This window comes from Taklimakanibacter deserti (assembly GCA_003574785.1).
In genome coordinates this window covers 1-55918 of record QORU01000017.1, presented here as the reverse complement: position 1 = coordinate 55918, position 55918 = coordinate 1, and the positions used below count along the sequence as shown (strand labels likewise).

The 55918-nt window shown below is 62.2% G+C and carries 56 protein-coding genes and 2 pseudogenes (1 of these 58 cut by a window edge); 31 read left to right on the top strand and 27 right to left on the bottom strand.

What is annotated here, in order from left to right:
* On the top strand, positions 1-668 hold the 3' portion of the coding sequence (locus DS839_RS29530) for an ABC transporter permease (RefSeq protein WP_119274111.1). Its footprint begins 133 nt before the window's first position; 668 of the gene's 801 nt are visible here — the last part of the coding sequence; the start codon falls outside the window, past its left edge; the stop codon is at positions 666-668.
* On the opposite strand, the gene DS839_RS29525 is transcribed toward DS839_RS29530, so the two are convergent.
* The 4 genes from DS839_RS29525 to DS839_RS29510 are packed head-to-tail and all read right to left on the bottom strand — an operon-like array spanning position 665 to position 4106.
* Positions 665-1330 (bottom strand): RraA family protein, encoded by a 666-nt coding sequence (locus DS839_RS29525; protein ID WP_162918884.1) that lies wholly within the window; start codon positions 1328-1330, stop codon positions 665-667. The two genes, DS839_RS29530 and DS839_RS29525, sit on opposite strands and share 4 nt — an antisense overlap.
* A gap of 22 nt (positions 1331-1352) precedes the next feature.
* A complete protein-coding gene (argE, locus tag DS839_RS29520) occupies positions 1353-2546 on the bottom strand; it encodes an acetylornithine deacetylase (RefSeq protein WP_119274109.1) in 1194 nt (397 codons plus the stop codon).
* Positions 2543-2953 carry a Zn-ribbon domain-containing OB-fold protein gene (locus tag DS839_RS29515; RefSeq protein WP_119274108.1) on the bottom strand — a complete coding sequence of 137 codons (411 nt, stop codon included), beginning with the start codon at positions 2951-2953 and terminating at the stop codon, positions 2543-2545. The genes argE and DS839_RS29515 overlap by 4 nt, the downstream gene beginning before the upstream one ends.
* Positions 2946-4106 (bottom strand): acetyl-CoA acetyltransferase, encoded by a 1161-nt coding sequence (locus DS839_RS29510; protein ID WP_119274107.1) that lies wholly within the window; start codon positions 4104-4106, stop codon positions 2946-2948. The genes DS839_RS29515 and DS839_RS29510 overlap by 8 nt, the downstream gene beginning before the upstream one ends.
* Positions 4107-4339: 233 nt before the next feature.
* On the opposite strand from DS839_RS29510, the gene DS839_RS29505 reads away from it, so the two are divergent.
* Positions 4340-5053, top strand: coding sequence for a TetR/AcrR family transcriptional regulator (locus DS839_RS29505; protein WP_119274106.1), 714 nt, complete (start codon positions 4340-4342; stop codon positions 5051-5053).
* Here DS839_RS29505 and DS839_RS29500 read toward each other — a convergent pair.
* Positions 5026-6264, bottom strand: a complete 1239-nt coding sequence (locus DS839_RS29500; protein WP_162918883.1) for an aminotransferase-like domain-containing protein — start codon at positions 6262-6264, stop codon at positions 5026-5028. The two genes, DS839_RS29505 and DS839_RS29500, sit on opposite strands and share 28 nt — an antisense overlap.
* Positions 6265-6417: 153 nt before the next feature.
* Between DS839_RS29500 and DS839_RS29495 the strand changes: the two genes are divergently transcribed.
* From DS839_RS29495 to DS839_RS29465, 7 genes are all read left to right on the top strand, one after another.
* A complete protein-coding gene (locus tag DS839_RS29495; protein ID WP_119274104.1) occupies positions 6418-7320 on the top strand; it encodes an SDR family NAD(P)-dependent oxidoreductase in 903 nt (300 codons plus the stop codon).
* Positions 7317-8159, top strand: coding sequence for a MaoC/PaaZ C-terminal domain-containing protein (locus tag DS839_RS29490; RefSeq protein ID WP_119274103.1), 843 nt, complete (start codon positions 7317-7319; stop codon positions 8157-8159). The genes DS839_RS29495 and DS839_RS29490 overlap by 4 nt, the downstream gene beginning before the upstream one ends.
* Positions 8152-9774: a class I adenylate-forming enzyme family protein gene (locus tag DS839_RS29485; protein ID WP_162918882.1), complete on the top strand. Its 1623-nt coding sequence runs from the start codon at positions 8152-8154 to the stop codon at positions 9772-9774. Before DS839_RS29490 ends, DS839_RS29485 begins: the two co-directional genes overlap by 8 nt.
* 10 nt (positions 9775-9784) lie before the next feature.
* On the top strand, positions 9785-10201 hold the full coding sequence (locus DS839_RS29480) for an FAS1-like dehydratase domain-containing protein (protein ID WP_119274101.1): 417 nt from the start codon (positions 9785-9787) through the stop codon (positions 10199-10201).
* Positions 10198-10611: a MaoC/PaaZ C-terminal domain-containing protein gene (locus tag DS839_RS29475; protein ID WP_119274100.1), complete on the top strand. Its 414-nt coding sequence runs from the start codon at positions 10198-10200 to the stop codon at positions 10609-10611. Before DS839_RS29480 ends, DS839_RS29475 begins: the two co-directional genes overlap by 4 nt.
* A gap of 10 nt (positions 10612-10621) precedes the next feature.
* Positions 10622-11089 (top strand): GNAT family N-acetyltransferase, encoded by a 468-nt coding sequence (locus DS839_RS29470; protein WP_119274099.1) that lies wholly within the window; start codon positions 10622-10624, stop codon positions 11087-11089.
* Positions 11090-11541: 452 nt separating this feature from the next.
* Positions 11542-13401 carry an ABC transporter ATP-binding protein gene (locus DS839_RS29465; RefSeq protein WP_119274098.1) on the top strand — a complete coding sequence of 620 codons (1860 nt, stop codon included), beginning with the start codon at positions 11542-11544 and terminating at the stop codon, positions 13399-13401.
* 104 nt (positions 13402-13505) lie between these two features.
* On the opposite strand, the gene DS839_RS29460 is transcribed toward DS839_RS29465, so the two are convergent.
* The 5 genes from DS839_RS29460 to DS839_RS29440 all read right to left on the bottom strand — a co-directional run bounded on the left by DS839_RS29460 (position 13506) and on the right by DS839_RS29440 (position 18136).
* Positions 13506-14480, bottom strand: coding sequence for a DMT family transporter (locus DS839_RS29460; protein ID WP_119274097.1), 975 nt, complete (start codon positions 14478-14480; stop codon positions 13506-13508).
* A gap of 97 nt (positions 14481-14577) precedes the next feature.
* Positions 14578-15363: a 2-keto-4-pentenoate hydratase gene (locus DS839_RS29455; RefSeq protein ID WP_119274096.1), complete on the bottom strand. Its 786-nt coding sequence runs from the start codon at positions 15361-15363 to the stop codon at positions 14578-14580.
* A gap of 3 nt (positions 15364-15366) precedes the next feature.
* Positions 15367-15777 carry a (deoxy)nucleoside triphosphate pyrophosphohydrolase gene (locus DS839_RS29450; RefSeq protein ID WP_119274095.1) on the bottom strand — a complete coding sequence of 137 codons (411 nt, stop codon included), beginning with the start codon at positions 15775-15777 and terminating at the stop codon, positions 15367-15369.
* Positions 15777-17021, bottom strand: coding sequence for a bifunctional glutamate N-acetyltransferase/amino-acid acetyltransferase ArgJ (argJ, locus tag DS839_RS29445; protein WP_119274094.1), 1245 nt, complete (start codon positions 17019-17021; stop codon positions 15777-15779). Before argJ ends, DS839_RS29450 begins: the two co-directional genes overlap by 1 nt.
* A 116-nt stretch (positions 17022-17137) precedes the next feature.
* Entirely contained in the window at positions 17138-18136 is a 999-nt protein-coding gene (locus DS839_RS29440) for a peptidylprolyl isomerase (RefSeq protein ID WP_162918881.1), read from the bottom strand.
* 371 nt (positions 18137-18507) lie between these two features.
* On the opposite strand from DS839_RS29440, the gene secA reads away from it, so the two are divergent.
* Both secA and DS839_RS29430 read left to right on the top strand, forming a co-directional pair.
* Positions 18508-21255 carry a preprotein translocase subunit SecA gene (gene secA, locus DS839_RS29435; RefSeq protein WP_119274092.1) on the top strand — a complete coding sequence of 916 codons (2748 nt, stop codon included), beginning with the start codon at positions 18508-18510 and terminating at the stop codon, positions 21253-21255.
* Positions 21256-21328: 73 nt separating this feature from the next.
* A complete protein-coding gene (locus DS839_RS29430) occupies positions 21329-21787 on the top strand; it encodes a GNAT family N-acetyltransferase (protein ID WP_368911989.1) in 459 nt (152 codons plus the stop codon).
* Between the two features lie 19 nt (positions 21788-21806).
* Here the strand turns inward: DS839_RS29430 and DS839_RS36700 are convergent, their stop codons facing one another.
* Positions 21807-23015, bottom strand: a complete 1209-nt coding sequence (locus tag DS839_RS36700; RefSeq protein ID WP_162918880.1) for a phenylacetate--CoA ligase family protein — start codon at positions 23013-23015, stop codon at positions 21807-21809.
* Between the two features lie 107 nt (positions 23016-23122).
* Here DS839_RS36700 and DS839_RS29420 point away from each other — a divergent pair.
* Positions 23123-23806, top strand: a pseudogene (locus DS839_RS29420) (transposase); the annotation flags it as partial.
* Positions 23807-23886: 80 nt separating this feature from the next.
* On the opposite strand, the gene DS839_RS29415 reads toward DS839_RS29420, so the two are convergent.
* The 13 genes from DS839_RS29415 to DS839_RS29360 all read right to left on the bottom strand — a co-directional run bounded on the left by DS839_RS29415 (position 23887) and on the right by DS839_RS29360 (position 36132).
* A complete protein-coding gene (locus tag DS839_RS29415; protein ID WP_119274090.1) occupies positions 23887-24285 on the bottom strand; it encodes a DCC1-like thiol-disulfide oxidoreductase family protein in 399 nt (132 codons plus the stop codon).
* Positions 24282-24848, bottom strand: a complete 567-nt coding sequence (locus DS839_RS29410; RefSeq protein WP_119274089.1) for a hypothetical protein — start codon at positions 24846-24848, stop codon at positions 24282-24284. The genes DS839_RS29415 and DS839_RS29410 overlap by 4 nt, the downstream gene beginning before the upstream one ends.
* On the bottom strand, positions 24838-25725 hold the full coding sequence (locus DS839_RS29405; RefSeq protein WP_162918879.1) for a hypothetical protein: 888 nt from the start codon (positions 25723-25725) through the stop codon (positions 24838-24840). The genes DS839_RS29410 and DS839_RS29405 overlap by 11 nt, the downstream gene beginning before the upstream one ends.
* Before the next feature lie 201 nt (positions 25726-25926).
* Complete coding sequence (locus DS839_RS29400) at positions 25927-26454, bottom strand: hypothetical protein (protein WP_119274087.1); 528 nt, start codon at positions 26452-26454, stop codon at positions 25927-25929.
* Entirely contained in the window at positions 26444-27340 is an 897-nt protein-coding gene (locus DS839_RS29395) for a hypothetical protein (protein WP_119274086.1), read from the bottom strand. Before DS839_RS29395 ends, DS839_RS29400 begins: the two co-directional genes overlap by 11 nt.
* 130 nt (positions 27341-27470) lie before the next feature.
* The gene (locus tag DS839_RS29390; protein WP_119274085.1) at positions 27471-28307 is read right to left on the bottom strand and encodes an outer membrane protein; all 837 of its coding nucleotides are present in this window, start codon (positions 28305-28307) and stop codon (positions 27471-27473) included.
* Positions 28308-28554: 247 nt separating this feature from the next.
* Positions 28555-29277, bottom strand: a complete 723-nt coding sequence (locus DS839_RS29385) for an MBL fold metallo-hydrolase (RefSeq protein ID WP_119274084.1) — start codon at positions 29275-29277, stop codon at positions 28555-28557.
* Between the two features lie 135 nt (positions 29278-29412).
* Complete coding sequence (locus DS839_RS29380) at positions 29413-31089, bottom strand: amidohydrolase (protein ID WP_162918878.1); 1677 nt, start codon at positions 31087-31089, stop codon at positions 29413-29415.
* 126 nt (positions 31090-31215) lie between these two features.
* The gene (locus DS839_RS29375) at positions 31216-32421 is read right to left on the bottom strand and encodes a phenylacetate--CoA ligase family protein (RefSeq protein ID WP_119274083.1); all 1206 of its coding nucleotides are present in this window, start codon (positions 32419-32421) and stop codon (positions 31216-31218) included.
* Between the two features lie 55 nt (positions 32422-32476).
* Positions 32477-32572 (bottom strand): multicopper oxidase domain-containing protein, encoded by a 96-nt coding sequence (locus tag DS839_RS37065; protein ID WP_368911988.1) that lies wholly within the window; start codon positions 32570-32572, stop codon positions 32477-32479.
* Positions 32573-32584: 12 nt separating this feature from the next.
* Positions 32585-33790, bottom strand: coding sequence for a phenylacetate--CoA ligase family protein (locus tag DS839_RS29370; RefSeq protein ID WP_119274082.1), 1206 nt, complete (start codon positions 33788-33790; stop codon positions 32585-32587).
* Between the two features lie 56 nt (positions 33791-33846).
* Entirely contained in the window at positions 33847-35280 is a 1434-nt protein-coding gene (locus DS839_RS29365; protein ID WP_119274081.1) for a multicopper oxidase family protein, read from the bottom strand.
* A gap of 153 nt (positions 35281-35433) precedes the next feature.
* Positions 35434-36132 carry a 2-dehydro-3-deoxyphosphooctonate aldolase gene (locus tag DS839_RS29360; RefSeq protein ID WP_368911987.1) on the bottom strand — a complete coding sequence of 233 codons (699 nt, stop codon included), beginning with the start codon at positions 36130-36132 and terminating at the stop codon, positions 35434-35436.
* 196 nt (positions 36133-36328) lie between these two features.
* Here DS839_RS29360 and DS839_RS29355 point away from each other — a divergent pair, with 196 nt between their 5' ends.
* Positions 36329-37579, top strand: a complete 1251-nt coding sequence (locus tag DS839_RS29355) for a phenylacetate--CoA ligase family protein (protein ID WP_119274079.1) — start codon at positions 36329-36331, stop codon at positions 37577-37579.
* A gap of 8 nt (positions 37580-37587) precedes the next feature.
* Positions 37588-37836 (top strand): DUF2191 domain-containing protein, encoded by a 249-nt coding sequence (locus DS839_RS29350; RefSeq protein ID WP_119274078.1) that lies wholly within the window; start codon positions 37588-37590, stop codon positions 37834-37836.
* A gap of 166 nt (positions 37837-38002) precedes the next feature.
* Here the strand turns inward: DS839_RS29350 and DS839_RS29345 are convergent, their stop codons facing one another.
* Complete coding sequence (locus DS839_RS29345) at positions 38003-38956, bottom strand: acetyl-CoA carboxylase carboxyltransferase subunit alpha (protein WP_119274077.1); 954 nt, start codon at positions 38954-38956, stop codon at positions 38003-38005.
* A 131-nt stretch (positions 38957-39087) separates the two neighbouring features.
* The gene (xerD, locus tag DS839_RS29340; RefSeq protein ID WP_119274076.1) at positions 39088-40038 is read right to left on the bottom strand and encodes a site-specific tyrosine recombinase XerD; all 951 of its coding nucleotides are present in this window, start codon (positions 40036-40038) and stop codon (positions 39088-39090) included.
* A gap of 309 nt (positions 40039-40347) precedes the next feature.
* Here xerD and DS839_RS29335 point away from each other — a divergent pair, with 309 nt between their 5' ends.
* The 13 genes and pseudogenes from DS839_RS29335 to DS839_RS29275 all read left to right on the top strand — a co-directional run bounded on the left by DS839_RS29335 (position 40348) and on the right by DS839_RS29275 (position 50745).
* The gene (locus tag DS839_RS29335; RefSeq protein WP_119274075.1) at positions 40348-40941 is read left to right on the top strand and encodes a shikimate kinase; all 594 of its coding nucleotides are present in this window, start codon (positions 40348-40350) and stop codon (positions 40939-40941) included.
* On the top strand, positions 40928-42064 hold the full coding sequence (gene aroB, locus DS839_RS29330; RefSeq protein WP_119274074.1) for a 3-dehydroquinate synthase: 1137 nt from the start codon (positions 40928-40930) through the stop codon (positions 42062-42064). Before DS839_RS29335 ends, aroB begins: the two co-directional genes overlap by 14 nt.
* Before the next feature lie 68 nt (positions 42065-42132).
* Positions 42133-42888: pseudogene (locus tag DS839_RS29325) on the top strand (transporter associated domain-containing protein); the annotation flags it as partial.
* Between the two features lie 9 nt (positions 42889-42897).
* Entirely contained in the window at positions 42898-43872 is a 975-nt protein-coding gene (locus DS839_RS29320) for a hypothetical protein (RefSeq protein WP_119274072.1), read from the top strand.
* Between the two features lie 62 nt (positions 43873-43934).
* On the top strand, positions 43935-45053 hold the full coding sequence (locus DS839_RS29315; RefSeq protein ID WP_162918877.1) for an NAD(P)/FAD-dependent oxidoreductase: 1119 nt from the start codon (positions 43935-43937) through the stop codon (positions 45051-45053).
* Between the two features lie 98 nt (positions 45054-45151).
* Complete coding sequence (locus tag DS839_RS29310) at positions 45152-45445, top strand: ribbon-helix-helix domain-containing protein (RefSeq protein WP_119274070.1); 294 nt, start codon at positions 45152-45154, stop codon at positions 45443-45445.
* Between the two features lie 96 nt (positions 45446-45541).
* On the top strand, positions 45542-45892 hold the full coding sequence (locus tag DS839_RS29305; protein WP_368911986.1) for a c-type cytochrome: 351 nt from the start codon (positions 45542-45544) through the stop codon (positions 45890-45892).
* A gap of 2 nt (positions 45893-45894) precedes the next feature.
* Positions 45895-46290 (top strand): VOC family protein, encoded by a 396-nt coding sequence (locus DS839_RS29300; protein ID WP_119274068.1) that lies wholly within the window; start codon positions 45895-45897, stop codon positions 46288-46290.
* A 36-nt stretch (positions 46291-46326) separates the two neighbouring features.
* The gene (locus DS839_RS29295) at positions 46327-46854 is read left to right on the top strand and encodes a twin-arginine translocation signal domain-containing protein (RefSeq protein WP_119274067.1); all 528 of its coding nucleotides are present in this window, start codon (positions 46327-46329) and stop codon (positions 46852-46854) included.
* Between the two features lie 12 nt (positions 46855-46866).
* Complete coding sequence (locus DS839_RS29290) at positions 46867-48438, top strand: GMC family oxidoreductase (protein WP_119274066.1); 1572 nt, start codon at positions 46867-46869, stop codon at positions 48436-48438.
* A 167-nt stretch (positions 48439-48605) separates the two neighbouring features.
* Complete coding sequence (locus DS839_RS29285; protein ID WP_119274065.1) at positions 48606-49055, top strand: hypothetical protein; 450 nt, start codon at positions 48606-48608, stop codon at positions 49053-49055.
* Positions 49052-50068 carry a hypothetical protein gene (locus DS839_RS29280; RefSeq protein WP_119274064.1) on the top strand — a complete coding sequence of 339 codons (1017 nt, stop codon included), beginning with the start codon at positions 49052-49054 and terminating at the stop codon, positions 50066-50068. Before DS839_RS29285 ends, DS839_RS29280 begins: the two co-directional genes overlap by 4 nt.
* On the top strand, positions 50065-50745 hold the full coding sequence (locus DS839_RS29275; RefSeq protein ID WP_119274063.1) for a glycine-rich domain-containing protein: 681 nt from the start codon (positions 50065-50067) through the stop codon (positions 50743-50745). The genes DS839_RS29280 and DS839_RS29275 overlap by 4 nt, the downstream gene beginning before the upstream one ends.
* A gap of 21 nt (positions 50746-50766) precedes the next feature.
* Here the strand turns inward: DS839_RS29275 and DS839_RS29270 are convergent, their stop codons facing one another.
* On the bottom strand, positions 50767-51039 hold the full coding sequence (locus DS839_RS29270) for a BolA family protein (RefSeq protein ID WP_162918876.1): 273 nt from the start codon (positions 51037-51039) through the stop codon (positions 50767-50769).
* A gap of 40 nt (positions 51040-51079) precedes the next feature.
* Here DS839_RS29270 and DS839_RS29265 point away from each other — a divergent pair, with 40 nt between their 5' ends.
* The 4 genes from DS839_RS29265 (at position 51080) to DS839_RS29250 (ending at position 55717) form a co-directional block, all read left to right on the top strand.
* Positions 51080-51682 (top strand): J domain-containing protein, encoded by a 603-nt coding sequence (locus DS839_RS29265; protein WP_119274062.1) that lies wholly within the window; start codon positions 51080-51082, stop codon positions 51680-51682.
* A gap of 140 nt (positions 51683-51822) precedes the next feature.
* Positions 51823-52812: a cobaltochelatase subunit CobS gene (cobS, locus tag DS839_RS29260; RefSeq protein ID WP_119274061.1), complete on the top strand. Its 990-nt coding sequence runs from the start codon at positions 51823-51825 to the stop codon at positions 52810-52812.
* A 14-nt stretch (positions 52813-52826) separates the two neighbouring features.
* The gene (gene cobT / locus DS839_RS29255) at positions 52827-54719 is read left to right on the top strand and encodes a cobaltochelatase subunit CobT (protein WP_119274060.1); all 1893 of its coding nucleotides are present in this window, start codon (positions 52827-52829) and stop codon (positions 54717-54719) included.
* Positions 54719-55717, top strand: a complete 999-nt coding sequence (locus tag DS839_RS29250) for an esterase-like activity of phytase family protein (protein WP_119274059.1) — start codon at positions 54719-54721, stop codon at positions 55715-55717. The genes cobT and DS839_RS29250 overlap by 1 nt, the downstream gene beginning before the upstream one ends.
* Positions 55718-55918: the final 201 nt, after the last annotated feature.

Genomic DNA, 55918 nt, shown 5'->3' with positions numbered 1-55918 from the left:
CCTTTCCACCCCCCGGCTGGTCGTTGCGCTGGTATGCCGCCTACTGGGACTCGCTCGAATGGACCGCTGCGACCTGGGTGTCTCTCAGGATCGCCATTACCACGACACTTGTGGCGACGCCGCTGGGCACTCTCGCCGCCTATGGCCTGTGGCTGAGCCGCGGCCGTCTGGCCAACATCCTCTTCGCCGCTCTGGTCGCGCCGTTGGCGATCCCCGTGATCTTCATCGCGATCGGGGTGTTTTACGTCTATGCGCGTTTGGGACTGCTTTACACGACCTTTGGCCTGGTGATCGCCCACACGACCCTGGCACTGCCCTTCGTGGTCTCGCTGGTCGCCTCGGCGCTCAAGAGCTTCGATGCCAATCTCGAAAAGGCGGCCCGGAGTCTCGGCGCACCGCGCTGGCGGGCCTTCATCGACGTCACATTTCCGCAGATCCGGTTCTCGGTCATTTCCGGGGCGCTGCTGGCGTTTCTGACCTCCTTCGACGAGATCATTGTCGCCCTGTTCATTTCGGGAGGCTCGACCGAAACCCTGACGCGCCGGATGTTCACGACGCTGCGCGATCAGATCGATCCGACGATCGCCGCGATTTCCACCATCCTGATCGGCATATCGACCGGCTGCATCCTGCTCGTCCAGATCCTGCGGTCGAAGGACAAGGGCTAGACGGCCGCCGGGACGCTGAACACATCGACCAACGACCGGCCCTTGGCGAGCTCGCTCGTCCATTCTTCTTCCATGCCCAGGCGCTCCTCGGCCCGAGCCAGAAGCGTCTCAGCCTCCTTGGCGGGGATGATCGCCAGGCCGTCATTGTCGCCGAGCACGATATCTCCCGGCCGCGCCGCGATACCGCCGAAGACGATCTCGCCATTGACCGCGCCGCGCTCCTTGCCGAGCGGTCCTTTCGCCGTGTTCCCCAGCGCAAACACCGGGAAATCGTCCCAGCTCGCAATCGTATCGATGTCACGGACGGCACCGTTGATGACGAGCCCGGCGATGCCCTTGCGCCGTGCCGTGCCACAGAGGATTTCGCCGCAATAGGCCGTCTGCAGGCAGCCGCCGGCATCGACGGTCACGATCGTGCCTGGCGCGGCCAGGTCGATCGCATGCAGCACCGGCCCGAAATCGGAGCGCTCGCACCAGGCCGTCACCGCCTGGCCGACGAGGCGTGTGCCGAGGGCAAGAGGCCGCAACGGCCTGATCCGCGGATCGGCGATGACGCGGCCGCCGCTGATGTCCGATATGATGGTCACGGGAATGCGCTTCCATGCGGCGAGCGTTCTTGAGTTCAGAGCTTTATGGCGAGTGGCATGAACGATCGTCGGCATCAGTGCTCTCCTGGACAAAGCGTTAGTGCCATGGCAACCCGGCATATTCCAGCTGCGTGGCGAGCCGGTCGATGAACAGGCGGCAGCGCTCGACCTCCGTGAGCGCGATATATTCGTCCGGCTTGTGCGCCTGCGCGATCGAGCCGGGGCCGCAGACGACCGAGGCCACGCCGGCAACGGTGCTGAATAGCCCCGCTTCCGTACCATAGGCGACCTTCGCGTGATCGTTGCGGCCGGCGAGCTGCTTGACGAAGGTCACGGCGGGATGCTCGGGCTCTGTCGCCAGACCGACGAAAGGAACGATATCCTCCACCACGATGGCGGCCTCGGGTGCCACGGCCTTCATGCGCGGCAGGACGACCGTCTCGGCATATTCGCGGATCTGCTCGATCAACGCCCGCGCATCGACCTCCGGCAACGAGCGGATGTCGAAGCCGAATTCGCAGCGGTCGGGAATGATATTGAGGGCCGTTCCGCCGGAAATGGTGGTCACCGACAGCGTCGAATGCGGAACGTCATAGCCGTGGTCATGCGGTCCCGACTTCGCATGGCCGAGCGACAGGCCCTGGATGTAGCTGATGAGCACCGCGGCATGCTCGATGGCGTTGACGGCCGACGGTGCCAGGCTCGAATGGGCGCTCCTGCCGGTCACGACGACGCGGAACATGCCGCCGCCCTTATGGCCGATGATGACCTGCATGCTCGTCGGCTCGCCCACGATGCATAGAGCCGGCTTGAGCTCCATCGCCGCGATGCGGTCGACGAGGCTCTTGACCCCGGTGCAGCCCAGTTCCTCGTCATAGGAGATCGCGATGTGGATCGGCGCCTTGAGACTGCGTTCCACGAGGTTCGGCACGGCCGCGAGCACGATGCCGATGAAGCCTTTCATGTCGCAGGCGCCGCGCCCATAGAGGCGCCCCTCGGCTTCGCGCATCAGGAACGGATCGCCGGTCCAGGCCTGGCCCGTGACCGGCACGACGTCGCTGTGGCCGGACAGGATGACACCCGCGACATCGGCGGGCCCGATCGTCGCCCAGAGATTGCCCTTGCTGCGCTCCTCGTTCCACAGGATGTCGCTCGCGATGCCGTAGCGCGCCAGATAGGCCTGGACATGGGCGAGCAGCTCGCCATTGGAGTTGCTGGAAACGGTTGGAAAGCCGATCAGGTCGCCGATGAGCGCGATGCACTGCGCCGTCGAGCCTGTCCTCACCGTCATGATCGCGACCCGGCCAACCTGAACACCGGCAGCGGCGGCAAGCCGTCCCTGGCGCGCCAGGCGAGCGCGACACGGTCGCCGATCTCAGCTGTGCTCGCCTCGATATTGGTCAGGAGCCGCGGCCCCTCGTCGAGATCGACGAGAGCGAGAAGATAAGGCGGCGTCAATTCGTCCGACACCGGTATGCGGACCGTGGTCAGAGAATAGATCGTGCCAAAACCTTCGACCTCGACCCAACCCAGCGTTCCGCTCTCGCAAACGAGGCAGAACGGCCGCGGATAGAACTGGCGTGCCCCGCAGGCGGTGCAGCGCTGAACGATGAGCCGCCTTTCGGCGCAGGCTTGCCAGAACGGCTCGGTCGTCGGATCGGCGGCGCCGAGATCCGAGAAGGATGTCTTGTCAGTCACGGGCGAGCACCACGGTCGAGGCCGTCGAGAAGGCGAGGCCGCCGGTGCCGTGCGCCACGGCGATCTCGGCGTCAGGCACTTGCCGGTCCAGGGCTTCGCCGCGCAGCTGGCGCACCGCCTCGACGATGAGCAGGATGCCGAGCGCGCCCGGATGGCAATAGGAGAGACCGCCGCCCGATGTCATGGACGGCAGGCTACCGCCCGGCCTGAGCCGTCCCTCCGCGACGAACGCCCCGGCCTCGCCCTTGCCGCAGAAGCCGAGATCTTCGAGATAGAGCAGCACGGCATGGGTGAAATTGTCATAGGGCTCGAACACATCGATATCGGAAGGTTTGACCCCGGCCATCGCGAAGGCGTCGCGGCCCGAGGCGCGGCCGGGCGTCACGGTCAGGTCCGGGCATTGCGCGACATGCCATTGGACGTGGCTCTCACCGGCCCCCAGCACGCGGATCGGCCGCTTGGCGGCATCGCGCGCCCTCTCCTTGCTCGTCACGACGACGACGCCGCCGCCATCGGTGATGAGGCAGCAATCGAGCTTGCGCAAGGGATCGCACAACATGGGCGACGACATGACGTCGGCAATGGAGAGTGGATCGCGCACCCAAGCCTTCGGGTTGAGCGCCGCCCATTGCCGCGCGGCCACGGCGACCTCAGCCAGATGCTCGAGCGTGGCGCCATACTGGTGCATGTAGCGCGCGGCGCTGAGCGCGTAATGGCCGATGGGAAAGTGGATGCCGTATGGCGTTTCGAACTGCGCCGAGAGCGAGCCGTCGAGCGCCGGCGCGGCCTTCTTGCGGTTGCGGCGGCTGCGCTGGCGCGAGGCATAGCCGATGAGTGCGACTTCGCAACGCCCGGCGGCGATGGCCGCCATGGCATGATGCACGAAGAACTCGAAGGAAGCGCCGCCCATGTCGGAAGACTCGGCATAACGCGGAGCGAGGCCGAGATATTCGCCGAGCTGCACCGATCCCTCTTCGCCCATATAGTTGGTGAAGAGCGCATCGACATCGCGCAAGCCAAGGCCCGCTTCGGCCAGCGCTTCCCGCGCCGCAAGGGCGACCATCGAGAATTCGCTCTGATCGAGGACCTTGCCGAGCGCCGTCTCGGCGACCCCGGCGATATAGACGGGCGAGGTTGTCAGGGCATGCGGCATAAGAACAACGAAACTTTTCCCCTGCCCGCCAAAGGGCACGTGATCACGAGTACCGCGGCGAACCACCGCTGAACGGAGCCCACCGCTTGCATCAGGCTGCGGAATCAGAGATCATTACAATATGAATATGAAGTCAATATCAATTTTTGCACGATTTTCCCGCCCTGCCGCCGCTCGGCAGGATATTGATAAACAGCAATCCGGGTGCAATATCGCCTCGGGAGGGTTTTCCTATGGCGCAGCAGGCCAAGCAAGAACCGAAATCGGCGGCGCAAGCCTATCAAGGCATCAAATACGCCGATCACCTGGCCGGCGGCCTTGAGACGCTCGCCTTTGGGTCCAAGGGCGACCGCACGAAATATCGCCTGAAGATCGCCGCCGCCCGCGCTTTGGAGGAAATCGGCTACCAGGACACCAAGGTCGCGGACATCTGTGCCTATGCCCAGGTCGCGCTCGGCACCTTCTATGTCTATTACCGCGACAAGAACGCGATCGCGATCGAGGTCGTGCTGGAATTCGACGAGTTTCTCTATGAGCAGGCCAAACAGGTCGGCCGCGGCACGACCGAGTTCGATGCGATCCTGAACACCAACCGTGCTTTCGTCGCGGCCTATCGCACCAATCCGGGTCTCTTGCAGTGCCATGTCCAGCTGCAGAGCCAATTACCGGAATTCCGCGAGCTATGGCGGCCGCGGCATCAGAAGTGGATCGAGAACCTGGCGCGCTCGATCGAGCGGCGCGGCAACTACAAGGAAAATCTGCCGGGCTCGCCGCTTGCGGTCGCGCATGCCCTGGAAAGCATGGTCTTCCACTATCTCTATTCGATCATCGTCGGCAAGGATGCCCTGTTCAACGAGGAGGACCCCTCGCACGCCGACGATCTCGCTCTCATGCTCTCGACCCTTTGGTACCGGGCCGTCTATGGCAAGGATCCGCCGGTGCGCTGAACCCTAGGCTTCGTCCTTAGGGAATTGGAGTCGAGATAGCGCCGTGTCGCCAAGGCCAGCCGCGCGATTCCTTCTTCCAGCACGGCGGGCGCGTTGCGGGTGAAATTTACGCGAATGGCCGAGCGCAGCCGCCCGTGAGGATCGAAGACGCTGCCGGGAACGAAGGCAACCTTCTCCGCCACCGCATGCTCGTAGAGCGCGTCCGTATCGATCGCCGGATTGCGGCTGCGCATCCACACGAACATGCCGCCGGGCGGGGTCTCCCATTCGAACCATTGACCGAGCTCCGTGGCCGCGGTCGTGCACAGCGCATCTCGCCGCTCGCGGTATTGGTGCACGACGTGCGGCACATGCGTCTGTTCCAGGCCCGCTTCCAGGAGCTCGAGAGCCACCGCCTGGGTCAGCATCGAGCTCGCCAGGTCCGCCGATTGCTTGGCAAGGACGAGCGCCTGGATCAATTCGGGCGCGGCGACCGCCCAGCCGACGCGCAGTCCGGGGACGATGCTCTTCGACAGGGTTCCGAGATAGATCACCGGCCCCTGATAGGGCTCGGCCTTCTCCATGCGGCCGTGGAGCTCGAGGATGCTGGGTCCCACCGCGCCGTCGAGTTGCAACGGCAGGTAGGGATCGTCCTCGATCAGCCACGTGCCCGCTTCCAGCACCTTTTCGAGCAACGCTTGCCGCGCCGCGGTCGAGACAAGTGCGCCGGTCGGGTTGGAATAGTTGGGCACCGTATAGACGAACTTGGCGGCGCGCAGCACATCCACGGTAGTGACTCCGTTTTGGACCCAGTCGAGAGCCTCATAGGACGGAAGCCGGGGCCGCCAGGCATCGAGTGCCCCGACATAGGTCGGGTATTGCGCGACGACGCGATCACCCGGATCGATGAGTATCTTGCCCAGGAGGTCGAGCCCCTGCATCGCGCCCGCGGTGAGGAGCACATTGTCGGTCGTGACAGCGCAGCCGGTCTGCCGCGCCATCCTCTCGGCGATGTGCTGGCGCAAAGGCAGGAAACCCTCGACCGGACCATAGTCCAGGGCTTTGGCACCCCAGCGCGCCAGCGCCCGTCCCGTGGCATGAGAGATGGCCGCCGCGGGATAGAACTCGGCGGCAGGCAGGCCACCCGCCATGCTGATGAAGTCGGGCCGGACGCCGAAAGACAGGAACTGCCGGGTGATATCGTTGCTGGCGGAGATCCAGCGCGAGAACATCGGACGGGATGTTGAGCGAGAAAGCGCCATCGCCTGCAAGCCTCGTATTGCGTGCTGCATCCTGGCCGCGGTCACGGACTGGGAGCACAAAATTGATATTGACTTCATATTCATTTTGTTTAGGACAGTCAACATTGGCGGGAGATGCAGCTGATGACGACGCGCCGGCTCGAAGGAAGAATTGCGATCGTCACCGGCGCCGGCCGCGGGCTTGGGCGTGCCTATGCCCTGGCTTTGGCCCAGCAGGGCGCAGCCGTCGTCGTCAACGATCTCGGCGCCGATCTCAACGGTGTCGGTCGCGATGCCTCCCCGGCGCAATCGGTCGTCGATGAGATCTTGGGCCAGGGCGGCAAGGCCCTGGCGAGCGGCCACGATGTCGCCGAATGGGCGGAAGCGAAGTCGCTTGTGGAGACGGCCATATCGACCTTTGGCGGTCTCGATATTCTCGTGAACAATGCCGGCATCCTGCGTGACCGGCTCTTCGCCAACATGTCCGAGGCGGAATGGGACACCGTCATCCGCGTCCATCTCAAGGGCCATGCCGCGCCAGCCCGCCACGCCATGGAGTTTTGGCGCAATCAATCCAAGGCCGGCCGGAAGGTCATGGCCTCCATCATTCATACGACGTCGCTCGCCGGCCTCGTCGGCAGTTTCGGCCAGGCGAATTATGCCTCGGCCAAGCTTGCGGTGGTCGGCCTGGCGCGTACGCTGGCCTTGGAGGGTGTCCGCTACGGCGTGCGTTCGAACGCCGTCTCGCCTTCCGCCCGCACCCGCATCGAAACATCGCTGCAGCCGCCGCCGGACGGTGTCTTCGACGTTTTTTCGCCCGACAATGTCGCGCCGTTGATCTGCTGGCTGGCGCTGGCCGACTGTCCGGCGACCGGTCAGGTGTTTCAGGCCTATGGCAACCGCATCGAGATCATCGCGCCAAGCGCCATCGAGGTGGATATTCGCACCGAAGGCCGCTGGCAGCTGGAGGCCGTGGAACAGGCGCTGAACCATCGGCTGCCGAAGCTTCCGCGGCTCGGCGACTTCGTCGAAGGGCTGCCGCAATGAGCGCGAGCGCCGCGACGACCGCAGCCTTCCCGCTCGGCTTTTCGCGGAGCTCCGAGGAGTTTCGCACCAACAGCCACAGGCTGGCGCAGTTCGCGCGCGCGGTGGATGACGAAAACCCAAGGCACCTCGCCGGCGAATTCGCCCCGCCGGTGTTCTCGCACATTCCGGTCATGCAGAGCATGGTCGAGGTGCTGCAGAGGGCGACACCCGATTTCGTCCTGCATGGCGAACATGATTTCTTCTTCCACGCGCCGATCGTGCCGGGTCAGCGCCTGTTCAGCACTTCCGTCTTGGCGGGCATTCGCGGCAACAAAGCCGGGACGGCCTTCATCATCCGATCCGACACCTCGGCCCATGACGGCACGCCGATCTGCACGCAATACAGCACCTGCTTGCGCCGCGGCGAGACGTCGGCGCCGGCGCTGGGAGAATTCCCGCCGTCACGCCCGCTGCCGGCGAAGCAGAATGCCGCGCATTCCCACTATGCGTTGGCCCCCGACCAGACGCGGCGCTACGCCGACGCGGCCAGGGACTACTCGCCCTATACGATCGATCCTGCCGCGGCCGCCAAGGAGGGCTTTCCGGCGCCGATCGTGCATGGCATGTGCACCCTCTCCTTCGCCGCCCGCGCCATCGTCGATATCCATTGCCGCGGGCTGACCCCGCGCCTGCGGCGCCTCGGTTGCCGCTTCGCCCATCCGCTCTTCCTGGTCGCCGGCCAGACGCTCACCATCGAGCACTGGACTGACGTGGACAATCTGATCGGCTTCGAGGCGATCGATCGGGCCGGCAATGTCGTCATCAGGAACGGATATGCCGAGATGTATGAGCATGCCTGACCGGCCGGACGCCTGGGTCAGGCATGAGAATGTCGCGCCGGACTGGTCGGCGGTACCGCAAGCGACGGTGATCGAGCTCCTCCACAAGGGCTGCCGGGAAGACCCGGAGCGCCCCGCCATCATCATCGAGGACGGTCCGGCCCTGACAAGGCGCCAGTTCCTCGATCGCTGCCAGCGCTTCGCCGGATATCTGAGCGCGATCGTAAAGCCGGGCGACCGTGTGGCGGTCATGCTCGACAACCGGCTGGAATTCATGATCGCGCTGTTCGCCGTCATCGCGAACCGCGGCACGCTGGTCTCCGTTCCTCCGACGGCCATGGCCGTGGATGCCGGCCATATCATCGGCGACGCGCAGCCGGTTGCCGCCATTGTCGGAAACCCTCAGCTCACCATCGTCACGGCCGTGCAGGCCGGCGCGCCGTTTCTCCGGCACATCCTCGTGGTCGATGGCGAGGAGCCGGACGGTCTTGCCGCCTATGAGAATGCCGCCGAAGCCCTCGACTTCGCCACGGTCGAATGCGCGCGCGAGGACATCATCACCGTCTACTATACATCGGGCACGACGGGCGCGCCGAAAGGCTGCATGCTGCATCACGGCTGGTGGCTGCGCGTCATCGACATCGACCTTCGCTTGTTCAGGCGCGGCTGGCAGGATCGCCAACTCTGCTGCCTGCCCTTCTATTATGCCGATCCCGCTTTGCAGCTTCTGACGTCGCTCGCCTCGCGCGGCACGCTCATAGCGATGCGCCGCTTCTCGGTATCGCGCTTCTGGGACGTCGTGGCGAAATATGATGCGACCGAGGTGCTCTCCATCGCCTCCATTCCAGCGCTCCTGCTGAAAGGCGAACCGCGGCTGGCCGAGCGCGATCACCGCGTCCGCCTTGCCATCCATGCCGGCCTGCCGAAGGAGCTGCACCAAGATCTGCTGCGTCGCTATGGCTTTCACTGGCACAACCAATATGGCAGCACCGAGGGCGGCCTGATGAGCCGGGTGCCCGACCACCTCGCCGATGAGCTCGTCGGCACCGGCACCATGGGCGTCGAGCCGCCGGGCGTCACCATCCGCCTGGTCGACGACAATGACCGTGATGTCCCTTTGGGCGAGCCCGGCGAATGCCTCATTGGCGGACCCGATCTCTATGCCGGGTATCTCAACCGGCCGGAAGTGACGGAAGAGGCGAATCGCGGCGGCTGGTATCATTCCGGCGACCTCGCGCGCCGCGACGAGCGCGGCCTGCTCTATTTCGTCGGCCGCAAGAAGGAGATCATCCGCCGTTCCGGCGAGAACATCTCCGCCGCCGAGGTCGAGGGCGTCCTGCGCTCGCATGCGAAGGTGGTCGATGCCGCCGTCGTGCCGGTCCCCGATCCGTTGCGCGGCGAGGAGGTCAAGGCCTATGTTCAGCTGAAGCCGGGGGAAAGCCTGCCGCCCGAAGAGATCATCGAATTCTGCAGGGCGAACCTCGCCGGCTTCAAGCTGCCGCGCTTCATTGAATACAGGGAGACCGACTTCGAACGCACACCGTCCATGCGCATCCAGAAGCAGGCTCTGCTCAAGGCAAAGACCGACCTGCGTCAGGGCGCGTGGGACCGCGAAACGGGACAGATCATAGAGTAACGGCACGTGCATGATCGCAGCCGGCGACATCATCGAAGAGTGGGATTTCACCGTCGAACCGGGGAAATTGAGGGAATTCGCGCGCGCCGTGCATGATGTGCACTGGCAAGACAGCGACATCGCCCCGCCGACCTTCCCGGTCGTCGCTTCGGCGAACTTCGTCGAGCGCCTCGTCACCAGCCGGCTGGCGCTCGATCGGTCGCGCACGGTGCATGGTGAGCAGCGCTACGACTATTTCGAACCGTTGAGGGGCGGCGACCGTCTGCGCTGTACCGCCCGCCTGGTCGGCGAGGAGATCAAGACCGGGCGGCGCGGCGGCAGCATGCGCGTCATCACCACCATGGTGGAATTCCGCTCGATCGCAACCGGCAGGCTCGTATGCCGCGAGACCATGACGTCGATCGAGAAGGCGGCGGCCGAACCATGACGCTGCCCTGCCCCGCCCCGATCGTCTATCCGGCGCTGACCCGCACCGACCTCGTGATCTATGCCGGCGCGTCGGGCGACTTCAACCCGCTGCATCACGACCTTGACTACGCGAGGAATGCCGGCCTGCCCGACGTCATGGCGCACGGAATGCTGTCGGCGGGCCTCTTGGCTTCCGCCGTGACGAAATGGTTTGGCGCCGGAAGCGTCGCCAGCTACGCCGTGCGTTTCCTCAAGCCGGTATGGCCGGGCGATGTGCTGGCCGCGCATTGCCGCAAGCTGGAGATGAGCTCGGTGGAGAACGGCAAACCGGTTGCCTGTGCCGAGCTGGAACTTGTCCGCGCGAATGGTGATGTCGTTCTGGCCGGCACGGCACGCCTGACAGAGACCGCCGCCATATCCCATTCATGAAAGGCTCGTGATGTCCAGCAAGCCCCTCATTATACGCCCGGCGGAAGCCCATGACCGGGATGCCTTTCTGGAGATGTGGCGGGATTTCGTATCACTCGCCCCCGATGAGCCCGGCAATCACCAGATGGGTGAAACCAACTGGCGCCGGATCATGGATCCCGATCACGGCCTCGAATGCATCGTCGCCTTGGGCGACGACGGCGCACCGGCCGGCTTTACCCTCTTCCTGCCCTTGGCCTTCACCTGGAGCACTGGCGATGCCTGCTATCTGCAGGACATCTATGTGCGGCCTGAGAGTCGCGGCAGCGGCATCGCCCAGGCCATGATCGAGCATTTGCGGCAACTCGGCCTCAAAGCAGGATGGTTCAAGATCTTCTGGATGACGCAGGCCGACAACATTGCGGCCCAGCGCGTCTACGACAAGGTCGCCAAGCGCATGGACTATCTGCGCTACGACCTCAATGTCTGCGCGCCCTAAATACCCGGCGCTCTAGCTAGAGCGGGATGAGATTAAGCGTGGTCATATCCGGCGTTGGCGAAGTAATTTAAGCATTCCTTTGATGTATGAGGTGGCGAGGATGTGCCAGTGGCCTTTTCCAGAGCATCTATTGTGCGGCGTGCAGCCAATGCTTGAGCTTAGCGCTGGCCGATGGTGCTGGTGCGCCTGTCCAAGGCGCATCCGAAGCAGGTGAGATCGCTGCTGCTCCGGTCCTGGAAGGCGACCGCGCCCGAGAGCCTCGTCAGAGCTTTCGAGAGAAACTGAGGCGTGAACTTCGCACGAGATGGGCCGAAACTCACGATCAGATCTATGATCAATGGCAAATTGCCATAATGCTGGTATGTGTGGTTTCAAAACTCTGCACAGGAATAGGTTGATTGCCGCGCCAATACAGCCATGGTGGGAGAAAGGCCCCGGGATCGTTCGAACGCATGCCTGACCGGTCATCCCTTTCGTCCACCACGTCTTTCAAAGAGCGGCTAGGGGCCCTCAAAAACGTCGGCCCCTTTCTCGCGATGGTGTGGCAGACAAGCCCTGCTCTCACCTTGGCCACTTTTCTGCTCCGGCTCACTCGCGCACTTCTGCCGGTAGCAACGCTCTATGTAGGCAAGCTGATCATCGACGACGTCGTGTTGCTCGTCCAGATGCCCAACAAGCCGCAGACCCTCCAGGATTGGTTTCAGGCCGGGCATTTGAATCGGATCGCTCTGCTCCTGGTCGCGGAATTTGCACTCGCCGTGCTCTCCGACGTGCTCGGCCGGGTTGTCTCCCTGATCGACAGCCTTTTGTCGGAACGCGTGACCAACGCTTCAAGTGTGCGTTTGATGGAGCACGCGGCGACGCTCGATCTCGAGGATTTTGAGGACGCGGAGTTTCAGGATCAGCTGGAGCGGGCCCGACGCCAGAGCAGTGGCCGAATGACGCTCATGGCGCAATTGTTCGGTCAGGCACAGGACGTCGTGACCGTTGCAAGTTTTGCTGCCGGGATGATTCTCTATGCCCCTTGGCTGATTGCTTTCCTGCTCCTGGCGTTGATCCCCGCATTCCTGGGTGAGGCGCATTTTAACGCCCAAAGCTATTCTCTCGATTACAGGCGCACGCCGGAACGGCGCGAGCTGGATTACGTCCGGCAAACCGCCGCAAGCGCCGAGACCGCCAAGGAAGTCAAGATCTTCGGCTTGAATCGGTTTCTCATAGACCGATACCGGCAGCTTTCAGCCGCCTTATATGCCGCCAATCGTCAGATCGCTGTCCGACGAGCCGGGTGGGGAGGCCTCTTCACCGCCATCGGCACTATCGGCTACTACTGCGCTTACGCCTATATTGTCTGGCAAACCCTCACGGGCGCCTTCACGGTCGGCGACCTCACCTTTCTTGCGGGATCCTTCCGGCGGCTGCGCAATCTTCTCGAAGGTCTTTTAGCCGGGTTTTCGATCACCGCCAGCCAGGCGCTCTATCTCAACGACTTGTTCTCTTTCTACGAGATCAGCCCGGAAATCCGCTCACCCGAGAATCCTCGTCCCTTTCCGCGCCCGATCCGCGATGGTTTTGCTTTTGAGGATGTCGGCTTTAGATATCCTGGCGCCAAGCGATGGGCCGTCCGCCATCTCAGCTTTGCTCTGCATGCGGGTGAGGTTGTGGCACTCGTTGGAGAAAACGGCGCCGGCAAGACGACTTTGGTCAAGCTCCTGACACGTCTCTATGATCCGGACGAAGGGCGAATTCTGCTCGATGGCCATGACTTGCGCGACTACGATCTTGACGCACTGCGCAGCAATATGGGCGTGATATTTCAGGACTTCGTCCGCTACAACCTCACGGCCGGCGACAACATAGCGGTTGGCCGTGTCGAAGCGCGCGATGATCATGCCCGTATCGAGCGCGCCGCGGTCCGCAGCGGAGCCGATGAAGTCATCGCCAGGCTTCCCGCAGGCTATGGTCAAATGCTCGGAAAGCGATTCAGGAAAGGGGTCGAGCTTTCCGGCGGCGAATGGCAAAAAATCGCCATCGCCCGAGCCTATATGCGGGAAGCGGAGGTCCTCATCCTTGATGAGCCTACCGCCGCATTGGATGCTCGCTCCGAGTTCGAGGTTTTCAAGCGGTTCAAGGAACTCAGCACAAGCAAGACGGCCATCCTGATTTCCCACAGATTTTCAAGCGTGCGCATGGCCGATCGTATTCTTGTTCTTGCGGACGGAAAGGTTGAGGCGTCCGGCACTCACGAAGAACTGATGTCCCAATCTGGCCGCTATGCAGAGCTTTTCGAATTGCAGGCTGCCGGCTATCGATAACCGCCGCTCGAGTGGCCGAGGCCTTTCGCTGCTTCAGTCGACATGCAGTTGCGCCTGCTTCAGGAGCTTGAGCGCCGCGCCATGCGCTTCCGCGACCCAGGCGGCTATGCCTTTGGGATCGGGCGGGAATTCGAACTCGATTCTTCGACCGTTGCCTTTTTCGAAGATCGCGCCGCGACGGCGAGGCCGGCGACCGTGATCAGGATCATTCCCCCGATCGTCAGCAGATCGGGTCTCTCGGAGAAGAACACATATCCCCAAAAGGCCGCCGAGACGAGATAGGCATAGTCGAAGGTGGCGATGATGGGCGGCGCCGCGATCTGATAGGCGCGCGCCACGCCGGCGAAGTAGGCGGCCGAGAGTCCGCCAAGGAGCGCCATCAAACCCCAGTCTCTCATTCCCATGGGCCTCCAATCGCCGAGCAGGAAGGGGAATGCCGCTTTGGTTTCGGCATCGAGGCCCATGAGGGCGAGCACGGCGATGCCTGCGAGGCCCGCGACGAGAAACGACCCGTGAAGGGCGAGAGCCAGTGTGAGCGGCGCCTCTGCCTGACATTTGCTGCGGGTGAGGATCATTGCCAAGGCATAGAGGAAGGCTGCCAGCAGCGGCAATAGCGTGAACCATGAGAAGGCGTCGGTGCCGGGCTTCAAGATGGCGATGACGCCGAGAAAGCCCAAAAGCACGCCGCCCCATTGGCGCGGGCTGACGGGTTCTCCAATCAGCACGGCGGAAAGGAGCGCAATCCAGATTGGGCCGGTATAGACGGCAACCGCCGCCACCGACAGGCTGAGCACGGGAAGTGCGGCATAATAGGCGAGCCAACAGAGGACCAGGAGCAGGCTGCGCAGCAAGGCCCAATGCGGTGATCGCGGCATGAGGCCGGCGCCCATGGCGATCAGGAGGATGGCCAAGACCGGCATCGCGGCAAGCGAGCGGGCGAAGAAAACCTGCCAAATCGTCAGATTCTCACTGACGAGCTTCACCACCGCGTCGGCGAAAGCCATCGTCAGGACCGACGCCAGGATGAAGCCGATGCCCTGAGCGGTCCGATGCGGTCTCGCCTCTTCCCCCTGCGCCATGACCTGTCCCTCGTGGCGCAAATAGATACTGCAGACCGAGCGGGCTGCCGTGCAAATCCGAACACTGGGGAACAGGAAGCGGCGCCTTGCGGCGTCTCTAATCGGAAACCTCGAGACCGGCTTCGCCCAACCCCTCGATCTCGATCATCACGCTGTCACCGGCATTGAGCCACTTGGTCTCGACGAGGCTGCCAAGAAACACGAATTCGCCGCGCCGCAACCCTTGACCACGCATGCCGCGCGCATTGGCAAGCCAGGCCAGAGCTTCAAAGGGATGACCCATGACGGCCGCTCCGGTTCCTCGGCCCACCTCGCTGCCATTGATGCGCATAAGACCTGTGAGGGCCGAAAGATCCAAGCGCCGCCGGTTCGTCACCGGTGCGCCCAGCACGCAGCCTGCATTGAAGAAATTGTCGGCGATCAGCGTATGGACGCCAAGCGCCCGGTAGTCTTTATAGCGATCATCGACGATCTCGATGCCGGCCATGACGGCGCCGACATGCGCCGCCACCGACTGCCGCGTATGGGCCTCGGGCCGCGGCTCGATGTCCCTGCCGATCTCGACGGCGATCTCGCATTCGACCCCGAGCTTGCGGTAGCCGGCGCGCGAGATGGCCCCGGTGGCGCGGAGCACCGTGGCCGAGAAGACTTCGCCCGCGCAAGGGCTGTCTATGCCGAGAAAGCTCTGCATGACGCGCGTCGTGCAGCCGATCTTGTGTCCGGCGACGACGCCCAGCCGCGTGCCCGTCAGCAAGGCATTCACCGCAGCCTGGAGGGCATAGGCATCCTCCTCCCGCGCCGGTCTCTGATCGGCATGGAGCGTCGTCGGTGAAAGCGAAAGCCGCTGCCGGACCAGGGTCTCTGCTGCGGCTTGGATGGTCATCGTTCAGAGCAGATCGATCAGATGCGGGATCAGCGGCAGATCGGCCGGCGGCATCGGATAGTCGCGCAAGCGATTGGGCCTGACCCATTTGAGCTCCTGGCCTTCGAGCGATCTCACCATGCCCTTCCAACGCCGGCATACATAGAGCGGCATCAGCAAGTGGAACTTCTCATAAGCATGGCTGGCGAAGGTCAGGGGCGCGAGGCAGGCTTCGGTGACGTCGATGTCGAGCTCTTCCTTGAGCTCACGGATGAGGGCCAGCTCCGGCCGCTCGCCCTCCTCGACCTTGCCGCCGGGAAATTCCCACAAGCCCGCCATCGTCTTGCCGTCCGGCCTCTTGGCGATGAGCACCCGTCCGTCGGCGTCGACGAGGGCGACGGCGGCGACCAGAACGAGCGGCAGGGATGCTGCCATCAGCTGCGATAGGAGCCGTTGATGTCGATATAGCGATGGGTGAGGTCGCAGGTCCACACCGTGGCGCGGCCCTTGCCTACCCCGACATCCGTCTTGATGATGATCGAGCGGCCCTTCATATGCGGCATGATCTCTTCTTCGCGGTAGTCGGGCGCCCGCATGCCGTTCTTGGCGAGCGCAACGCCGCCGATCCAGATCTTGAGCTTGTCGCGGATGGCCTTCTCGCCGGATTTGCCGACCGCCATGACGATGCGGCCCCAATTGGCGTCCTCGCCCGCGATGGCGGTCTTGACCAGCGGCGAATTGGCGATGGCGAGGCCGATCCGGCGCGCCGCCTTGTCGTTCTCGGCACCGGTGACCGTGATCTCGATCAGCTTCTCGGCCCCCTCGCCGTCCTTGACCACTTGCAGCGCCAGATCCTTGCACAAATCATCGAGGGCGCGGGCGAAATCCTTGAGGCGCGGATCGGCTTCCGATTTGAGTCCCTTGAGTTGAGGGCCGGCCTTGCCGGTGGCGAACATCAGCAGCGTATCCGATGTCGATGTGTCGCCGTCGACGGTGATGCAGTTGAAGCTCTGCTTGGCACTCTTGCTCAAGAGCTTCTGCAGAAGGCGCGGCGGCAGCGCCGCATCGGTGAAGACGAAAGAGAGCATGGTCGCCATATCGGGCGCGATCATGCCCGAGCCCTTGGCGATGCCGTTGAGGGTGACGGTCACCCCGCCGAGCCGCGCCTTGCGGGTCGCCGCCTTGGGGAAAGTGTCGGTCGTCATGATGGCGCGCGACGCCTCCGCCCAGGCATCCGGCTTGAGGCCGGCGAAGAGCTGAGGCAAGGCATCGACGATGGGCTTGGGATTGAGCGGCTCGCCGATGACGCCGGTCGAGGCCTGGAATATCTCCCCTGGCTTGCACTTGGCCAGAGCCGCGATAGCCTTGGCGACGGCTGTGACCGTTTTCACGCCGGCGCTCCCGGTGAAGGCATTGGCATTGCCGGAATTGACGACGAGCGCCCGGGCGCTGCCGCCCTTGAGCCTCTCGGCGCACCAGTCGACGGGCGCCGAGCGCGACTTCGAGGTGGTGAGGACGCCAGCGACCGAAGTGCCGGGGCTGACGATGGCGAGCAGCACATCGGGGCGGTTCTTGTAGCGTATGCCGGTCTCGCCGACGGCGAAGGAAACGCCCTCAAGCGGCGGCATAACCGGAAATTGCTCCGGCGCCAAAGGCGACCGGACGTTGACAGCCCCCATTCTCTCCTCCCCGACTAGCTAGTCTAGCGCATGATCCGGAAAAGGTCATAGCCGGGCTCGACCCGGCTATCCACCGGATTTCCGATCATGTGCAAAATGAAAAGCTGCAGACGCGGTTACTGCTGCGGCGCCTGCATATCCGATTTGCCGCCGCCCGTTGTCGGCTCCTCGCCGGTCAGGGCTGGGGCATCGGTGCCGTCCGGCTGCTCGCCCTGGGGTGCGGCACTGTCCTTCCTCTGCTGTACCGCTTTCTGGCGCAGCTTGCGCGCCTCCTCGGCAAATCTCACCAGATCGGGATCCTTGAGCTCGACCTTCGACTGGAGCCTCAGCGAAATGATCTTTTCCTGGGTCTTCTTGCGCAGGAGGATGTTGCGGATCGCGGTCTTGACCTGGTCATAGGGCTGGGCGCCGCCCATCTTGCGGTCCTCGAGCTTGATGACGTGCCAGCCGAAATCGGTCTTGACCGGCTGCGACACTTCGCCCGGCTTCAGCGCGAAGGCGGCCTTGGAGAATTCCGGCACCATTTCGGGAGCGGTGAAATAGCCGAGATCGCCGCCATACTCCTTCGAGCCGTCGAGGCTGTATTGTTTGGCTAAATCCTCGAATTTCTCGCCCTTCTCGAGACGGGCGAGGATCTGCTTGGCTTCCTGCTCGCTGGCGACCAGGATATGGCGGGCCCTGATCCGCTCCGTCTGGGCCACCTTGGCCGACTCGGTGTCATAGGCCTTTTTCATTTCCTCTTCGGTGACGGTCGGCACGATCGTCTGGGCGAAATAGGCATCGCGCAGGGCCTTCGCCTGATAGAGAGCGAGGCGGCGCTTATATTCCTCCGAATCGCCGATCCCTTCCTTGACCGCGGCCTGAGCCAGGAGATGGCGCTCGACCAGATATTCGACGATATAGGGGTAGCGCAATTTCGGTGGGATATCCGGCAGCTGGCCGAGGATATCCTCAGCCGCCATCTGCACCTCGGAAGTCTTGATTTCGTGGCCATTTACGACGGCGACGACCTTGTCTTCCTTTGGCTCGGCCGTTTGGGCAAAGGCCGGCGTCAGGAGCATCAAGGATACAGCCGTCAAGGCGGCAAGCTTTATGAATTTCTGAGGTCTTTGCATCGGAATTCCCATATGGGGGTCATGGGGCCTAAGCGGCCTATTTGCCGCGATGGTAGCTCATTGGCGGTCAAATCCGGCAAGAATAAGCCGCGACGAACCCCTTTGATCCCTAAAACTGTTGTCACGCGGGCGGGACAATGGTCGCAATGAAGGGCAACTTCAAGGGGGGATTTGGAACATTTACGCCGTGTGACCTCGTTGCAACGCATTGAAGTCCTCGGGATGACAGCCTACCTGGAAAGGGGCCTGTTTTTAGGAGACAGATTTGAATTTCCCGCTCCCGGGCAATTGCCCGTCAGCGTCAATTTCATTAAAAGGCGGCCCAGACTTGCGCCCTCGCCGGCGTGCCCGTCCCGAAGGAAACACACCATATGCTAGGACTGCGTTCGATCGCGTCGCGGATATTCGGCACCGTCAACGACCGTAAGGTCGGGAAATATGCCGCCAGGGTCGCCGAGATAAACGCCCTGGAAGAGGGTCTCGTCGGCCTCTCGGACGAGGCGCTCAAGGCCCGCACCATCGAATTCCGCGAGCAGCTGGCGAAGGGACGGCCCCTTGACGAGCTCCTCGCCCCCGCTTTCGCCACCGTCCGGGAGGCCGCCAAGCGCACGCTCGGCCAGCGTCATTTCGATGTCCAGTTGATCGGCGGCATGGTCCTGCATGAGGGCCGCATCGCCGAGATGAAGACCGGCGAAGGCAAGACGCTGGTCGCCACCCTTCCCGTCTATCTCAACGCGCTCACCCAGAAGGGCGTGCATGTGGTGACGGTCAATGATTATCTGGCCCAGCGCGACGCCGGCTGGATGGGCCAGATCTATAACTTCTTGGGGCTCAGCGTCGGCTGCATCGTCCACGGCCTGTCTGATGCCGAACGCCGCCAGCAATATCTGAGCGACGTCACCTACGCCACCAACAACGAGCTCGGCTTCGACTATCTGCGCGACAACATGAAGTTCCATCTCGAGGAGATGGTGCAGCGCGGCCACAATTTCGCGATCGTCGACGAGGTCGACTCGATCCTGGTCGACGAGGCGAGAACGCCGCTCATCATCTCAGGGCCCCTCGACGACAAGTCCGAGCTCTACAATTCCGTCGACACCTTCATCCCGCAGCTCGTGCCTGAGGATTTCGAGCTCGACGAGAAGCAGCGCACGGTGACACTGACCGAGCAGGGCAACGAGCATATGGAGCAGCTTCTGGCCGCGGCCGACTTGCTCAAGGGCGAGACGCTCTATGACGCCGAGAACGTGACCATCGTGCACCATGTGCAGCAGGGTCTCAGGGCCCACAAGCTGTTCCAGCGCGACAAGGACTACATCGTCAAGGACAATCAGGTCATCATCATCGACGAGTTCACCGGCCGCATGATGCCGGGCCGGCGCTATTCGGACGGCCTGCACCAGGCGCTCGAGGCCAAGGAGCATGTCGCCATCCAGCCCGAGAACCAGACGCTCGCCTCGATCACCTTCCAGAACTATTTCCGCCTCTACGACAAGCTCGCCGGCATGACCGGCACGGCGGCGACCGAGGCGGAAGAGTTCATGGACATCTACAAGCTCGATGTCATCGAGATCCCGACCAATGTCGCGGTCGGCCGCAAGGACGAGGACGACGAGGTCTACCGCACCGCCAAGGAAAAATACAAAGCCATCATTTCCGTCATCAAGGATGCGCGCGAGCGCAAGCAGCCGGTTCTCGTCGGCACCACTTCGATCGAGAAGTCGGAAGTCCTTGCCGGCATGCTGAAGAGCATGAACGTGCCGCACAACGTGCTCAATGCCCGCTATCACGAGCAGGAAGCCCAGATCATCGCCCAGGCCGGCCAGCCGGGCGCCGTCACCATCGCCACCAACATGGCCGGCCGCGGCACCGATATCAAATTGGGCGGCAATGCCGAGATGCGCATCGCAACCGAGCTCGCCGAGGTCAAGCCCGGCCCCGAGCGCACCCGCCGCGAGGAGGAAATCCGCGCCGAGGTCGAGCGCAACAAGCAGGACGTCATCAATGCCGGCGGCCTCTTCGTCATCGGCACCGAGCGCCATGAGAGCCGGCGCATCGACAACCAGCTGCGCGGCCGCTCGGGCCGCCAGGGCGACCCTGGCCGCTCGCTGTTCTACCTGTCGCTCGACGACGACCTGATGCGTATCTTCGGCTCCGAGCGCATGGATTCGATGCTGCAGAAGCTCGGCCTCAAGGAGGACGAGGCCATCGTCCATCCCTGGATCAACAAGGCTTTGGAGAAGGCGCAGCAGAAGGTCGAGGCGCGCAACTTCGACATCCGCAAGAACCTGCTCAAATTCGACAATGTGATGAACGACCAGCGCAAGGTCATCTTCGAGCAGCGCATCGGCGTCATGCGCGGCGAGGACGTGGCCGAGACCATCGACGACATGCGCCACCAGGTGATCGACGAGCAGGTCCGGACCTTCATCCCGGAGAACGCCTATGCCGAGCAGTGGGATGCGCAAGGCTTGCGCGAGAAGCTGCGCGAGGCCATAGCCCTCGACCTGCCGACCGATGAATGGGCGAAGGAGGAAGGCATTGCGGATGAGGAGATCCGCGAGCGCGTCATCAAGGCGGCCGATGAGTTCTATGCCAGGAAGCGCGAGACCTATACGCCGGAGATCATGATCCAGGTCGAGAAGGCAGTGCTGCTGCAGACCCTCGACCACCTCTGGCGCGAGCATATCGTGACCGTCGAGCATCTGCGCCAGGTCATCCACTTGCGCGGCTACGGCCAGCGCGACCCGCTCAACGAATACAAGACCGAAGGCTTCACCTTGTTCGAGGCCATGATCGCGCGCTTGCGCGAATTGACCACCGGCCAGATCATGCGCGTCGAGCTGACCAGCCAGCCCGCCGACGACCTGCTGCCGGACGAGGACGAGCTCCCGCCTATGGTGGCGCATCACATCGATGCGACCACGGGCCAGGACGATGTCGGCGAGGGACTGGGCCTGATCTTCGGCCAGGAGGCGCCGACGGCGCGCAACAAGGCCCGCGCCGCCGCCGCCCGGGATCCCAAAGATCCTACGACCTGGGGCAAGGTCGGCCGCAACGACGCCTGCCCCTGCGGCTCAGGCAAGAAATACAAGCACTGCCACGGTTCCTTCGTCTGATGAGCGACAAAGCCGGCCTTCCTTTCGCATAGGCCCGGCACGACGCGAGGATGTCCCGGCGATCAGTCGCGTCTTGGCGGATGACGACCTCGGCGGAAGCTGGGAAAACCTGACCGAACCCTTGGCGCAAGCCTATTTCAAGGCATTCGATGCCATCGCCGCGGATACCCGGAATAATCTGGTCGTGGCCGAGGCCACAGACCGCGATATCCTGGCCTGCCTGCAGGTGACCCTCATTCCCGGCCTCAGCCATCAAGGCGCCGACCGCGCGCTCATCGAGGATGTTCGTGTCGACCGCCGCCATCGCGGCCGGAAGATCGGCCGCCGGATGCTGGACTGGGCCGTCAGCGAGGCGCGCCGACGTTCCACGCGCCCCTGCCCGCCGCTTCTATTTGAGGCTAGGCTTCAAGGACAACCATTCCGGCATGCGATTGCAACTCACCTAAACCCGCGGATCATCACCTTGGAGCGGCCTCGACGAGTGATCCCGGTTGCAAAACTATTTCAGGGGCGCGAAATCCATTACCGATGAAACACGTTTCGATGCTGGATCAAACCAGAGATTCATGCATCAGGTATTTGCCTTTCGCGGTCCGCGGCATTTCCGAGACCTTGCGGCATATCACCTTGAATCCCGAGCCCATTGACTCCTCGACGATCGCCTGAGCCCGTTCCTGCGACAGCTCGGCTGCCGGATCCTTGTGCACATACTGGAATTCGATTTCGGTCAAGGTGCGCTGCACGAGCTTGAAATGGCGTAGCCCAAATTCGACGAGCGGAACAGGATTGAGCCTCGGCACGATTCTTTCTCCATTGGGCTTCTTGAACAGATTTTTCTCGCGGCCGGCGATGCTCGCGAGCGAAGATGAGGAATGACGGCATTGATGATTCTTGGCGACAATGGCGTAGTCGCCTGTTTCATAACGGATAAGCGGCATGGCGCGATTGAACAAGGCGGTGACGACCACTTTTCCCATCTTGCCGGGGCGGACAGGTCGATCGCTATCGTCGAGAATCTCCAGAATCAGATGACCGTCGGCAGGGTGGTAGGCTCCGCAGCTCGGACATTGCATCGCGATCACCCCGGTTTCCATGGTGGCATACTTGTCGGCGAGCCGGCAGCCCGGCAATGTGCTGATCAGGCCACGCAAATGTTCCGGAATGATCTCAGAAGTCGTGGTTACCAGTTTCAGGGGAAGCCGGACCCCCATGTCCGCGCCATGCTGCAATATGCCCAGGGTCATGGTGGGGTGGGCGTCTAGCCGTGACGCGCCCGTCTCTTTGACGAATTCAAACGCTTCGCGGGTGTCAACCGTATGAAGCATCCATAAACGCCCGCGCTTTTGTGACTTTTCCAAGATTGTTCCCGGCGCATGTTTTGAGGTCGGATTGTCTACTCGCACAGCCCGTAAATGACTTTGATAACCCCAACCCCTGACCAGTCGGGCGAGCTCCGCTTGGGCTATCCGCAGCCATCTCACCGTTTGCCTGAGGGCCATCGGCTCGCCGGTTGATCCGGATGTTAGGTTTGTCATGACCTGTCCCTCCGACGGCGGGACATCGTCGATGTAAAATCGCGCTGTCTCGTCCCTGACGATGGATTTCCGTGTTACAGGAATGTTCTTCAGCGCTACCCGAGCGCCACCGCGCATGCTCTTTGCCCAGGCCAGCTTCCGATAGTACGGTGAGTGGGTGGCGGCGTGAGCGAGCATGCCGGAAAGCGCCTGCTCGATATCCTGCTTGGACATATGTTCCGACAAGACAGGCTCCTAGCCCGGATTTCTCAAACTAAGTAGGCGCATCGGAGCGCCGAATCAGCGAAAGTTGTTGTGCTGCAATAACTTCGAAGGATTCGAGGAGCGCTCCGATGCAGACAGAGTGTATAGCGGATTTGTTTGGATTTGCACGTGTTGAAAGCCGTGAAGTTGTGGCGGCATTCGACGGCGGGACGATCACTTCTGAAGCCGGAGCCGTGCTGCTGGGCGCGACGGACCGGGCGATCAAGCTGATCGGTCGGTTTGCGGGCTGCTTTGGCGATCGGCGCTGCCCGGAGCTGATCGAGCATGAGGTGGCGACGCTGGTCGGCCAGCGAGTGTTCGGGATTGCGTTGGGCTATGAGGATCTCAACGATCACGACGAGTTGCGCCACGATCCGGTGATGGCGATCCTGGCAGGCAAGCTTGCAGCGCGGCGCAAGGGCTGTGCGCCGGTGGCGGGCAAGAGCACGCTCAACCGGCTGGAGCTGAGCCGATGTGTGGCGACGCGCTATCACAAGATCAGCCATGACGGTGCGGCGATCGAGCGGCTTCTGGTGGATGTGTTCCTGGAAGCGCATGTGCGGGCGCCTAAACAGATCATTCTCGATCTCGATGCCACCGACGATCCGCTGCATGGCCATCAGGAAGGTCGCTTCTTCCACGGCTACTATGACTGCTACTGCTATCTGCCGCTCTATGTGTTCTGTGGCCAGCATCTGCTGGCGGCCAAGCTCAGGCGGTCGAATATCGATGCCTCGGCCGGCGCGGTCGCAGAGGTGGCGCGCATTGTCGGGCCCGCGATCTGGGGCAAGGGTGGCCGCAACGACGCCCGCCCATTCGGCTCAGGCAAGAAATACCAGCACTGCCACGGCCCCTACGCCTGAGGCTCTTCCGCGCTAATCCGGCTCCTGCCCAGGATGGCAAGAAGCACGTTTCTGCCCAGTCTCAGCACTGGATAGAGCAGCCGGGACAGCGTTTGTGATCTGAAGATGAGGTAGTTCAGGCGGTTGAATGTTCCGCTCGACGTCGAGATAAGTGCCAGCCGGTGGATGGCCTCGGCGCCGTGATGGTATTCGGTGCCGATACGCAGCACGAAACCTTCGTCGAGATCGAGGCCCCGCCGCTTGATCTCGCGCACTTCGGGGTGGTCCTCACGCGCGTTCAGTATCTGCATGTTCTGATCGAGCTGACGGATGGCGAGAGCTTTGCAGTAGGCCGCGCAGACCGGACACTCCCGGTCATAGACCAGAACGATCTGAGGCGTTTCTTTCATGGCAACTTGACGGAGGGAACATCTGGCATGGTGTTGGAGGGAACCTCTGGTGAGGGGGCGGAAAGGGACTCCGGCAGGCTGGCGGTCGCGATCTCTTCCCTGCCGCAGAACCTATTGACGTAAGTGAAGGTGTGCTCGTTCTGCCAGGTCAGAAACACCATCCCCTTGTTCACCCGCTTCGCTGCTGGAGGTGCTCGAACAAACACTCGTTCGCTATAGACGAACACCAGGTTCCTTCCGATCAGAGTCTGGTTTTCTTCAAGGAAGGCCAGCAGGGCTGACGCGGGCACATTGGCACAGCGAAATGTCCTTCCATAGTTCGTGAAACGGGTAGATTTTTCATATCCCATCATGTTTACCAAGAGGGGTGCGTCCGGCATGTTGGCATCGAACACCCGTGTGCGTTGCCCCAGATTGGGGACGGTGTACATTGCATAGCCACCCATTCGCCATGGATTGATCTGGTCGCTCGCGATCCACCGCATATGGTTTCCGATCCAGGCGATATGGGCGATCAGCAGAGCCCAGACTGCCCATTTGCGGAAGTCGACCTCACCCAACATGATTCAGCACAAAGTCCATCAGGGCGGAGACCCCATAGCGATCGAATGCGAGCAACGCGATGCTGACGACGAGCAGCCATATCGGCATGCCAAAGCGGAAGACGATGCAGAGCAAGGCGATGTTCAGGATCTGAAAATTCATCTCGTCGGCATAGACGCCGGCACCCAGAAGGAAGCCGATCTCTATGGCGAGAAAGAGAAGCGAGTTGAGTCCAAGCAGCAGGAGGATGCCGACGACAAGTTGCCAGGCAAGGATGAACCAGGAGGCCAGTCGATAGACAATGCAGGGATCGGGTGACGCGCTGTCACAGAACAATGAAAACATTCTTTCCGACGTTGTGCCGGTCATGCTGAGATAGGCAATGAAGGAGCCATCCAGATAGGTGCCGGCCAGAAGTTTTTGGCCGAAGGCAGCCACCATCACGATCCCAAGGGTCATCCTCAGATAGTATGCGTAGAGGTCCGACGTCCAAGACTCCTTGAACAGGATGGCCACCGGAATGCACCAAAGGGCAAGATAGGTATGGTTGGCAATCAACTGCCATTCCGGCACGATCGCAATCGCCGCAATCACGATAAAGATTGCCACCGCCAGCCTGGTGGTCGAAGCGAATGCAGCAAGCAAGGAACTGAGCAGAAGGCCTGCGCCAAACACGGCAATGATCGTGTAACCATAGACATCGACCTTGATGGCCTGCCTTGTCCAGGCTGGATATTCCTGGAATGCCACCGACATGATGGCGACCACCAGCGGCGCACGATATCTGGCCCCGCTTTCTTCATATGCCCGGGTGAGCCTTGTGTAGAGATTGTCGGACTCGTGCAGCACTCCCGCCGCCGCGGGGGCGTCTGCTGCGCGGGCAAACCAGCTACGCATGTGTTTGCTTCATCATTTGCGATCAAGGAGCAGCCGGCACTTTCGGCGAGTGTGGTATGACCGTGATTTGATTGTCAAGTTTGCGACCCCCGTATTTCTTCATGCCGCCGTGCCCTGGCATTTCTCGCGTGCTCCTGGGGTGTGCGAACCGAACTGCCGCTCACAATTGAACAACGCCAGGGATGGTTCAGGGCGTTTCATTCATGGCAATCTGGGCAAGGCGGCCCAGGCGGCGGCCTCTGGCAGGCTGACTGAGGCGGTCTCGTCCTTGCCGCAGAACCTGCTCGTGTAGGAGAAGGTTTGCGAGTCCCGCCAGGTTACGACGACCAGGCCTTTTTGTTCCATCTTGGCTGATGGCGGTGAGCGGACAAAACTTCGTTCGAAATAAACGAATACCAGGCTTCTTCCGATCAGATCCTTGTTCTCGTCGAAGAAGGCGCGCAGTGATCTTTCAGGTATGCCGGCGCACCGAAAGGTTCTCCCGCCATTGGTGAAACGCGTGGCCGCTTCGAATTGCAGCATCTTGACAGGAATTCGGATTTCCGGATTAAGCGCATCATATACGCGAATTCTCAAGTTGGGACTGGGGACGGTGTACATGGCGTAGCCCCCTAGCTTCCACGGATTTATCTCCTCGTTGAGAACCCAGCGTATATGATTTGCGATCCAACCGACGTGAAGGACCAGCAGACCGACGACGATCCATTTGACGTCGATCTTACGCCACATAGCTCACAACCGTTCTTACAATGTGCCCGATGCCATAGAGATCGACAATGAGAAGGGCGAGGCTTCCGGCCAGCAGCCAGAGCGGCATGCCGAACCGGAAAACGACGCACAGCAAGGCGATGTTCAGGACCTGGAAGTTCATTTCGTCGGCGAAGACGCCGGCTCCCAACAGGAAGCTGATCTCAACGGCAAGGAAGAGAAGCGCGTTGAGGCCAAGCAGCAGGAGTATGCCGACGGCGAATTGCCAGGCGAGAATGAATATGGATATCCCTTGCTGAAAGATGCAAGGCCCCGGTGACGTGCCGTCGCACAGAAAGGCAAACATGCTCTCCGTCGTCGAGCCATGAGCGCTGAGATAGGCAATGTAGGAGCCGTCGACATAAGTGCCTGCCAGAACTTTCTGGGTGAAAGCCGCGAGCATGATGATGCCGATGGTCATTCTCAGGTATAAGGCATAGAGATCCGACTTCCACCATTCCCTGAACAGGACGGCGACCGGAATGGACCAAAGGGCAAGATAGGAGTGATTGGCAATTACGGTCCAATCCGGCACGATTGCAATCGCCGCGACGACGATGAACAATCCCACGCCCAGCCTGCTGGTTCGGGCGAAGGCCGTCAGTGCGGCGGAAATCACAAGAGCTGCGGCAAACAGGTCGAGGAACGGCCGGCTATCGAAATACAACCTGAGAGGTGACTTTATCCATTGCGGATATTGCTGAAAGGCGACGGACAGAATGGCAATCGCCAAAGGCGCCCGATCCCTCAGACCGCTTTCTTCATAGGTTTTCGAAAGCTTTGAAAGGTAACCAGCCTTTTCCGACACTTCGCCGGAGGGAAAATCGACTATGCGGACGAAGCGACTGCGCAGGTCGAGCTTCAGCATCGATCACAACTCCTCCGCAGGACCTTATCGCGGCATCTCATCCCGAGTCTAGCCCTGCGCTGCACCGCACCACTTAACAGAAAGGGCCCTTGCGGGCCCTTTCGTCCATCTTCATACGTGAGAAACGAGATCACATATCGAAAGGATTGAAGCGCCAGGAGATGACCGCACGGACCGTGTCGCGACCGAAGTCGACCTCGCCCGAATGCCGGTTTTCCTCGTCGACACCCCATTCCGGATCGAAGGCCTTCTCATCCCACTCGATCGAGTCGAGGAAGTCATGGCGATATTCAACCTTCAGAGAGAGATTCTCCGTCAGCATGTGCTCGATGCCGCCGCCGACGGTCCATCCATCGACGCTCTCGTCCTCTTCGAAGAGGGCTGCGTCATCGTCGTCATCATCATTGTAGGCATGGAAGGCCTCGACCTTGCCTTTCGCCCAAGTGTAACCGCCCAAAGCGTAGATGAGCGTGTCTTCGTTGAAGGCAACGCCGGCCCTGCCGCCTACGAACCAGGTATCGTCAATCTCAGCCTTGATCGAGGAGACGGAGCTAAAGTCGTCGTCGTCATCATCCTCATCAAACGTCGACGAGGCATCCGCGTCGTTATTTCCATTGAAGTCATAATTGGCCAGAATGCCGAGGACGATCGGCGAGTTGTCGAACTGGACGTCGAAGCCGATTTCCACTGTCCCGAAGCCATACCAAGCACCGAGATCGTTGCCATCGATGTCAAGGGTGAATTCCGGACCACCGCTTTGGGGCTCGCCCTCGTCGTCGAAGAAATCCTTCTCGAACAACGAATTGGCGTCATAGGTGTTGTACCCCGCACCGCCACCGACGCCAATGTGGAAACCAGTCCAAGTCGGCGCGGCCACCGGTTCCGGTATCACATCAGCCGCTTGGGCGACCGACAGAGCCAGCCCCAAGCTCGCGATCGACACGGCAGACAATAAAACTTTTCGCATCTTAGTCCCCTTCCGTTATTCAACGAGTAACTTGCCGACTCTGGTTTTGATTACTCAAAGTCAATGAAGGCACGTTAAGTCAAATGCGGCGGCCCCGGAAGCGGATTTAGGCAGAAGATAGGCGATTTTCGGGAGGTGTTGCAAAAAAGGCGCAGTTTGGATGCCCCTGGGTAGGAAAGATTCCCTTAGATCAATATTTTTATGCATTGCCAGCCGCTTGAATGCCCAAAATAGTCGCCCCGGCGGCTCAGATATTCACAGCCAAGCCGTCTCGGGCCGCCTCGCAACCGGTCTCCTGGACGCGGCACAGCATATCGGCGCTCATATGGATGAGAATCACCCGGCGGGCGCCGATCTCGGCCAGATGAGACGCTAACGTCTTGAAATCGAGATGGAATTTTATCTTTTCATCGAAAGAGTAGCTTTCGGCGATGAACAGGTCCACGCCTTGCGCCGCTTCTATGAGCTCGTCCACCCATTCAGTGTCGCCGGAATCGCACAGGACCTTGCCTTGCGCCTCGATCCGCAAGGCGAAAGGCGGCGCGCCGCACGCATGCCGCATGAGGAACGGCGTCACGGCGAGGCCGGCCAAGCTAAGCCTTTGCCCAGGCTCCATTTCCACGAAACGCCAGGGGAGAGCGGCGGCACCCGGAAAGCCGTTTTCCATGGCTGTCGCGAGCCTCGACTTGAGGCCGGGCGGCCCGGCAATGACAAGCGGCGCGGTGCGGCGGCTGACGAGCTGCGCATCGAGGAGGAAGAAGGGCAGTCCCCAGAAATGGTCGCCGTGCAGATGGCTGATCAGGATGGCGCGAATGGCGTTGGGATCGATCGCGAATTTCTTGAGCGCGATCAGTGACGTAGCGCCGCAATCGATGAGGAAGGCACCGGTGTCGTCGCTGACATGGAAGCAGGTGTGGAAGCGCCCGCCGCTGCCGAACGCATCGCCGCAGCCGAGGAATCGAACCTCCATTAGCGCGCCTCCCGGCGAAGTGTCTCCACTTCGCCGATAAGGAGCCGCGCCAAATCGATAAGCTGGAGCAAATCCTTGTCGCCAAAGTCTGCAACCCCGGATCGGGTCCGGGGCAGGCCTTTGGCGGGATTTGCTCTAGCCTTCAAAGGTGATCCGCCCATCGCAGATCGTCACGACAGGCTGGAGCTTGTCGATTTCCTGCCGGTTGACCGATTCGATATCGTCCGACAGCACGACGATATCGGCCAGCATGCCGGGCTTGAGGCGGCCTTTGCGGTCTTCCTTGAATTCCGTCCAGGCGCCATCGGCCGTATAGCCCAAGAGCGTCTGGCTGAGCGATTGCCGCTGCTCGGGCAGCCCCTTCTTCCAGGCCCGGCGCGTCACCGCCGCATGGATGCCGCGCAACGGATTGATGTCGGAGACCGGCCAGTCGCTGCCGAAAGCGAGCCTGACCCCCGCCTCGCGCAAGGTCTGCCAGGCATAGGAATAGGCCCAGCGCCGTTCGCCGATGAGGCCGATCGTAGGCTCGAGCGGCAGCCCCATCGTGCCTGGCGGATGCGGCGGCTGCATGGAGGCGACGACGCCGAGCCTGGCGAAGCGCTCGATATCCTGAGGCAGGATCACCTCTATATGTTCGACCCGGTGGCGGCTGTCGCGCCGGCCATTGGCATTGGCCGCCGCCTCATAGCCGTCGAGCACGCGCGCGACGGCGCCATCGCCGATGGCATGCACGGCAATCTGCAGTTGGCGCCGGTCCGCTTCGATCGCGATCTCGTTGAAATGCTCGGCCGAAAACAAGGGATCGCCGTTCTTCACCTCAGGATCGGCATAGCCTTCGGCCATGACGGCGGTGCCCGAATCGATGACCCCGTCCATGAACAGTTTGACGAAGCCCGAGCTCAGGCGCTCGGAGCGGTAGCGCCTATGCATCTCGCTCGCTTTCTCGAGCGCCGAGAGCTTCATGAAGTTCTTCATATGGAACGGGATGCACGCCCGCACCGGCAATCCGCTTTCCCGGTCGATCTCGTCGAGCAGCTCGAGCTGATAGAAATTGCCGTCCATATTGTGGAAGCTGGTGATGCCATGCCTTGCACAGTGGGCGAGGCCGCGTCTGATGATCTCGCGGTCGGCCTGGCGCTCCTCAGGGCTCGGCGCCACCTCCGGCTCCCCGCCCGTCTCGAGGCCGAGCCGCTCGCGTCCCGCACCTCCCAGTGCCCTGACGGGATCGATGGCGCCGCCTTCGCGCAATTCGCCCGTGGCGAGGCCGTCTTCGCCCATCACGATTTCACTGCCGACCCCGACATCGCGTCCCGCGAGGATGCCGGCGCGCTCGAGCGCTGCGCTATTGGCCCAGGCCGTGTGATGATCGGGCGAGAACATCATGAACGGCCGGTCGGGGACAATGCGGTCGAGATGATGGCGCGTGAGCCGCTCTTCCTTCGACAGGATGGTATAGTCAGCGCCCTGCGCGACGATGAGCTTGAGCTCGGGACGCGCCGCCGCATAGGCATTGGCCTTCTCGGCAAGCGCGGCAAAGCCCTTGACCCCGGTCAGATGCAGCTGGTCGAGCTCGGCCGCGCCCGAGAAGATATGCATGTGCGATTCGATGAAGCCCGGAAGCGCGCTTGCCCCTTGCGCATCGATCCTGCGAGTTGCCTTGTGCGCCAGGGCTTGGGCCGCCGCCGCATCGCCGATGAAGATGATCTCGTTGCCGCCGATCGCGATTGAATTACCCCGCGTGCCTTCGCCGTCGAGCGTCTGCACGCGCGCATTGACGATCAGGATATCGGCCTGCTTCACGCCCGCCCCCATGGATGCCAGGTAGGATCTCGGGCGGCGTTCACATAAGCGACGGCGCCCATCATGCCGGCATTCATATGACAGAGATCGGGGCAGTGGAAGGCCCAATCTGGCGCCGTCTCCGCCGTTGCATAGCCCTTAGATCAGGGACTCATGCATCAGAAATTTGCCGCCCGGAGAGAGTGGCATTTCATCGACCTTGATCGATGTGACGTTGAAGCCCGGCCCCATGTGGTGATCGACGAGCCTCTGGCCACGGTCCTGAGGCACTTCGGTCCGATCGGGCGAGGGAATATAAAGCAGGTCGATATCGGTCAAGCTGCGCTGCACGAGCTTGAACTGCCTGAAGCCGGCCTCACTCGCCGATCGCGAGTCGATGTACGGCAATATCCGACGGCCATCCGCCGTCTTGAACAGATTTATCTGGCGGCCCACGATGCGGGCAAGCGTCACGGTGGAGCGCGGACAGCTGTGTTTCGCCAGCAGGGCCAAGTCGCCCATATCGTACCTGACGAGCGGCATGGCGAGATTCAAAAGCGAAGTCACCACCACTCGACCCATTCTTCCTGGCTTGACGGGCGTGTCGTCATCATCCAGCACTTCTACGACCAGCTTTCTGTCCGCCGCATGATATGCGCCACATTGAGCGCACTCCGTTGCGATCAGCAAAGTCTCGGAGGTCGCATATCTGTCGACCAGCTTGCATCCTGGGATTTCTCCGACCATCGCGCGAAGCTCATCTGAGACAAGCTCCGTGACGGTCGTTATCAGTTGCACGGGCAGCTTGATGCCTTTGTCAGCCGAGTGCTGCAGAATTCCCACGCAGAACGCAGGTCGAACATGAAGAACCTGAATGCCGGTGCGCATAATCATGTCCACGGCCTCGATGGCGTCGGCCGTATAAAGGCGGTGAATTGAACCCTCGGGCTTCAGCTTAGTCCTCACCGTTCCCGGCGGATGATCGGCGTCGGGATATTTGATGATCCCTGCAGACGCATAGCGCTCGAAACCCCAACCGGTGAGAAGTCGGGTTCGCTCAACGTCGTTTATCGAGTAGAATCGCGCCGTATGCCTGACCTCGAGAGGGCGACCGGTCGATCCCGACGTGAACTTTGTGATGATCTTTCCTTCGGATTTCGGCACGTCCGGGACATGGAAAAGGCCCGCTTCCTTCCGGACCACCGACGTCGGGGTGATCGGAATATTCCGAAGGGAAACAAGGGCCCCGCGCCGTGCGTTTTTTGCCCAGGCCTGCTCGCGATAATAGGGTGAATGAGCGGCAGTGTAAGCCAGGAGCGACGCCAGCGCCTTGCGCATGTCCGGATTGAGGCCTTGATTCAGCATGGTGCGGATTTTGCCACCGGTGAATGAAGAAAGCAAAGAGGCCGCTATTTGGGAATCAGGCGGCGTTCACATAAGCGGCGGCGCCCATCATGCCGGCATTCATATGATGGAGATTGAGGCAGTGGAAGGTCCAATCTGGCGCCGTCTCCACCGTTGCATCGCCTCAGATGAGGCACTCATGCATCATATATTTTCCGTTTGGCGCCGGCGGCAGATTTTCGACCTTGGTGCATTTGACGTTGAAGCCTGGCCCCATATGCTCCTCGACAAGCTCCTGGGCGCGCGCTGAAGACAATTCCACAGTCCCATGTGGGATATACAGCAGCTCAATTTCCGCCAAACTGTGCTGGATCATCTTGAATTGATGCAGGCCGGCACTCAAGGCCACTTCCGGATCCAGCCATGGCATGACCTTTCGTCCGTCCGGCATCTTGAATACGTTTCTTTCGCGACCCACGATGCGGGTGAGCGACATCGAAGCGCGCGGGCAGGTATCGGCCTCGGCAATGACGGCGTAATCGCCTATCTCGTAGCGAATGAGCGGCATGGCAAGATTGAATAGCGAAGTGACGATGATCCTGCCCATCTTCCCCGCCTTGACAGGCTTGTCGTTGTCATCGAGAACTTCGAGCACCAGCTTGCGATCGGCTGGATGATAGGCGCCACATTGTGCGCACTCCGTTGCGATCAGCAGGGTCTCCACCGCCGAATATCTGTCGACGAGCCGGCAACCCGGCAGTGATCTGACCGTCATACGAAACTGATCGGGAACGAGCTCGGACGTCGTGGTGATCAGCGCCAAGGGCAGCTTTATCCCCCTGTCCGCCGCGTGCTGAAGAATCGCCGCGCACATGGATGGCCGGTTGTGCAGCACCTGCGCGCCCTTCTCCGCTATGAAGTCCACGGCTTCATAGGCATCGCTCGTATAGAGCTGATGGATCGATCCACCTTTCTTGTATTTACTCGTTGTCGACCCTCTCGGATGTTCGACATCCGGATTATTGATCACGACTCCGCACGAGTAACGCTCAAATCCCCAGCCTTCAAGCAGCCGCGTGCGCTCCAGGTCGTTGATCGCGTAGAATTTCGATGTCTGCCTCACCTCCATGGGGTGACCGGTGGACCCTGAGGTGTACTTGCTCATGATTTTGCCTTCGGACGGCGGAACAGCGGAAATGTAGAAGCGGTCCGGCTGCTCCCTGACGAGCGATTTTGCGGTTACCGGGATGTTCTTGAGGGCGACCGATGCCCCTCCCCGCACGCTCTTTGCCCAGGCCTGCCCGCGATAATAGGGCGAATGAGCGGCGGTGTGAGCCAGAAGCGACGCAAGCGCCTTGCGCACGTCGGGATTGAATCTTTGGTCCAGCATGGTGCGGATTTTGTCACCGGCGAACGAAGAAAGCAAAAAGGGCCGCTATTTGGGAATCAGGCGGCGTTCACATAAGCAACGGCGCCCATCATGCCGGCATTCATATGATAGAGATGGTGGCAGTGGAAGGCCCAATTGCCGGGATTGTCGGCGTCGAAGGCGATGGTCACCGCGGCTTGGGGCGGCACCAGCACAGTGTCGCGGAGCGCGCCGGCGATCTTCTGCCCGCCGATGTCGATGACCTGGAAATGGTGGCCATGCAGATGCATCGGATGCGACATTTGGGTCATATTGTGGATCATCACGGCGATGCGCTCGCCGAGCCTGACCCCGAACAGCGTCTCATGCTGCAGCGACGGCTTGCCGTTCAAGCCCCAGACATAGTCGGCGCCGCCGCCGGTCAGCATCAGCATCTCGGTGCGGGTGACGGGCTCGGGCCTGAGACTCTTGCTGGCCCGCATCCTGAGCTCCATGGCGAGATCGACCGCCGGCGTCATTTCGCCTTCGCCCGCGATCTTCGCAATCTTGCCGTCGCCCGTGGCGATGATGATGCCGGTGCGCGCCGTCGTGCCTTCGGGACGAAAGAGAATTGGCCAGGCGCCCTCTTCACGCGGCAGCTCGATGGCGAGATCGATGCGCTGGGCGACGGCGAGGGGGAACAGCTTCTCGCGCAATGGCATGATCGCATTGCCGTCGACCGCGATGAGTTGGGCTTCGAGCTGGCCCGGATCCACCCACATATTGGAGGCCGCCGCGCCGTTGATGATCCTGAGCCTCACCCGGCCGCCCGGCTCGGCGCGCAATATCTCTGGATCATCGAGAGTGCGGTCATTGGCGAGAAAGGCATCGAAACGCACGTCGTTGAGCATGGCGGAAGGTTCACCGCTGGCCATCTTGCTGTGATCCATGCCGCTCATGTCGCCTGAAGCGCCGCCGCTGCCATGCGCGGCGTGATCGCCGCCCCCCGCCTTGAGCTCGGCCAGGATCTCTTGCGGGTCGCGGAAGGTGAAATCATGCAAGAGCACGACATGCTCCTGCACATCGGCGGCGAGATCGGCCTTGTCGCGCAAGATCATCGGAGCGGCGAGGAGCTTCTGCTCCTGGAGCCCGACATGCGAATGCATCCAATGCGTGCCCGGCCGCGGATGGAATTCGTAAGAATAGCTTTCGCCGGGCTTGAGCGGCGGCTGCGAGAGCATGGGCACGCCGTCCTGTTCGCTGGGCGGCGTCTGACCATGCCAATGGACGAGTGTCGGCTCGCTCAAGCGGTTGGCGAGGGTGAGGCGGATATCCTGCCCGGCATCGAAGATGAAGCCGGTCTTGCTTTCGAGGCTGAACACCGTGGCTGCTTTGCCCTTCACCTCGATGACGCGCGTCGTCGCCGTGATCTTGCTCGCCTCTGGTGCGGCACGCGCCGTGCGGGCGAAGGGCGAGAGGGCGGCGGTCGCGGCGAGACCGGTGATAAAATGGCGGCGCGTGAAGTAAGTCATTCAGTCTGATCCCGTTTTTGCGCGCATCCCGGCGAAGTGGAATCACTTCGCCGAAAAGGATTCGCGCCAATTAATATTGGAGCAAATCCTTATCGCCAAAGTCTTCAACTTTGGCGGGATTTGCTCTTGGTTTCGGGCCGGCCTTGAGAGCGTCTAGCCCTCGACGACATAGCGCTTGTCGGCGATTTTCACCGCGGGGATGCGCCTGCCCTTCTCGAACAGGTCATATCCGGCCTTGAGGTCGCGCCAGAAATCAATCCAGCGTGAACGTGAATACCGTATCATGTTGATGTCGGTCATGCGGAACGGAAAGGCATGGACGTCGACATCTTGTTGCCCGTTTCTCAACGCTGCGGAAACCAGCGCATAGATATCGTCGACCGCGGGATCGGTCATCGCATAGCAGCCGACCGAGCTGCAGCCGCCATGCACCATGAGGAACGAGCCGGTGCGTCCATGGGCGCGGTCATAGGCGTTCGGGAAGCCGAGGTTGAATGACAAATGATGCCGGCTGTTGGGATTGAGCTGAGCGAGACTCACGTGATAGAAGCCTTCGGGCGCCTGCCGGTCGCCCTGCTGGAGCTTGGGGCCGAGATGCCCTGAGAACCGGCAGATCGGATAGGACTGGAACAACCGCCATCCCTGATCGCCTTCCATCCACAATTCGAGGGCGGCTTCCTGCTTGAAGATGCGCACATACACCGGTTGCCCCTGGCGCAGGCCCTTGGCCGCGAGCCGTGTCGGCAAGGTCCGGCGCGCTTCAGCGATGCTGTAGTCGTTGTATCTGTCGTAGACGGCGTAGCCCGTCGCCGCGACGGCAACCAGGATCAGGAACAGTGTCAGGATCCGCATGGGCATTTCCGGGAGACTGGCCAGAAATGAGGGCAGCTTTGCGGCGAAGCTTCGCTATGGGGCCAGGAAGCAAAACGCCCGCATCCAGAGATCGGTGCGCGGGTTCTTCCAACGTCGTTTCTTATTCCACGTTTGCCTTTGGTCTGCGGTTGCAGCACAATGTGGCCCGCCACACCACTGGCGGAACTCACCTGTCTTGGATAGCGCCCTCAAACCAGACTTGCCGAAGCTTTTGGCAGCCATGCTCGCCAACGCTGCCGGCTGCTCACCCTACTATCGTGACCAGGCTTGGGCCAAAGGCGTGAGACAAGGGACATCGATCGCCCTGAAGGACATCCCGATAACGCCAAAATCCGTGGTCAGGGCCAGCACCCAGCGCTTCTACAATCCCAATGTCCCGCCGTCGGAAGGACGCATACATACCTATATGACTTCCGGATCGACGGGCCAGCCCATGGAGGTCCGGCACACTGAAAGATCGAACAAGATCAGCGTGTTTGAGAATAACCGGCTGCTTCGGGGTTGGAACATCCCAGAGCATAGGTTCGCGGCAGTCGTTCGCAATCCAACCCTGCGCGATCCACAGGGCACGATCAGAGAGCTACGACAACAATCAGGAACCCTTCTGCGCACCCTGCACAGTGGTGACGTTCAGGAGGCCTTCGACTTCATCACAAGAACGGGCGCATCGCTGCTCTACAGCGGTCCACAGATGGCCCTTGGGATCTTGCAACACGCTTCCACTTCCGGGGTAACTTTGCCGCTGAGGTTGATCGTCACTGTATCAGAGGTCGTGCCGGAACAATTGCGGGCGATCGTCAGCGAGCTTCCGACCTGTCGAATGGTCGACAAATACAGCAGTATCGAGACCGGGATAATCGCCACACAATGTTCGAGCTGCGGCGCCTACCACCCCGCGGACCGGCTCAGTATGGTTGAAATTCTCGATGACGGAGGCCGGCCGGCTCCCGCCGGCAAGCTTGGCCGAGTGATCGTCACGCCGCTCTACAATATGGCCATGCCGCTCGTGCGCTACGAAACCGGAGACTACGCCGTCGTGAGCGCAGGGCCGCCTTGTCCAGAATCAACACTGTCGCTGGACCGCATTGTCGGCCGCGAGAGAAACCTCTTCAAGTTGCCGACCGGTGAGCCCATCATGCCATGGGTCGATCCCAAAAGAGCGCAAATGCTGGGTTTGCAACAGTATAAGCTCATCCAGCGCACCCTGTCGGATATCGAATTTCTCTACATTCCCGTCGACGGCGCTGCCGAGCTGGCCCAACGGCAGGCACAGGACGTCATCGATCGGTGCATGGCGCCCGGCTTCAGGGTCATCCCCATCAAAGTGTCGGAGCTGCCACGCGCTGCCAGCGGCAAATACCTCATGCATGAGTGCCTGGTTGCAGCAACTATGGGGCCATCACCGGCCAAGGCTCAGCAGAGCTAGATTCAAGTATGCGAACGACACTCACTCTCGACGAAGATGTAGCGGCCAAGCTTAAGGCGGAATCGCGCCGTGCCGGCCGGCCTTTCCGCGATGTCGTGAACGAGACACTGCGCCGCGGGCTGGCAAGCCGGCGCATTACAGCCAGGCAGCAGCCCTTCAAGGTAATGGCCCGCGATCTCGGCAATCTCAAGTCAGGGCTTTCCCTGGATAATGTGGCGGAGCTCCTTGACCATGTGGAGGGCCCGCTTTACCGGTGATTCTCGTCGACGCGAGCCCTGCTGCTCTTCGCCTATCATCCGAGAGCGGAGCAGCATGGTAGGAGGCGAGCTGGCTCGAAGCAGTGCTGTCAGGAACTGAGTTCATCCGCTTCGCGTTCATCAGGATTGCCTCAAATCCTGGGGTCCGCCGCGAACGCCAGGCTGTCTAAAGATCCCGTCCGATCGCCAGGAACTTGTCGCGCCGCTGCTGCTTGAGCGCATCGGGCGGCATGGCGCCGAAGGCCCGAAGCGAGCGCGATATCGCCTCATCGGTCGAGGCGAGCACCTGCTCGCGCCCGCGATGGGCGCCGCCCAGAGGCTCGCCGATGATGTCGTCGATGATGCCGAGCTTCTTCAGATCCTGCGCAGTGATGCGCATGGAGCTCGCCGCATCCTTGGCGCGGGTCGAATCGCGCCACAGAATGGTGGCGGCACCTTCCGGCGAGATCACGCTGTAGATCGCGTGCTCCAGCATCAGCACGGCATTCGCGGTGGCGATGGCGATGGCCCCGCCCGACCCGCCCTCGCCGATGATCACCGAGATAAGCGGCACGCCGAGCCCCAGGCAGCAATCGGTCGAGCGTGCGATCGCTTCCGCCTGCCCGCGTTCCTCGGCATCGATGCCGGGATAGGCGCCGGCCGTGTCGATGAAGGTGAGGACCGGGATGCCGAAGCGGTCGGCAGTCTCCATGAGCCGCACCGCCTTGCGGTAGCCTTCCGGCCGCGCCATGCCGAAATTGTGCTTGAGGCGGGTCTGGGTGTCGTGGCCCTTTTCCTGGCCGATGACGCAGACCGCCTCGCCGCGGAAGCGGCCGAGGCCGCCGATGATGGCATTGTCCTCGGCGAATTTGCGGTCGCCCGCCATGGGCGTGTAATCGGTGATGAGGTTCGCAATGTAATCGGCGCTGTGCGGCCGGTCGGGATGGCGCGCGACCTGCGCCTTCTGCCAGGGCGTCAGATTCTGATAGAGATCGGCCAGGCTCTTTGCCGCCTTCTTCTCCAGCGCCTTCACCTCTTCGCTGATCGAGACGGTGGATTCGGGAGCGGCAATGGCCTTGAGCTCCGCGATCTTTCCTTCCAGCTCGGCAAGGGGGGCTTCGAAATCGAGATAGGCGTGCATTGAACCTCGGGATGGGGAAGGTCTCTATATAGGACTGGGCCCCTTTTTATCCCATACCGGTTGATCCAACCTGAACGGGGGAGAGGTTCCCGCCAAATTGCGGCGCAAACTGGCTATCCCTGCCCCGGATGTCAACCGGACTTCGCTAAAGGGTGATGGGTCTCGACCGCGGCCTTCAGCCGGTCGGTCTGGACATGGGTATAGATCTGCGTCGTTGATATATCGGCATGGCCCAGCATCTGCTGGACGGCCCGGAGATCGGCCCCGCCCGCCAGGAGATGGCTGGCAAAAGCGTGCCGGAGCACATGCGGCGAGATCCGGTCAGGCGAAAGCCCCGCTTCGGCGGCCAATGATTTGAGCTCGAGGGCGAAATGCTGGCGGGTCAGATGGCCCTCCTCGCCATGCGAGGGGAAAAGCCAGGGGCTCCCGTCATCGCCGTCTTGCTTCAGGGCATCGAGATAGGCCGAGACCGAGGCGCTCGCCTTATGCGAGACAGGTACCAGCCTCTCGCGCCCGCCTTTGCCCTTGACCATGATGAATGGCGAAGCCTTGGCGAGGGCCTGCTTCCTGAGGCCGACGAGCTCCGACACCCGCAATCCGCTCGCATAAAGGAGCTCGAGCAAGCAATGAAGCCGCAAGGCCTTGACCCGCGCTTTGCCCTTGAGCCGGCCGATTCTCGCCGAAGCTGCCTCGATGAGTCGGGTGACATCGTCTTCCGTCATGACTTTGGGCAAGGGGCGGCGCAACCTGGGCGCATCGACCGCCGTGGCGGGATTTTCCTTAACGATGCCTTCACCATAGAGAAAATTGTGCAGCTGCCGTAGCGCCGAGAGCCGGCGGGCGGCGCTCGATGATTTGAGGCCCTGCTCGGCAAGGCCGGCGAGATAGTTCCTTATATGTTCCGGCTTGGCGGTTGCAAGACCCGAACCCTTGGCATTGAGGAAATCGGCATAGTCCGAAAGATCGCGCTCATAGGCGGCGAGAGTATTCTGCGCCGCGCCGCGCTCGGCGCTCATCATTTCGAGGAATCGCTCGATCAGCCGGCTGTCCCGGCCCTTGTCATTGCTGTCTGATTTTCTCATGCGGCAGCGGCCTGACGATCTGGGTCTGTTCCGGGGGGTAGTTGGCAAGCGCCCACGCCGCCCCATAGACGGCCCCAGCCAAGCACGCGATGATTAATAGAAAGCGAACGGTATCAGGCACGCCACGTCCTTCCTCAACCGGCAGTCCTTTTGCCCGATTGCTCGACCCTCGCCAAGAGATTCGGGCAAGCCACACTCCCAGAAGGGCGACAATATTTGGTGAAAGCTTGTAAAACGGCGAAACAATTCCCCTTGACCATATAATGCGCTAGGCGATGGCGCAGAAACGTTGATGCAAGACCTCGACAGATGGCCCGCCGCTCGCTCAGCAAGGATACGACCACCGTCCGCCAGCGCCTCGATGGCCATGCGATCGTGCTTGTCGGCCTCATGGGGGCCGGCAAGACGACGGTCGGCAGGAGGCTCGCCGAGAAGCTCGGCCTCGCTTTCGTCGATGCCGACCATGAGATCGAGCTCGCCGCCGGCCAGACCATCCCCGAGATCTTCGCCAGGCATGGCGAGGCCTATTTCCGCGACGGCGAGCGTAAGGTGATCGCCCGCTTGCTCGAGAACGGCGCTCAGGTGCTGGCGACCGGCGGTGGCGCCTATATGAATGGTGACACGCGCGAGGCCATTCGCCGCCACGGCATCGCCATCTGGCTCAGGGCCGATTTCGACCTCCTGATGCGCCGGGTGCGCCGGCGCTCCAACCGCCCGCTGCTGCAGAATGCCGATCCCGAAGCGGTGATGCGCAAGCTGATCGAGGAGCGCTACCCCGTCTATGCCGAAGCCGATCTCACCGTCGACAGTCGCGACGTCGCGCATACCTCCATCGTCAACACCATCATCAGGAACCTGGCCCGCTGGCCGGGCTGGGACCGTCTGCACAATGCCCAAAGCTGACCTCGCCGCCGCCAACGCTACTGTCGCCGTCGATCTCGGATCGCGCAGCTATGGCATCACCATTGGCGAAGGCCTGCTCAAGGAGGCGGGACAGCGCCTGCGGCCGCTGTTCAAGCGCCCGCTCACCGCCATCGTCACCGACAGCCATGTCGCCGAGCTTCATCTCGAGCCCTTGCGCCAGAGCCTTGCCGCGGCCGGCATCGAAGCGAAGAGCATCGTGCTTCCGGCGGGCGAAGCGACCAAGAGCTATCGCCATCTCGCCGACACCTGCGACAGCCTTCTCGCCGCCGGCATCGAGCGGCGCGACATGGTCATAGCCCTCGGCGGCGGCGTCATCGGCGATCTCGCCGGCTTCGCGGCGGCCGTCTTGCGCCGCGGCGTCGATTTCATCCAGATCCCGACCACGCTTCTGGCGCAGGTCGATTCATCGGTCGGCGGCAAGACCGGCATCAACTCGCCCCATGGCAAGAACCTGGTCGGCGCCTTCCATCAGCCGCGCGCCGTCCTTATCGACATCGCCTTGCTCGATACGCTCCCCCCGCGCGAGCTCGCGGCAGGCTATGCCGAGGTCGCCAAATATGGCCTCCTCGGCGATGCCGAGTTCTTCGCCTGGCTCGAAGCCAACGCGTCGTCGGTCTTCGCGGGCGATGCGCAGGCGCGCATCAAGGCCATCACCCGGAGCTGCGAGATGAAGGCCCGAATCGTGGCCGAGGACGAGACCGAGACGGGCGTGCGCGCCCTCCTCAATCTCGGCCACACTTTCGGCCATGCGCTCGAGGCCGCGACCGGCTACTCATCGCGCCTCCTCCATGGCGAGGGCGTCGCGATCGGCATGGCGCAGGCCTTCCGCTTCTCGGAAAGGCTGGGCCTCATCGCCAAGGGCCAGGCGGCGCGCATCGAGAAGCATCTGCGCTCGGTAAATCTGCCGACCCGGCTTGCCGATATCGAAGGGGCGCTCCCAGAGCCTCGCAAGCTCATCGAGATCATGCGCCAGGACAAGAAGGCGGTGGCCGGCAAGCTCACTTTCATTCTGGTGCGCGGTGTCGGCGAGGCCTTCATCGCGCGCGATGTCGAGGAGAAGGACGTCCTCGCCTTCCTTGCCGAGGAGCAGGCCTCGAGATGACGGCGCTCATTCGAGGATTGAGGCGGTTCCTCGAAAGGCTAGGGCTCGTCAAGCCGCAGACCGCGCAGGAGGAATTGCGCGGCGCCATCGACCTCCATCACAAGGAGGGCGCCTTCGTCAAGAAGGACCGCGACATGCTGGGCGGCATCCTCGATCTCTCCGAGCTCGAAGTGTTCGACGTCATGGTCCATCGCACCAAGATGACGAGCGTGGATGTGGCGATGAAGCAGGACGAGATCATCAGGGAGGTTCTGAGCAGCGGCCACAGCCGCGTGCCGGCATGGGAGGACCGGCCCGACAACATCATCGGCATCCTGCATATCAAGGACCTGTTCGCTTCCCTTATCGAGAACGGCGGGGATGCCGCGAAGATCGATGTCCAGGCGCTCGTCAATCCGCCCTGGTTCGTGCCCGACACGCGCAGGCTCTCCGATCAGCTTGCCGCTTTCCTCAGGCGCAAGAATCATTTCGCGCTGGTGGTCGACGAATATGGCGAGGTGATGGGCCTCGTCACCCTCGAGGACGTGCTCGAGGAGATCGTCGGCGACATTTCCGACGAGCATGATGCCGAGCGCCCGCGCATCCGCAAGCAGAAGGATGGCTCCGTGCTCATCGACGGCGCTGTGCCGATCCGCGATGTCAATCGCACGCTCGATTGGCATCTGCCCGACGGCGAGGTGACGACGGTGGCGGGGCTCGTGATCCACGAGGCGCGCATGATCCCCGATACCGGCCAGGCCTTCACCTTTCACGGCTTCCGCTTCGAGGTGTTGCGCAAGCGCCGTCATCAGATCACCACCTTGCGGGTAATCCCGGCAGAATAGGCCAACGTCATGCCGCTCTCACCCAAGAACCTCAAGACGCCCCGCAACCTTGTCCTGGTGAACACGCCGGGGCAGCAGGCGGTGGAAGACTTCATAGAGATCCGCAATCGGATTGCGGCGGCAGCGCCGGACATCGCGGTGGCGATCGCAAGCACGCTGCGGCGTGATGATGCGCTGGCGGAGCTGGCCAGCCGCCGGCCGAGCCTGATCGTGTCGCCGACACCCTTGGGCGCGTTCAGGCCGCGGCGCGGGCGCATCTATCAGGGACGCGTCATCCGCAAGGACGAACAGCTGGCGCGTTTGGCGGCCCTCGATATTCCGGTCCCGCGCACGGCGAAGTTTGTTCCAGGACTGTCGCTCGACCCGACTGTCTGGGGTTCACACGTGCTCATCAAACCCACTCGCGCGGGTTCGTCACATGGCGCGGGCTTCCCGATTCTTCCGACTGACAAGGTGGGATTCCATAAGCCGGAAGACAATCCCGAATGGCATCCGGGCGAGACGGCTCCACTGATGGTGCAGCAGTTCATCGAGACGGGCCCGAGCGCCCGCCACTATCGCGTCAACACGCTGTTCGGCCGCGCGCTTTATTGCCTGCTCAACATGGTAACCGACCCGCTGCCGGATTTGTCGTCCATTACGGATGAGGTGCAAAGCAGCGCGATTGCCTCCAATCCCGGCGATGCAAGCAAACGGCTATTCCAGCTGGTTGCCGACAAGGATGTCATCGAGCTCGCCGCGCGCTGCCATGCGGCATTTCCCGATGTGCCGGTCAGCGGCGTTGACATCATCCGCGACAGCAAAACCGGCCAGCTCTATGTTCTGGAGCTCAACTGCATGAGCACGGCCTGGGCCATCTCGTCGAGATGGTTTGCTCCAATGCGAAAGGGCCCTATCACGCGAGAGAAGATGGTCGGGCAGTTCGGAGCGTGGGACGTCGCCGCGGCGGTGCTGATCGAGCGGACCCGCTGGGATGCGGTCTAGCTTGGCGGGCGAGGGTTTCTTGCCTTCAAATAACCGCCTTCCGGTCTATCCTGACGTCAGTCATGAAAGACACGGCGGCATATGACCTGGTGATCGTGGGCGCGAGCTTTGCCGGGCTGGTCTGCGCCCGGGCGGCCGCCATTCGCGGGCTTCGCACCCTCGTCCTCGAGGCCAAGCGCGATCCGGGAGCGCGCATCTCGACCACCGGCATCCTGGTCAAGGAAGCGGCGGAGGAAGTCGACCTGCCGCCCGACCTCACCCGCTGCGTGCACGGCGTCAGGCTCTATTCGCCTGCGCTGCGCTCCGTCGATCTCTTCGCTCCGGGCTATTATTTCCTCACCAGCCGCACCGCCGATCTCCTGCGCTGGCTGGCGCGCGAGGCCGAGACCGCGGGCGCGCGCATCCGCTGCTCGGTCAAGCTCAGCCATGCGGTGCGCCAGGGTGACATGATCTTCCTGCCGCAGCTCGGCCTGAGGACACGCTATCTCGTCGGCGCCGATGGCGCGCGCTCGACCGTCGCCCGCCTCTTCGATCTCGGCCGCAATAGCCGCTTCCTCACCGGCCTCGAAGTGGAATATCCGGAGCTGCCGGAGGCCGATCCCGATTACCTGCATTGCTTCCTCGATTCGCGCCTGGCGCGCGGCTATCTCGCCTGGGTGGCGCCGGCGCCCGGCTTCTTCCAGGTGGGCCTCGCCGCCAGCGAAGGCGCCAAGCCCGATCTTAAAGGCTTCCTCGGCGCCACCGAGCGGCTCTTCGGCTTCTCGAAGCAGAGCGTGAAGGAACGCCGCAGCGGGCGCATTCCCTGCGGCGGTCCGGTCCATCCCTTTGCCGCGCCGCGCGTCCTGCTCATCGGCGATGCCGCGGGCCATGTCTCGCCCTTGACCGGCGGCGGCATCAGGCTCGCTTTCCGCTATGGCCGCAGGGCCGCCCAACTCATCGCCGATCATCTGACCCGTCATGGACCGCCGCCGGAGCTCATTCTCGCAAAAGAGATCCCGGCCATGCGCCAGAAGCTTCTTCTGCGCCGCGTCATGGATGCAGCACCGCCCAACTGGCTCTATGACATGGCGATCGGCACGCCTTTGATGAACTGGTTCGCCCGCAAGGTTTATTTCCACCGCCGGGCCCGGCCGGGCGACAGTCTCGAAGCCTTCGAGCAGCGTGTCAAAAGTAGTATCTGACCCCAGCGATCGATGGCTTGCCTCGCCATTGGTTCGATTGGTACACTCCCCGTGACAAGCCCCGTTCAAGAGGTGCTAAATCGTGGAGGAACCCCGTCATGTGCCGGATATTCGCGGGACAGGATCCTGAACGCTATGCCTTTGAGACACGCTCGGTGCGCATTTCAGGCTACCCGACGAGCGTCAGGCTCGAAGCGCGTTTCTGGCGGATCATCGAAGATATCGCGCATGCCCAGGGCATGACCGTCGGCAAGTTCCTGTCGCAGCTCCATGACGAAGCGCTCGAGATCCATGGCGAGGTGAGCAATTTCGCATCGCTCTTGCGCTGCAGCTGCCTCGTCTATCTCGAACAGGGCCTGAATTCGGCAGAACCGCGCCGCGCCGCCGGCTGATCCCTGCGGCGATGAAATTTTTCGATGTAGTAGGGTGATAATACCCGCATTGCTCCGTTCGTGCCTAGATTGAGCGGGATGAACCGCTTAGGCGTCATGATGAGTGCACTTGCCTTGACGATTGCCGGCGCCGCGCCCTTGGCGGCCGAGGATGGCGCTCAGCTTTTCGTCAAGAACTGCCAGACCTGTCATGTCATTGCCAAAGACGGCGGCGTGCGCACCGGCCCGCCGCTCTGGGGCGTGATGGGCCGCAAGGCCGGCAGCATCGAAGGCTTCAATTATTCCGCTGGACTGAAGACGTCAGGCATCGTGTGGACGGCCGAGACGCTCGATCAGTGGATCACCTTCCCCAAGAAAATGGTGCAGGGCACCACCATGCTCTATCGCCAGACCAGACCTGAGATCCGCAAGGCGATCATCGACTACATCGCAACCCAGAAGGACTGAGAATGGCGAAACCGATCCACATGATGATCCGCGTCATCGACGAAGCGAAGTCGGTCGCCTTCTACGAGAAGGCCTTCGGCCTCGAGGTGAAGGACCGTTTCGGCTTCGACGGCTTCACCCTCGTCTATCTCAAGAATGACGAGAATGATTTCGAGGTCGAGCTGACCGTCAATCACGGGAGGAGCGAGCCCTACACGCACGGCACGGGCTATGGCCATCTCGCGGTTTCGACCGATGATGTCGCACGAGAGCACAAGCGCGCGAGCGATGCGGGACTCGATCCGACGCCGGTCAAGGAGTTTTTTCGCGACGGCAAGCTGCTCGCCAAGTTCTTTTTCCTGCAGGATCCCGACGGCTACAAGATCGAGGTCCTGCAGCGTCATGGCCGGTACACCTGAAAGGCATTACCGGCTTCTTCATGGGAGGAACCTGCAATGAGATTGATCGACAAGCGCATAAAGGTCTCGCGGCGCGACATGCTGCGCGCCGGCGGCGCCGTGGCTGCGGCAGCGACGGTGATGCCCGTCGGCATCGTCAAGGCGGCTGAGCCCGTCGCCTTGTCGCAGGACAGTTTCGCGACCCTCGTCAAGATGGCGCGCGATATCTATCCGCATGACAAGATCGCCGACAAATATTATGCGGTGGTGGTCGAGAGCCTCGACCAGGCCGCCAAGGATGACGCGGCGCTCAAGACCTTGCTCGAGGATGGCGTCGCCCAGTTGGACAAGAAGGCGGCCGGTCTCAAGAATGGCGGCGGCTATGGCGCCACGTCCTCCGAAGACGAGCGCGTCGCGATCCTGAAGGAGATCGAGACCACGCCGTTCTTCCAGAAGGTGCGCGGCACCATGATCACCGGTCTCTACAACAACAAGGAGCTGTGGCCGCATTTCGGCTACGAGGGTGCCTCCGCCGACAAGGGCGGCTACATCAATCGCGGCTTCGGCGACATCGACTGGTTGTGAGGAGGATGGATCATGCCCGCACCTTTTGACCTCAATGATGATTCGGTCGTCGTGGTGATCGGCTCCGGCGCCGGCGGCGGAACGCTTTCCAACGAGCTCGCGCAGAAAGGCGTGAAGGTCGTCTGCCTGGAGGCGGGACCGCGCATCGAGAACCAGGATTTCGTCAATGACGAATGGGCGGCTTTCAGCCAGCTCTCTTGGCTCGACAAGCGCACGACCTCGGGCAGCTGGCGCGTCGCCACCGACTTTCCGGGCCTGCCCGCCTGGATCGTCAAGGCGGTCGGCGGCTCGACGGTCCACTGGGCCGGCGCGTCGCTGCGCTTCCAGGATCATGAATTCAAGGCGAGGACGACCTATGGCGACATAGCCGGCGCCAGTCTGCTCGACTGGCCGCTGACGCTCGCCGAGATGGAGCCCTGGTATGCCAAGGCCGAAGACAAGATGGGCACGACCCGCACCAACAACATTCCGGGCTTGCCCGGCAACAACAACTTCAAGGTGCTGGAGGCGGGCGCGAAGAAGATCGGCTACAAGGAAGTCCATACCGGGCGCATGTCGATCAATTCCGAGCCGCGCAAGGGCCGCGGCTCCTGCCTGCAGATCGGCTTCTGCTTCCAGGGCTGCAAGTCGGGCGCCAAGTGGTCGACGCTCTATACCGAGATTCCCGACGGCGAGGCGACCGGCAATCTCGAAGTGAGGCCGGACGCCCAGGCGCTGACCATCACCCACAACGACCAGGGCAAGGTCGATGGCGTCGTCTATGCCGGCAAGGACGGCAAGCAGATGAAGCAGAAGGCGCGCGTCGTCTGCGTCGCCGGCAACTCGATCGAGAGCCCACGGCTGCTGCTCAACTCGCATTCGGCGAAATTCCCCGACGGGCTTGCTAATTCCTCGGGCCAGGTCGGGCGCAACTACATGCGCCACACCACGGGGTCGGTCTATGCGATCTTCGCCAAGCCGGTGCACATGTATCGCGGCACCACCATGGCCGGCATCGTCCAGGACGAGGCGCGCCATGACACATCGCGCGGCTTCGCCGGCGGCTATGAGCTGGAGACGCTGGCGCTCGGCGTGCCGTTCATGGCGGCCTTCCTCAATCCCGGCGAATGGGGGCGCTCCTTCGCCGAGGCGATGGATGCCTATGACCGCATGGCGGGCTTGTGGATCGTGGGCGAGGACATGCCGCAGGCTAAGAACGCCGTGACGCTGCATGCGAGCGACAAGGACCAGTTCGGCCAGCCCGTGCCCAATGTCAATTTCGACGATCATGCCAATGACACGGCGATGCGCGATCACGCCTTCAAGCAGAGCTCGGCGATCTATGAGGCGGTGGGCGCGGTCAAGACCTTCCACACCCCGCCCTATCCTTCGACGCACAATCTCGGCACCAACCGGATGAGCGAGAACGCGAAGGACGGCGTCGTCAACAAATGGGGTCAGGCGCACGACATCCCCAATCTGTTCGTGTCGGATGGCAGCCAGTTCACGACGGGCGGTGCCGAGAACCCGACGCTCACCATCGTGGCGCTTGCCATCCGCCAGGCCGATCACATCGCAGGAGAGATGGCGAAGGGCAATCTCTAGCCAGTTGACGACAAGGGATTCCTCCCTGACTGGGCGCCGTTGCAAAACGGCGCTCTTTTCATGCCAAAATGGGACAGCGGCCGTCCTCCGCCGATCTTGTCCTTCATACGGAATGATGTAGTCTTTTCGCCGGGGCTCTTGGCTTTTGCCGATGCGGGGTGCTGCACATGGCCGGTAAAGATGCGTCTGCGAAGAACCTGCATGAGAATCCGCTGCTCGCCTTGTTGCTGGCGAGCGGCGCTCAGACGTCGATAAGCCTGCGGGGTTTCATCGGTCCAACCGCCGGCAAGGACAAGGTTCGATTGTTTCCGCGCCTGGACAATCTTTCCGAATGCGTCGAGATTCCGAAGGCCGCGATCATCCACTCGATCAAGGCGCCGGGCTCTTCGCTTGGAGCGGTGATCTTGTGGGTGAAGAAGGATGCGACGATCACCACTCTGCGCCTCAACGAGCCGGAGACTCCCGCTCAAGCCCCTGCCAAGATGGAGGAAGTCCGCAAGGGACGTCTGCGCATGCGTGTGCGGCGGTCGGAAGCAAGTGATCCGATCTGCTTCTCGGTCTGCATGGACTGCATTTCCTGGTGCGACTGCAGCATCTGCAGCTCGCAGCCGCAATGAGGTTCGAGGCGTTCCTCGACCAGCTCGATGCGCTCCATTTTCCGCGGAGCGGCGATGCGGCGCATCCCGATCGGCCTTTGGTGCAGAAGGCGCGGGCTCTTGTCGAGGAAGCCCTGCTCGACGACGAGTTCCTGGCCGACTGCATCGCGCGGGAACTGGACTTGATCGAGAGCGCCGTGCCGCGCCGCGGCCTGGTCCCCTTCTTCACCATGCCGGGCCTGGGTGTCAGGTTTGCGCTGGGCTACTGGGCGCCGGGCCACAGTGCCGGCGCCCACGAGCATACGGCCTGGACCGTGACCGCCGTTTGCCGCAACGAGCTCGAAGTCCTGACCTATGATCGCGCCGAATCCTATCGCACGCGCCAGCTCGTGCCCAAGAACAGGTTCCATGCAGAGGCGGGGCGGGTCGGCTTCATCAGCGAGCCTTGCATTCACGAGCCGAAGAACATGTCGCCCGACTGGTCGCTGTCCTTCCACATGTCGAGTCCCTTGGACGGGAAGCCGCCTGAGGAGAATTACGAGGAACTGCCGATGCTGCGGGCGCGCCGGCGCCGGCGTTTCGCCGGTCTCGGCGATCATCCCTATGCGCGTGTGGTTTCGGCCCGGCAGCGCCACAAATGCGTGCATCTTCTCGCCCGGATCACCGCGTCCATGCAGGCGGCCGAGGGCGCGGCGCTGCGGGAAAGATGCCGCCTCATGGGCACGATGAAGACCCGCAAGTTCCTGGGCGAGGCTCCCGAGCGGTCCCGGCACGTCACGCTGGCGCGCGCCCATCCCGGCCTCGGGCTCAGCCTGCGCGACGACGGCGACATGGTGGCCCTCGATGCTGAGACGCCGCAAGGACTTCGCGAGGAGTTCGCCATCGCCGATTCCGCGCGCGCGGCAATGGCGTTCATCGCCCGCGAAGAGATCTTCGCCGCGGCAGCCATTCCAGGCAGCCTCTCCGATGCGGAGCGCATGGACATCGTCGCGGTGCTGGAGGAGACGGGCCTGTTCAGGAGGATCGGCGCATGAGCGACGTGATGACCGCGGAAGACCGGGCACCAGCCAGGATCTTTGCGGCACTCGACTACGAGGCGCCGTTCCTCATCGAGAAGCTGGTCAAGGATCATATGGTCGACACGCCGGCGGAAGCCGAGGCGTTGTTCGTGGAAGTGAAGCGCTATCTCGTCATCGCCGCCCTCGATCCCGAGAAGAGCTGGCACATGTATTCGTTGCGCATCGACGAGTGCTGGCATCAATTCATCCTGTTCACCAGGCAGTATGTCGAATTCTGCAAGCTGTATTTCGGCCGCTATGTTCCGCATGCGCCGAGCAACTCACCCGACGCCGGTCTCGCCCCCAGGCAACGCACGACCTTCAAGGAATTCAATGCGCGCTATCAGGAGCTCTTCGGGACGCCGTTGTCCGAAATCTGGATCGATGCGCGCCATGTCGCGCTCAATCGCCGCGTTCTCAACGATCACCAGGGGCGGCTGAAGCTGCGCTCGACCGACGGCATGATCGAGCTCCTCGACAAGGACGACGAGCCGGTCGTCGCGGTCAACGATCTGGCGCGCGACGCCCTGGACTTCATCGGACGGACCGGCGCCTTCTATGTGCGCGAGCTGCCGGGCGGCCTCGAGGCCGAGGAAAAAGTCGCTCTTGTGTCGATGCTGGTCGAGTGCCGGATGTTGCGGCTGGCTTCGTGACGGCGATTCAGGCGGCGACTTCTATTTTGGCGCCGAGGCCTGGATGGCGAGCGCATGCACGCGCGACTTGAGCTCTTCCTTGAGCGCGTCATTCACCATGCGATGCGTGTCGACGCGGTTCTTGCCGGTGAAGGCGTCAGACACAATTTTGACGCGGAAATGGCTTTCACCATTAGGATGCGATCCGGCGTGGCCGGCATGCAGATGCGATTCATCGACGACGTCGAGCGTCTGCGGCTGAAAGACGCGCTGAAGCTTGTTCTTGATATGCATGCCTACGGGTCCGAGCGCCATGACTTGCTCCTCGATCAACTGATGCCCATAATTGGTGACGATGAAACTCGATTCCAAATATTTCGACAAGATCAGGGTGAAGCCCGGCGAAGAACGCCTGACGCGCGGCAAGCATCCGAATTGCGAATGGCCGGGCTGCGCCAGGCCCGGCCGTCACAAGGCGCCTAAGGGGCGCAACCAGGAAGGCCAGTTCCATGCCTTCTGCCTGGAGCATGTGCAGCAGTATAACAAGACCTACAATTACTTCGACGGCATGAAGGACGACGCCATCCGCGACTTCCAGAAGGAGGCCGCGACCGGCCATCGCCCGACCTGGAAGCTCGGCCAGAATTCGAGCACCATGAATGCCAAGGGCAGGCGCGCCCGGCCCGGCGACTTCCGCGACCCGTTCAATCTCCTGGGCGAGGACGGCCAGCCGACGGCAGGGGGCAACGCCGCCCGCCCCATTCGCAATGCTGAATTGAAGGCCTTGCATACGCTGGGCCTCGATGAGACGGCCACCAGGGAAAAGGTCCGCAGCCAGTATAAGACCCTGGTGAAAAGGCTTCATCCGGACGCCAATAATGGCAGCCGGGCGAATGAAGACACGCTGAAGGCGGTCATCCAGGCCTATGATTACTTACGCTCGACCGGCTTTTGCTGATCCGGAGCATCCAGATTTAAGCCGCTTTTCACACCTGTGGACCTAGGTCTTAAAGCCGGCCCCCCGAGCAGCCTTGCTCCGGCCCCGTTGACCGTCTAGAACCCTCCGCATTCCGAGTGACGATACAATTGGCTATAAACATGACCGTGACCACCAATGGCGAAGCAGCCCCTCTCCCCGACATGAAGGTGTCGGTGCGGCAGTTGTTCGGCTTCGATTCAAGCCTTGAAGTTCCCGCCTATTCCCGGGCCGGCGAGCATGTGCCCGATCTCGACGAGGATTACCTCTTCAACCGCGAGACCACGCTCGCGATCCTGGCCGGCTTTGCCTATAACCGCCGTGTCATGATCACCGGTTATCATGGCACCGGCAAGTCGACCCATATCGAGCAGGTCGCGGCGCGCCTCAACTGGCCGTGCATCCGCATCAACCTCGACAGCCATATCAGCCGCATCGATCTCATCGGCAAGGATGCGATCGTGCTCAAAGACGGCAAGCAGATCACCGAATTCCGCGAAGGCATCCTGCCGTGGTCCTATCAGCACAATGTGGCGCTGGTCTTCGATGAATATGACGCCGGCCGTCCCGATGTCATGTTCGTCATCCAGCGCATCCTCGAATCCTCAGGAAAACTTACGCTGCTCGACCAATCGCGCGTCATCCGCCCGCATCCCGCTTTCCGGCTGTTCTCGACCGCCAACACCATCGGTCTCGGCGACACGACCGGCCTCTATCACGGCACCCAGCAGATCAACCAGGCGCAGATGGACCGCTGGTCGATCGTCACCGCCTTGAACTACCTGCCGCATGCGCAGGAAGTCGGCATCGTGCTGGCCAAGACCAAGAGCTACGACAACGAGAAGGGCCGCAAGGTGATCGCCAATATGGTGCGCGTCGCGGATCTGACCAGGAACGCCTTCATGCAGGGCGACCTGTCGACGGTCATGAGCCCGCGCACGGTGATGACCTGGGCGCAGAATGCCGAGATCTTCGACGATCTGGGCTTCGCCTTCCGCGTCACCTTCCTCAACAAATGCGATGAGCTCGAGCGCGCCCTGGTCGCAGAATTCTATCAGCGCTGTTTCGGCGAGGAACTTCCCGAATCCCCGGCGCATGTCGCTCTGTCATGAGAGGCTGATGGGCCATGGCCCAGGACCGCGAAGGACCGGCAGGCGAGTTCCGTAATGTCCTCACCCTGGCGATGAAGACCATTGCCGGGGAGCCTGAGCTTTCGGTCAGTTTCGGCGCCGAGACCCCGGCCCTCCAGGGCAAGAAGGTCAAGCTGCCGCAAGTCTCGATCGAGCTCAACCGCCAGGAAGTCGCCATCACCCGCGGCGTCTCCGATTCATTCGCCATGCGTCTCGCCAATCACGACGATCAAGTGCACAACCGCTATCGTCCGGAAGGCAAGAACGCCCGCGCCATGTTCGAGGCGGTCGAGCAGGCGCGCGTCGAAAGCATCGGCTCGCGCGCCATGCCGGGCATGTCCCAGAACATCGCCGCCATGCTGCAGGACCGCTACCAGAAGAAGTTCTCCGGACGGCCTGCGACCAAGAAGGATGCGCCGCTGGAGGAAGCCGTTGCCCTCCTGGTGCGCGAGCGGCTGACCGGCGAGGCGCCGCCCGATGAGGCCAAGGCGCTCGTCGATCTGTGGCGGCCGTGGGTCGAGGAGAAGGCGTCGTCGCATCTCGACCATCTGACCAATGCCATTGCCGACCAGGCGGCCTTCGCGCGCATGTCGCGCGACATCATCGCCGCTCTCGACATGGCGGACGAGCTCGGCGAGGATCCCGACGAGAACGACGACTCGGACGAGAATGAAGAGGCCGAGCCCGATAGCGGCGACCAGCAGGAGACGCCGGAAGGCGAGGAGCAGGAGAGCCAGCAATCGGCCTCGGAGGAGCTGCAGGACAGCGAGGGCGAGACCGATGCCTCGGAGATGGACGCCCAGCAGCTCGATATCGACGACCTGCCGGACGACATGGAGAGCGAGGAGAGCCCGGACGGCGAGGAGCCCTGGCGCCCGCAATTGCCCTTCTCGTCGCTGTCGAATGAGGATTTCTACCGCGTCTACACCAATCAGTTCGACGAGGAGATCGCGGCCGAGGACCTCTGCGATGCGGAAGAGCTTACTCGGCTTAGGAACTATCTCGACAAGCAGCTTTCCAATCTCCAGGGCGTGGTGGCGCGCCTCGCCAACCGCCTGCAGCGCAGGCTGATGGCGCAGCAGAACCGCTCCTGGGATTTCGACCTCGAGGAAGGCCTGCTCGATGCCTCGCGCCTGCCGCGCATCATCATCGATCCCTTGCATGCGCTGTCGTTCAAGGTCGAGCAGGACATGCAGTTCCGCGACACGGTGGTGACGCTGCTGCTCGACAATTCGGGCTCGATGCGCGGGAGGCCGATTACCGTCGCCGCGACCTGCGCCGACATCCTGGCGCGCACCCTCGAGCGCTGCAGCGTCAAGGTCGAGATCCTGGGCTTCACCACCAGGGCCTGGAAGGGCGGCCAGTCGCGCGAGAAATGGCTCGCCGCCGGCAAGCCCGGCAATCCAGGCCGCCTCAATGATCTGCGCCATATCATCTACAAGTCCGCCGACAGCCCGTGGCGGCGGTCGCGCCGCAATCTCGGCCTCATGATGCGCGAGGGCCTGCTCAAGGAGAATATCGACGGCGAGGCGCTGATCTGGGCGCATAACCGCCTCCTCGCCCGCAGCGAGCAGCGCCGCATCCTGATGGTCATCTCGGACGGCGCCCCCGTCGATGATTCGACGCTGTCGGTCAATTCCGGCAACTATCTCGAGAAGCATCTGCGCCAGATCATCACCGACATCGAGAACCGCTCGCCGGTCGAGCTCATCGCCATCGGCATCGGCCATGACGTGACGCGCTATTACAAGCGCGCGGTGACCATCGTCGATGCCGAGGAGCTGGGTGGCGCCATGACCGAGAAGCTCGCCGAGCTCTTCGAGGAGCGGGCGCCGGCGCCGACGCGCAAGCCGCCCGCCAAACCCGCCGTCAAGCGCCGGCTCAATTGATGAAGCGGCTCTGGCTCTGGCTCGCCGTCGTGCTTCTCGCCGCCCTCCCCGCCCGGGCTCAGGAGGAAGCGCTTACCGTCAGGGCCCTGCCGGTGAAGTCCTTCACCCTGTTCTCGCAGCTCGTCACCTTCGGCGGGCTCGAATGGCGGGGCGGCCTCGAGCTGGCGAGCGACGATGAGCGTTTCGGCGGCCTGTCCTCGCTCGAGCTGTCCGAGGACGGCACCCGCCTTCTCGCGGTGAGCGACCGCGGCTTCTGGTTCAAGGCCGACATTCTTTATACCGACGGCCATCTTTCCGGGCTCGACAATGCGGTCATGGCGCCGATCCTCGGGCCCGACGGCAAGCCGAACAAGGGCAAGATCAGGAGCGACGCCGAGGCCCTGGCCGGCTGGCAGCCGGGCAAGATCGACGGCAAGGTGATCGTGGGCTTCGAGAGCCGGACGCGCGCCGGCCTCTTCGATCTCGGCAAGAACGGCTTCAAGGCCAGGTTCAAGGACCTGAAGCTGCCCAAGGCCGCGGTCAACGGTCCGTCCAACAAGGAGCTCGAAGCGATCGGCCGCTTCGCCTCGGGCCCCCTTGCCGGCTCGATCATCGCGATCTCGGAATTGAACAAGGACGAGAATGGCGACATCCGCGCCTTCGTCTGGGGCGGCCGGAAGCCTTTCGAATTCGCGATCAAGCAGTATGAGGACTATGCCATCACCGATCTCGCCATCCTGCCCGATGGCGACATCATCACGGTCGAGCGGAGTTTCAGCGCCACGACGCTGCCCGGCATGGCGATCCGCCGCATCCGGACGGAAGACATCGTTGCCGGCGGGGCAGTGAGCCCGAGCCTCGTCTTCTCGGGCCGCATGCCGATTTACCGCATCGACAACATGGAAGGCATCGCCGTTTCGAAGCTCAATGGCGAGACCCGCATCACCGTCGTCTCCGACAACAATTACCGCCCCGAATTCCAGCGCACCCTCCTCCTGCAATTCGCGCTGAAGGAGTGACGTATCCCCTCTCCCCCTGCGGGGGAGAGGGTTAGGGTGAGGGGGAACCGGCGGAGAAGAAATCGCCGTCATTTCCCCCTCTCCCTCCCAATGCTGCGCATTCGGCCCCTCCCTGTACCCTTCTGGTGTCCTGTGCCGGGGATTAGACTGGCAGGACGGGTCGCTCTGCCGGGAGCCACCAAGCCCTCCGCGTTGCTGCGA

Excerpts from the sequence above, each read along its gene's own strand:
- DS839_RS29525 (WP_162918884.1), bottom strand. The coding sequence starts at position 1,330 with ATGCCGACGATCGTTCATGCCACTCGCCATAAAGCTCTGAACTCAAGA.
- argE (WP_119274109.1), bottom strand. The coding sequence starts at position 2,546 with ATGACGGTGAGGACAGGCTCGACGGCGCAGTGCATCGCGCTCATCGGC.
- DS839_RS29510 (WP_119274107.1), bottom strand. The coding sequence starts at position 4,106 with ATGCCGCATGCCCTGACAACCTCGCCCGTCTATATCGCCGGGGTCGCC.
- DS839_RS29505 (WP_119274106.1), top strand. The coding sequence starts at position 4,340 with ATGGCGCAGCAGGCCAAGCAAGAACCGAAATCGGCGGCGCAAGCCTAT.
- DS839_RS29500 (WP_162918883.1), bottom strand. The coding sequence starts at position 6,264 with ATGTTCTCGCGCTGGATCTCCGCCAGCAACGATATCACCCGGCAGTTC.
- DS839_RS29495 (WP_119274104.1), top strand. The coding sequence starts at position 6,418 with ATGACGACGCGCCGGCTCGAAGGAAGAATTGCGATCGTCACCGGCGCC.
- DS839_RS29490 (WP_119274103.1), top strand. The coding sequence starts at position 7,317 with ATGAGCGCGAGCGCCGCGACGACCGCAGCCTTCCCGCTCGGCTTTTCG.
- DS839_RS29485 (WP_162918882.1), top strand. The coding sequence starts at position 8,152 with ATGCCTGACCGGCCGGACGCCTGGGTCAGGCATGAGAATGTCGCGCCG.
- DS839_RS29480 (WP_119274101.1), top strand. The coding sequence starts at position 9,785 with ATGATCGCAGCCGGCGACATCATCGAAGAGTGGGATTTCACCGTCGAA.
- DS839_RS29475 (WP_119274100.1), top strand. The coding sequence starts at position 10,198 with ATGACGCTGCCCTGCCCCGCCCCGATCGTCTATCCGGCGCTGACCCGC.
- DS839_RS29470 (WP_119274099.1), top strand. The coding sequence starts at position 10,622 with ATGTCCAGCAAGCCCCTCATTATACGCCCGGCGGAAGCCCATGACCGG.
- DS839_RS29465 (WP_119274098.1), top strand. The coding sequence starts at position 11,542 with ATGCCTGACCGGTCATCCCTTTCGTCCACCACGTCTTTCAAAGAGCGG.
- DS839_RS29460 (WP_119274097.1), bottom strand. The coding sequence starts at position 14,480 with ATGGCGCAGGGGGAAGAGGCGAGACCGCATCGGACCGCTCAGGGCATC.
- DS839_RS29455 (WP_119274096.1), bottom strand. The coding sequence starts at position 15,363 with ATGACCATCCAAGCCGCAGCAGAGACCCTGGTCCGGCAGCGGCTTTCG.
- DS839_RS29450 (WP_119274095.1), bottom strand. The coding sequence starts at position 15,777 with ATGGCAGCATCCCTGCCGCTCGTTCTGGTCGCCGCCGTCGCCCTCGTC.
- argJ (WP_119274094.1), bottom strand. The coding sequence starts at position 17,021 with ATGGGGGCTGTCAACGTCCGGTCGCCTTTGGCGCCGGAGCAATTTCCG.
- DS839_RS29440 (WP_162918881.1), bottom strand. The coding sequence starts at position 18,136 with ATGCAAAGACCTCAGAAATTCATAAAGCTTGCCGCCTTGACGGCTGTA.
- secA (WP_119274092.1), top strand. The coding sequence starts at position 18,508 with ATGCTAGGACTGCGTTCGATCGCGTCGCGGATATTCGGCACCGTCAAC.
- DS839_RS29415 (WP_119274090.1), bottom strand. The coding sequence starts at position 24,285 with ATGAAAGAAACGCCTCAGATCGTTCTGGTCTATGACCGGGAGTGTCCG.
- DS839_RS29410 (WP_119274089.1), bottom strand. The coding sequence starts at position 24,848 with ATGTTGGGTGAGGTCGACTTCCGCAAATGGGCAGTCTGGGCTCTGCTG.
- DS839_RS29405 (WP_162918879.1), bottom strand. The coding sequence starts at position 25,725 with ATGCGTAGCTGGTTTGCCCGCGCAGCAGACGCCCCCGCGGCGGCGGGA.
- DS839_RS29400 (WP_119274087.1), bottom strand. The coding sequence starts at position 26,454 with ATGTGGCGTAAGATCGACGTCAAATGGATCGTCGTCGGTCTGCTGGTC.
- DS839_RS29395 (WP_119274086.1), bottom strand. The coding sequence starts at position 27,340 with ATGCTGAAGCTCGACCTGCGCAGTCGCTTCGTCCGCATAGTCGATTTT.
- DS839_RS29390 (WP_119274085.1), bottom strand. The coding sequence starts at position 28,307 with ATGCGAAAAGTTTTATTGTCTGCCGTGTCGATCGCGAGCTTGGGGCTG.
- DS839_RS29385 (WP_119274084.1), bottom strand. The coding sequence starts at position 29,277 with ATGGAGGTTCGATTCCTCGGCTGCGGCGATGCGTTCGGCAGCGGCGGG.
- DS839_RS29380 (WP_162918878.1), bottom strand. The coding sequence starts at position 31,089 with ATGGGGGCGGGCGTGAAGCAGGCCGATATCCTGATCGTCAATGCGCGC.
- DS839_RS29375 (WP_119274083.1), bottom strand. The coding sequence starts at position 32,421 with ATGCTGAATCAAGGCCTCAATCCGGACATGCGCAAGGCGCTGGCGTCG.
- DS839_RS29370 (WP_119274082.1), bottom strand. The coding sequence starts at position 33,790 with ATGCTGGACCAAAGATTCAATCCCGACGTGCGCAAGGCGCTTGCGTCG.
- DS839_RS29365 (WP_119274081.1), bottom strand. The coding sequence starts at position 35,280 with ATGACTTACTTCACGCGCCGCCATTTTATCACCGGTCTCGCCGCGACC.
- DS839_RS29360 (WP_368911987.1), bottom strand. The coding sequence starts at position 36,132 with ATGCGGATCCTGACACTGTTCCTGATCCTGGTTGCCGTCGCGGCGACG.
- DS839_RS29350 (WP_119274078.1), top strand. The coding sequence starts at position 37,588 with ATGCGAACGACACTCACTCTCGACGAAGATGTAGCGGCCAAGCTTAAG.
- DS839_RS29345 (WP_119274077.1), bottom strand. The coding sequence starts at position 38,956 with ATGCACGCCTATCTCGATTTCGAAGCCCCCCTTGCCGAGCTGGAAGGA.
- xerD (WP_119274076.1), bottom strand. The coding sequence starts at position 40,038 with ATGAGAAAATCAGACAGCAATGACAAGGGCCGGGACAGCCGGCTGATC.
- DS839_RS29335 (WP_119274075.1), top strand. The coding sequence starts at position 40,348 with ATGGCCCGCCGCTCGCTCAGCAAGGATACGACCACCGTCCGCCAGCGC.
- aroB (WP_119274074.1), top strand. The coding sequence starts at position 40,928 with ATGCCCAAAGCTGACCTCGCCGCCGCCAACGCTACTGTCGCCGTCGAT.
- DS839_RS29320 (WP_119274072.1), top strand. The coding sequence starts at position 42,898 with ATGCCGCTCTCACCCAAGAACCTCAAGACGCCCCGCAACCTTGTCCTG.
- DS839_RS29315 (WP_162918877.1), top strand. The coding sequence starts at position 43,935 with ATGAAAGACACGGCGGCATATGACCTGGTGATCGTGGGCGCGAGCTTT.
- DS839_RS29310 (WP_119274070.1), top strand. The coding sequence starts at position 45,152 with ATGTGCCGGATATTCGCGGGACAGGATCCTGAACGCTATGCCTTTGAG.
- DS839_RS29305 (WP_368911986.1), top strand. The coding sequence starts at position 45,542 with ATGATGAGTGCACTTGCCTTGACGATTGCCGGCGCCGCGCCCTTGGCG.
- DS839_RS29300 (WP_119274068.1), top strand. The coding sequence starts at position 45,895 with ATGGCGAAACCGATCCACATGATGATCCGCGTCATCGACGAAGCGAAG.
- DS839_RS29295 (WP_119274067.1), top strand. The coding sequence starts at position 46,327 with ATGAGATTGATCGACAAGCGCATAAAGGTCTCGCGGCGCGACATGCTG.
- DS839_RS29290 (WP_119274066.1), top strand. The coding sequence starts at position 46,867 with ATGCCCGCACCTTTTGACCTCAATGATGATTCGGTCGTCGTGGTGATC.
- DS839_RS29285 (WP_119274065.1), top strand. The coding sequence starts at position 48,606 with ATGGCCGGTAAAGATGCGTCTGCGAAGAACCTGCATGAGAATCCGCTG.
- DS839_RS29280 (WP_119274064.1), top strand. The coding sequence starts at position 49,052 with ATGAGGTTCGAGGCGTTCCTCGACCAGCTCGATGCGCTCCATTTTCCG.
- DS839_RS29275 (WP_119274063.1), top strand. The coding sequence starts at position 50,065 with ATGAGCGACGTGATGACCGCGGAAGACCGGGCACCAGCCAGGATCTTT.
- DS839_RS29270 (WP_162918876.1), bottom strand. The coding sequence starts at position 51,039 with ATGGCGCTCGGACCCGTAGGCATGCATATCAAGAACAAGCTTCAGCGC.
- DS839_RS29265 (WP_119274062.1), top strand. The coding sequence starts at position 51,080 with ATGAAACTCGATTCCAAATATTTCGACAAGATCAGGGTGAAGCCCGGC.
- cobS (WP_119274061.1), top strand. The coding sequence starts at position 51,823 with ATGACCGTGACCACCAATGGCGAAGCAGCCCCTCTCCCCGACATGAAG.
- cobT (WP_119274060.1), top strand. The coding sequence starts at position 52,827 with ATGGCCCAGGACCGCGAAGGACCGGCAGGCGAGTTCCGTAATGTCCTC.
- DS839_RS29250 (WP_119274059.1), top strand. The coding sequence starts at position 54,719 with ATGAAGCGGCTCTGGCTCTGGCTCGCCGTCGTGCTTCTCGCCGCCCTC.